Genomic DNA, 57,671 nt, shown 5'->3' with positions numbered 1-57,671 from the left:
GACGCACCAACCTTGTCGACCGAGCGCATCGCTTCCTCGATGGATTCGATGCCGCACAGCCCGCAGCCAACCGGCCCGGCCAAGCGCCGGCGCCGCGTCTCGAAGCGCGTATTGGCCTGGTCCTTCAGCCGGATCTGGATATCGATGCCGGCGCCATGGTCCTCGACCTCGATCGCATCGATTTCGTCAGGCAAGGCTATGATGCCTTCGGTCAGAGAGAAGCCGAGCGCGAAATCCTCGAAATCGGCCGGGCTCGCCATCATCACCGCATGGGTGGTGCCGGCAAAGGAGAACGCCACCGGCGTCTCCTCCGGCACCATGCGGTTGGCCGATGTCGTGCCGCTGGCGCGGTGGGCAAGGCGAGAGATTTGGGTGGTGGCTTGGCGTTTTCGGGTCACGAGGCGCGCCCCTCTGCCCTGTTCGTCCTTAGCAGTAGCTGTGGAGGCTCGCGCCTTTCCTCTCCCCCGTCGACCGGGGGAGAGGTGTCAAGCGAAGCTTGACGGAGTGGGGGTCGACTGCTCGCCAGATAGGCCGGTTTGCCTGCTCTTTGGGTTGTGCGCGACTTTCGACGGCTGCGTGTTGCGGGGCCGGCGTCCCCCACTCCGTCGCCGCTTCGCGGCGCCACCTCTCCCCCCTCCGGAGGGAGAAGAAAGGCGCCAGGCGGCATAAGCTCGCGTCCTTCCTGACGGAGTAGGGGTCGACCAACCGTCAAGATTGAAGCTCTTATTGTCGAACGCCGTGGCAAGACTACTCCGCCGCTTCCAGCTTTGCGATGCGGCGGCTCTGCTCGGCCTGCTCGTTATAATCGCGCTGCCAGTCCGAAGGCCCGTTGGAGGCGCCGACCTGCACCGCGGTCACCTTGTACTCCGGGCAGTTGGTCGCCCAGTCCGAGAAGTCGGTGGTGATGACGTTGGCCTGCGTGTCGGGATGGTGGAACGTTGTGTAGACCACACCTGGCGACACCCGGTCGGTGATCAGCGCACGCAGCGTCGTCTCACCCGAACGGCTGGTCAGCCGCACCCAGTCGCCATCGCGCAGGCCGCGGTTCTCGGCATCGTGCGGATGGATCTCCAGCCGGTCCTCCGAGTGCCACATGACGTTTTCGGTGCGCCTTGTCTGTGCACCGACATTGTACTGGCTGAGGATGCGACCGGTGGTCAGCAGCAACGGGAAACGCGGCCCGGTCCGCTCGTCGGTCGCCACATATTCTGTGCGGATGAACTTGCCCTTGCCGCGCACGAAGCCGTCGATATGCATGATCGGCGTGCCGAGCGGCGCCTTCTCGTTGCAGGGCCATTGCACCGATCCGACACGGTCGAGCAGATCAAAAGAGACGCCGGCGAAGCTTGGCGTCGTTTTGGCGATCTCGTCCATGATTTCGGAGGGATGCTGGTAGTTCCAATCCAGCCCGATCGCGCGGGCAAGCTCCTGTGTCGCTTCCCAGTCGGCATAGCGCGCCTTCGGCTCCAGCACCTTGCGCACCATGTTGATGCGGCGCTCGGCATTGGTGAAGGTGCCGTCCTTTTCCAGGAAGGTCGAGCCCGGCAGGAAGACATGCGCGTAGTTAGCTGTCTCGTTGAGGAACAGGTCGTGCACGACGACGCATTCCATCGCCGCCAGGCCGGCCGCGACATGCTTGGTATCAGGGTCGGATTGCAGGATGTCCTCGCCCTGGATGTAGATGCCCTTGAAGGATCCGTCGACGGCGGCATCCAGCATGTTGGGGATGCGCAGGCCCGGTTCGTCGTCGAGCTTCACCCCCCACAACGTCTCATAGATGTCGCGCACCGCCTCGCCGGAGATGTGGCGGTAGCCCGGCAGTTCATGCGGGAACGAGCCCATGTCGCAGGAACCCTGCACGTTGTTCTGGCCGCGCAGCGGATTCACCCCGACGCCCGGGCGGCCGATATTGCCGGTCGCCATGGCAAGGTTGGCGATAGCCATAACCGTGGTCGAACCCTGGCTGTGTTCGGTCACGCCGAGGCCGTAATAAATCGCGCCATTGCCGCCCTTGGCATAGAGTCGTGCAGCACCTCGGATCAGTTCGGGATCGACGCCGGACAGCTTGCCCACGATTTCGGGGCTGTTTTCCGGCAAGGCGACGAAAGAAGCCCAATCCTGGAACTCCGCCCAGTCGCAGCGATCGCGGATGAAGGCTTCGTCGAAAAGCCCTTCGGTAACGATGACATGCGCCAGCGCCGTCAGCACCGCCACGTTGGTGCCGGGCTTCAGCGGCAGGTGATAGTCGGCCTCGATATGCGCCGACTTGACCATTTCGGTGCGGCGCGGATCGAGCACGATCAGCTTGGCGCCCTGGCGCAGCCGCTTTTTCAGCCGCGAGGCGAACACCGGGTGCGCGGAAGCCGGATTGGCGCCGATGATGACGGCGACATCGGTGAAATCGACGGAATCGAAATCCTGCGTGCCGGCCGAGGTGCCATAGGTCTGGCCGAGGCCGTAGCCGGTCGGCGAGTGGCAGACGCGGGCGCAGGTGTCGACATTGTTGTTGCGGAAGCCTTGGCGCACCAGCTTCTGGACGAGATAGGTCTCTTCATTCGTGCAGCGCGAGGACGTGATACCGCCGATCGAGGTGCGGCCGTATTGATACTGGATACGGCGGAATTCCTTGGCCGTATGGGCGATGGCCTCTTCCCAGCTCACCTCGCGCCAGGGATCGCTGACCTTTTCCCGGATCATAGGCGACAGGATGCGGTCCTTGTGGGTGGCATATCCATAGGCGAAACGGCCCTTCACGCAGGAGTGGCCGTGGTTCGCCTTGCCGTCCTTGTAGGGCATCATGCGAATGACTTCGTCGTCCTTCACTTCGGCCTTGAACGAGCAGCCGACGCCACAATAGGCGCAGGTGGTGACGGCGGAGCGCTCGGGCATGCCTTTCTCAAGCACGGTCTTTTCACGCAGCGCATCGGTCGGACAGGCCTGCACGCAGGCGCCGCAGGATACGCATTCGGAGGCGATGAAATCCTCGTGCATGCCGGCGACCATGCGCGATTCGAAACCGCGGCCCTCGATCGTCAGCGCGAAGGTGCCTTGCACCTCCTCGCAGGCCCGCACGCAGCGCGAGCACACGATACATTGCGCCGGATCATAGGTGAAATAGGGGTTGGACTCATCGCGGGCGATGTAGTCGACCGCCAGCGAGCCATGGCCGGGCGCGACGCCGTTTTCCTGCTTGACGTGGTTGCGGCCCTCGATGCCGAAGCGGTTCTCGGTCAGGCCGACAGACTTCGCCACAACGTCGAACTCGCTGGCCCCGGTACCGGCCTTCTCGTTCCAGCCGGTCGGGTGGTCGGAGACGTAAAGCTCCATGACACCTCGGCGGATGGCGTCGAGCCGCTCGGATTGCGTGCGCACCACCATGCCTTCGCCGACGGGGGTCGTGCAGGATGCCGGCGTGCCGCCGCGCCCGTCGATCTCGACCAGGCAGACGCGGCAGGAGCCGAACGAGTCCAGCATGTCCGTGGCGCAGAGTTTTGGGATCTCGACCCCGCCTTCCATCGCCGCGCGCATGATCGACGTACCCTCCGGCACGCTGATGCTGCGGCCGTCGACGATCAGCGTAACCTGCTTTTGCGCCTTCGATTCCGGGGTTCCGTAATCGAGTTCTTCGATGAGTGTCGGGAAGTCGGCCTTGATATTCATCTGCCAGCTCCTATTCAGCAGCCACGCGCGCCGGCGCGGGCTTGAAATCTTCGGGGAAATGGGTGATCGAGCTCATCACCGGATAGGGCGTGAAGCCGCCCAGCGCGCAGAGCGATCCGAACTTCATCGTGTTGCAGAGATCGGTGACCAGTGCCAGGTTCTTCTCCGGCTCGATGCCGGCGGCAAGCCGGTCGATGGTCTCCACCCCGCGTATCGAGCCGATGCGGCAGGGCGTGCACTTGCCGCAGCTTTCGATGGCGCAGAACTCCATGGCAAAGCGCGCCTGCTTCAGCATGTCGGCCGTGTCGTCGAACACGGTGATGCCGGCATGGCCGATCAGCCCGTCGCGCTTCGCGAACTCTTCGTAGTCGAACGGCGTGTCGAACAGGCCGCGCGGGAAATAGGCGCCGAGCGGGCCGCCGACCTGCACCGCCTTCACCGGGCGACCTGTGGCCGTACCGCCGCCGATATCGTCGACGATTTCGCCCAGCGTCATGCCGAACGCCGCCTCGAACAGGCCGCCGAATTTGACGTTGCCGGCGATCTGTATCGGGATCGTGCCGCGCGAGCGGCCCATGCCGAAATCCTTGTAGAAGGCAGCACCCTTGTCCATGATGATGGGCACGGAGGCTAGGCTGATGACGTTGTTGATCACCGTCGGCTTGCCGAACAGACCCTGGATTGCCGGCAGCGGTGGCTTGGCTCGCACCACGCCGCGCTTGCCTTCAAGGCTGTTCAGCAGCGAAGTTTCCTCGCCGCAGACATAGGCGCCGGCGCCGACGCGGATTTCCATGTCGAAGGCGTTGGGCGAACCCAGCACGCTGACGCCGAGCACGCCTGCCTTGCGGGCGACCTCGACAGCCTTGTTCATGACAGCCACCGCATGCGGATATTCCGAGCGGATATAGACGAACCCCTTGGTCGCGCCGGTGGCGATGCCGGCAATCGTCATGCCTTCGATGAGCACGAAGGGGTCGCCCTCCATGATCATGCGGTCGGCAAAGGTGGCGCTGTCGCCCTCGTCGGCATTGCAGACGATGTATTTGCGGTCAGATGTCGTATCGAGCACCGTCTTCCACTTGATGCCGGTCGGGAAGCCGGCGCCGCCTCGGCCGCGCAAGCCCGATTCCGTGACCTGTTTGACGATGTCGAGCGGCGCCATGGCCACCGCGTTCTGCAGGCCCTTGAGCCCGCCCAGTGACTTGTAGGCATCGAGCGATAGCGGGTCGTTGATGCCGCAACGCGCAAAGGTCAGGCGCGTCTGCTTGGCCAGGAACGGGATTTTGTCGGGCGCGCCCAGCCAGCGCTTGTGATGCCCGCCGGTGAGAAAGCCGCTGTCGAACAGGCTCTTGACGTCCGATGGCTTGACCGGCCCGTAAGCGACGCGGCCCTTTTCGGTCGCGACCTCGACCATCGGTTCGAGGAAATAGGCGCCGCGCGAGCCGTTGCGGACGATCTTGGCCTCGACGCCCCGTTCAGCCAGTTCCGCACGAACAGCCTTGGCGACCTTTTCGGCGCCGAGCGCCAGCGCGCCGGAGTCACCTGGAATGTAGATGCGCGGGATCATGAGCGTACCTCCCCGACGATCTCTTCGATCTTCTCGTCATCGAGCCGCCCGATCACCTCACCATCCAGCATCGCCGACGGTGAACAGGCGCACAGCCCGAGGCAATAGACAGGCTCAAGTGTAACCGATCCGTCGCGGGTGGTCTCATGGAAATCGATGCCGAGCAACTGCTTGACCTTTGCGGCGATCGCATCCGAACCCATCGACTGGCAGGCTTCCGCCTGGCAGAGCTTGAGCACGTGCCGGCCGGCCGGCCGGGCACGGAAATCATGATAGAAGGTCACAACGCCGTGCACCTCGGCCCTCGACAGGTTCAGCCCATCGGCGATGACGGGCACGGCGTCCTGCGGCACGTGGCCAAATTCTTCCTGGATCTCGTGCAGGATCGGCAGCAGCGGGCCTTCGAGGCCCTTCAACTCCTGGATGATCGCCGCCGTGCGCGACTGTATCTCGGTACTTGCAGGCTGCATCGTCACGCAGCGCCCTCCCTATCGTAGCGATCGATGCATATAATCGTCCAAAGGCATGAAGCGGTTTTGGAACAACGACATGCCTACGCCGCTTAATCGCTAAGTGCTTAAGAAATCAGAGAAAACCTCTGAAATCAATAAAGCGGTTTCGTTGCACGATAGAAAATTTCTATCGCGCCGATTGACCAGTTATGACTAGCTCAGCGATTGGCGCGGAAATCGTCTGCCAGCGCCATCGCCTCGTCCAGCAGCGCCTGCACCAGCGGCGTGTGCGGTTCGCGCGGCGCGGCGACCAGCCCGACCGTGTGGCTGGCATCCGGTTCGACGATCGGAATGGCCCGGATCGGCTCGGAAAAACCGAATGTTTCCGCCAGGTTGAGCGGCATGATCGACGACCATTTGCCTGTCCGTATGTGGGAGAACAGCACGATCATCGAGTTGGATTCCAGTGTCGGCCGCACCTGCACGCCGGCCTCGGCCAGATGCTGGTCGATGATGCGGCGGTTCTGCATGTCCGGCGTCAACAAGCAGAGCGGCAGCTGGCTGATTTCGGCCCATGTCACTTTGTCGCGATCCGAATAGGGATTTCCGACCGCCGTGATCAGCTGGTAGCGCTCGTCATAGAGCGGCACGCTGGTCACCCGTCCGAGAGGCTCGTTGTCGAGATAGGTGATGCCGGCATCGACGTCGAAATTGCCGAGCAGCGACAACACCTCGATCGAGGTGCGCGACAGGATAGAGAAGGTGACGCCCGGATGCTTCTCGCGAAATGGCGTCGTAAGCCGCGCCACCATGGCGAGGGCGGTTGGGATGGCGGCAATACGGATACGCCCGGACAGGCCATGTCGCGCCGCCCGCATCTCTTCGCGCATGGTCCTGGAATCGCCGACGATGCGACGCGCCCACACCAGCACCTGCTTGCCTTCCGGCGTCAGCCCCTGAAAGCGCGAACCGCGATTGACCAGCATGACGCCGAGCTGGCCCTCCAGCTGCTTGATCCCGGCCGACAAGGTCGGCTGCGTGACGCCGCACGCTTCCGCCGCCCGGCCGAAATGCTCCTCCTTGGCCAGCGCGATGAAGAATTCGAGCTTGTCGATCATACCATCCGTCCGTTCGTTGCGCGCAAGGTCGGGGAAATTGCCTTTCGCCGCAAGCTCTACCCGCAATTGGCCATGCATCCACATCTTTGGGCCGGCTGGCTGTTTCCCCCGGCCGAACACGGCGCTATGTGGTTGGATTGAATACGAGGAGATCGGACATGCTGGGCTGGTTCCGCAAGCTTTTGCCGCGCGAAGATCGCTTCTTCGACCTCTTTGAACGGCATTCCCGCACCGTGGTCGGCGGCGCCGAGGCGCTGGAGCAGCTCCTGCAGGGCAAGGACATCGATCGTTGGTGCCAGAAGATCATCGATCTCGAGGACGAGGCCGATCATATCACGGCCGAAGTGCTGCTGGCGGTGCGGCGTTCCTTCATCACGCCCTTCGATCGCGGCGACATCAAGGACCTGATCCAGTCGATGGATGACGCCATCGACATGATGCACAAGACCGTCAAGACGGTGAAGCTGTTCGAAAAGAAGGAATTCGACCCGCTGATGCAGGAGATGGGCGGCGTCATCGTTGCCGCCTCCAGGCTGGTTGCCGAGGCGATCCCGCTGCTCAGCAAGGTCGGCACGCACACGGTGCGCCTCAACGCCATCGCCGAAGAGGTGATGCGCGTCGAAAGCCGCGCCGACGATCTGCATGAGCAGGGATTGAAGGACCTGTTCAAGCGGCATGGCCGCAGCGATCCGATGGCCTACCTGATCGGCTCGGAGATCTACGGCCAGCTGGAGAAGGTGGTCGACCGCTTTGAGGACGTCGCCAACGAGATCAGCGGCATCGTCATCGAGAACGTTTAGGCAATGGAAGCCACCATCGCCTTTCCCGTGCTGATCGGCCTTGTCGCCGTCGCGCTGTTTTTCGATTTTCTCAACGGCCTGCACGATGCAGCGAACTCCATCGCCACCATCGTCTCCACCCGCGTGCTGAGACCGCAATATGCGGTCCTGTGGGCGGCTTTCTTCAATTTCATCGCCTTCATGTTCTTCGGCCTTCACGTGGCTGAAACTGTGGGAAAAGGTATCGTCGACGTCAGCATCGTCACGCCGGCGGTGATCTTCTCGGCGCTCGTTGGCGCCATCGTCTGGAACATCGTCACCTGGATTGCCGGCATCCCGTCCAGCAGTTCGCATGCCCTGATCGGCGGGCTCGTCGGCGCCAGCGTTGCAAAGGCTGGGCCCGGCGCCATCGTCTGGACCGGGCTTGGCAAGACGGTCGCCGCAATCGTCGTGTCGCCGGCGACAGGGTTTCTTCTGGCGCTGGTCCTGATCCTGGCCGTTTCCTGGCTGTTCGTCCGCCAGACACCGTTCGCCGTCGACAGCACCTTCCGCGTCATGCAGTTCTTTTCGGCCTCGCTTTATTCGCTAGGGCACGGCGGCAACGACGCCCAGAAAACCATGGGCATCATCGCCGTGCTGCTCTATTCGCAAGGTATGCTCGGCGGGACGTTCTACGTGCCGCTGTGGGTCGTCCTCACCTGTCAGACAGCACTGGCGCTCGGCACTTTGTTCGGCGGCTGGCGCATCGTTCACACGATGGGCTCGAAGATCACCCGGCTGAATCCGATGCAGGGTTTCTGCGCCGAGACCGGCGGCGCCATCACCCTGTTTGCCGCCACCTGGCTCGGCGTCCCCGTGTCGACCACCCATACCATCACCGGGGCCATCATCGGTGTCGGCGCCGCCCGCCGCGTCTCGGCCGTGCGCTGGGGCATTGCCGGCAACATCGTCATCGCCTGGATCGTCACCTTGCCGGCCACGGCTGCAATTTCGGCGCTCACCTACCTTGCGGTTGGCCTGGCAAGGTGAGGCGGACACCGTGGTGCTTGGAGTCGCTGCCAATCTGCACTATCTGAGCCGCAGCCAAACGCCTTAGGGAACAATGCATGTCCGTCACCAAGGAAATCGTCACCGAGCGTCTGAAGACGGTCAACGGGCCGGACTTCACCGGCAACATCGTCGACCTCGGCATGGTTTCGGAGATTTTCATCGCCGATTCGAAAGTGTTTTTCTCGATCACCGTTCCCGCCGCCCGCGCACAGGAGATGGAGCCGCTGCGCGCTGCAGCCGAGCGTGTCGTCAAGGCGATCCCTGGTGTCGCCGGCGCCGTCGTCGCGCTGACGGCGGAGAAGAAGGGCGGCGGCATGGAGGCTCCGGTTGCGTCGCGCCCCGCGCCTAGGCCGGCACCGACGGCCGCGCCCGCCGCGCCGCGCCCAGCTCCACACTCTCCAGCCCCGCACGCCCCGGCCTCGCAAAGCTCGGGCAAGCGCGGCGTGCCCGGCATCGAGGCGATCATCGCGGTGGCGTCCGGCAAGGGCGGCGTCGGCAAGTCGACCACCGCTGTCAACATCGCGCTTGGCCTCGCCGCCAACGGTTTGCGTGTCGGCGTGCTCGATGCCGATATTTATGGCCCGTCCATGCCCAGGCTGCTCAACATCCATGGCCGGCCGCAGACCGTCGACGGCAAGATCCTGAAACCGATGGAGAATTACGGCCTTAAGGTGATGTCGATGGGCTTCCTCGTCGACGAGGAGACGCCGATGATCTGGCGCGGTCCGATGGTGATGTCGGCGCTGACGCAGATGCTGCGCGAGGTCGAATGGGGCCGCCTCGACGTGCTCGTCGTCGACATGCCGCCCGGCACCGGCGACGCCCAGCTGACCATGGCCCAGCAGGTGCCGCTGGCCGGCGCCGTCATCGTCTCGACGCCGCAGGACCTGGCGCTGATCGACGCCCGCAAAGGATTGAATATGTTCAAGAAGGTCGACGTGCCGCTGCTCGGCATCGTGGAGAACATGAGCTATTTCATAGCCCCCGATACCGGCAAGCGCTACGACATCTTTGGCCATGGCGGGGCGCGGCGCGAGGCCGAGCGACTCGGCGTGACCTTCCTCGGCGAAGTGCCGCTGGAAATGGGCATTCGCGAAAGTTCTGATGAAGGTGCTCCGGTGGTGGCGTCGAAGCCAGACAGCGCCGAGGCGAAGATCTATCGCGGCATCGCTTCGAAGGTCTGGGACCGCGTCAACGAAGAACGCGGCGCGGCCGAAGCGGCGGTGCCGAACATCGTGTTCGAGTAGCTCGGATATCCCTCCCCCTTGAGGGGAGGGTGGCCCGAAGGGCCGGGTGGGGTCCGCGGTGACACGCTCGACGCTATTTCTTTACAAGTCGAGGCAGCTCAACTCAGGTTGAGGCAGTTGAGGCGACCCCACCCGCCTCGCTTCGCGAGGCACCCTCCCCTCAAGGGGGAGGGGAACCCACCTTCTCACCAAAGCTTGAGAAAAACTGCCCGGCCAGCTTCTTCGAAGTCGATTCGATGAGCCGGCTGCCGAGTTGGGCGATCTTGCCGCCGACTTCGGCTTTGGCCGCGTATTTGAGGACCGTCGCATCCGGCCCGTCCGCCGTCAGCGTCACGTCGGCGCCACCCTTGGCGAAGCCGGCAATACCGCCCTTGCCCTCGCCCTGGATGGTGTAGGAGTGCGGCGGCTTCAGGTTCTTCAGCGTCACCTCGCCGTTGAATGTCGCCTTGATCGGTCCGATCTTCAGGACCACCGTCGCTGCCATTTCGGTCGGCGATTTCATCTCCAGGTTCTGGCAGCCGGGAATGGTCGCCTGCAAAACCTTCGGATCGTTCAGCGCTTCCCACACTTTCTGCAGGGGGGCGGCAATGCGTTCCTCGCCTTCGATCACCAAAGCCATCGATACCTCCCGGACAGACTTCGAAGGCCTAACGCACGGTCTGGTCTGTGTCTATCGCACCAAAGTCCGGTTGCGACGGTGCGCCCTCTTGCCTGCTTCCGCGCGTTGCCATATCGATTTGTCTTACAAATACGGAGACCATGATGGCAGGCGCCCCCACCGGAAAGAAGAAGTTTCGCTCGCAGGAGTGGTTCGACAATCCCGACAATCCAGGCATGACCGCGCTTTACCTCGAGCGCTACCTGAACTACGGCCTGACGCGGGCCGAGCTAATGTCGGGCAAGCCGCTGATCGGCATCGCCCAGACCGGCTCGGATCTGTCGCCATGCAACCGCCACCATATCGAGCTCGCCAAGCGCGTGCGCGAAGGCATCGTCTCGATGGGCGGCATCCCCTTCGAATTCCCGTGCCATCCGATCCAGGAGACCGGCAAGCGCCCGACCGCGGCACTCGACCGCAACCTTGCCTATCTCGGCCTGGTCGAAGTGCTTTACGGCTATCCGCTCGACGGCGTCGTGCTGACCATCGGCTGCGACAAAACCACGCCGGCGCTGCTGATGGCGGCGGCCACCGTCAATATTCCGGCCATAGCACTTTCGGTCGGACCGATGCTCAATGGCTGGCACAAGGGCAAGCGCACGGGATCGGGCACCATCGTCTGGGAGTCGCGCCAGCGCCTCTCGGCCGGCGAGATCGACTATGACGAGTTCATGGACATCGTCGCCTCATCGGCGCCGTCGACCGGCTATTGCAACACCATGGGCACCGCCACCACGATGAACTCGCTGGCCGAGGCGCTCGGCATGCAATTGCCGGGCTCGGCTGCCATCCCGGCGCCCTATCGCGAGCGCGGCCAGATCTCCTATGAGACGGGCAAGCGCATCGTCGAGATGGTGCATGAGGATCTGAAGCCGTCCGACATCATGACGCGCAAGGCCTTCGAGAACGCCATTGTCGTCAATTCGGCGATAGGCGGCTCGACCAACGCGCCGATCCACCTCAACGCGATTGCCCGCCATCTCGGCGTGCCACTCACCAATGACGACTGGCAGACGGTCGGCCTCCATGTGCCGCTCATCGTCAATCTGCAGCCATCGGGCGAATATCTCGGCGAGGACTATCACCATGCCGGCGGCGTGCCGGCTGTGGTGGCCGAACTGATGAAGGCCAAGCTGCTGCCTTATCCCGAAGCGATGACCGTCAACGGGAAATCGATCGGCGACAATTGCAAGGATGTGGCCAACGAGAACACCGACGTCATCCGCACCGTCGCCGAGCCGCTGAAGGCCAATGCCGGCTTCATTAATCTCAGCGGCAATCTGTTCGATTCCGCAATCATGAAGATGAGCGGCATCTCGCCGGAATTCCGCGAACGCTATCTCTCCAACCCGAACGACCCGGAAGCCTTCGAGGGCAACGCCATGGTCTTCGATGGTCCCGAGGACTACCACGCCCGCATCGACGATCCGGCGCAAGGCATCGACGAGCACACCATCCTGTTCATGCGCGGCGCCGGCCCAATCGGCTATCCCGGCGGCGCCGAGGTCGTCAACATGCAGCCGCCGGCCTATCTCATCAAGAAGGGCATTCACGCGCTGGCCTGCATCGGCGATGGCCGCCAGTCGGGCACATCCGGCTCGCCGTCTATCCTCAACGCTTCGCCGGAGGCCGCCATTGGCGGCGGCCTGGCGCTGCTCAAGACCGGCGACCGTGTGCGCATCGATTTACGGAAAGGCACTGCCAACATCCTCGTCACCGACGAGGAAATCACGCGCCGCCGTGCCGAACTGCAGGTCGATGGCGGCTATCATTATCCCAAGCATCAGACGCCATGGCAGGAGATCCAGCGCTCCATGGTCGACCAGTTCTCGGAGGGCATGGTGCTGAAGCCGGCGGTGAAATACCAGGACGTCGCGCACACCAGCGGCGTGCCGAGGGACAACCACTGAGCACCCCGCTTGATATGAAAATGCCGGCCTGATCGGGCCGGCATGAAAGCCTTGGCGTAAGCTTGTTTGGATGGCGGCCTCAGGGTGGAGGCGGGCCGGACGAAGCGGCGATGGCTGTGATGCCGGAGAGTCGTCCTGCCTTGCGGATGACTGGTGTGTGATACTGTTTCTTCATAGGACCCGTTGCCCGTTTTAGATCACTGCTCGCACGCCAACTGATCCCACCTGTCAGTATGACATTGCAGTCCTCGTCAGTTTCGGGTTTTTTGACACGAAATCAAGAGGGGTCCAGAGCGTCGTCCATGATGATGGTTTTCCGCCACGGGCGTATCCTTGCCGCCTAGCCCAATCGACATTGCCCCGGTCGACATTGCTATTGTCGGCGCGGGCATGGCCGGTCTCTTCCTGGCGTGGCGCTTGTCCCAAAGTGAAAAGCCCGCAAGGATCGCTGTTTTCGAATCCGCCGGTCGCGTCGGCGGTCGGGCCTCCACGGTCTCATTTCCCGGAGAGCCGAACTTCGGCATCGATCTCGGCGCGATGATGCTGATGCCGCAACATCGGCTGCTCAAAAAACTCATGGCGACGCTGGATGTAAAGCTGTCGGGTATGGACGTCGTCACCGGCGCCAACCGGCTCCATCTGCGCGGTAGGAGCCTGCCCTACGCCGCTATATCGCGCTTTGCGCCGCGCCGCCTGTTTGCCTATGACGTGACGCGTCGGCTGCAGGAAAAAGGCCCGTCCCGCCTGCTGCGAAAGGCGGCAGCACTGATCCTGCCGGGTTCGGAGGCCTTCGGCAGCGCCGAATGGAACGGCGCCGCAGGCTTCGTTTATCGCGGCCGCAAGCTGGCGGATTGGGCGACTTGGGATGTGCTGGCGACGGTCTTGACCCCGGAGGAAATGGCTTTTGCCGAGGACGCGGTGGGCTATTCGTTGCTCCTGCGCGGACCCAACGCCGCCGAGACGTTCAGGCTTGCGCTCGGCGAGCTGAGCGGCGGCCGCTCCTATTGTTCCCCCGATGGTGGGTTCCAGCCGGTTGCGGAGCGAATGGCCGGGCGGATCGCTGTCAGCGGCGGCGCCGTCCATCTCGATCACACCGTGACCGCCATCGCCCGCTCGGCGCAAGGGATGGTCTTGTCTGTCGAGGGGCAGGGCGGGACGGTCGAGGCGCGCAAGGTCGTGCTGGCGTTACCGGTCCGCCCCCTGCGGACCCTGCTGGAAAAGTCCGGCATCGAGCAGCCCAGCGATCTGCCGGCACCGGAACCCTGGCCGATGCTCACGCTGGCCGCCTGCTATGCCAGCCCGTGGTGGGCTCGAAACGGCATCGCGGCCGGCCACAGCGTGACCGATCTGCCGGCTCGCCAGATATGGCAGTTCACAAAAGCGGACGCTCGCGACGCGACGATTCGTCGGAGCGTCGCCATGGCCTATTGCGATGGCAAGCACATGGTATTCTGGCGCTCACTGCTGCCTGAGCTCGCTCGGCGCCACGGCTTTGCGGTTTTGGCCGAGGGACATTCCGCGCTGGAGGCCTTTCACGGCCAGATGGTCGAAGTCCATGGCAAACACGGCGCCATCTCGAAACCCATCGGCGGGTTTGCGCAGGATTGGGGTGCGCCGGCCTATGGCGGCGCGTCGCATGTCTGGGACCGTGGCATAGATATCTCCGGTATAAAACTGGCGAGCCATACGCTCGCTCCGGGCATTCATGTCTGTGGCGAAGCGTGGTCCAACAATCACGGCTGGATCGAGGGCGCGCTGGAAAGTGCGGAAGACCTGTTGCAGCGGGAATTCGGGCTCGACGCCTGGTTTGCCTGAGACTCCGGAAAGGCGATGAAAAACGATCCTACATTCCCATATGAGTGGTCGGCTATCGGACGGAAAGTATCAACGTGACTAAACGGCGCTCTTCCCTCGGTTTCCTCGGCATGTTCGGCCGCTCGGGTGACTTGCGGGAACTGGACAACGCGCTGCGCGGCGCCGACCTTCACCCGGCACTGGTGCCAGAGGGAGTAAAGCTCACCATCGTCAATCTGATGAAGGATCACTGGCCGGACGAGCCCCCGCCAGAGGCTTATCGGTCTGTGGCGCAGCTGTTTGGTTATTGCATCGCAGGCCCACAAACCTTTGAGCAGGCCAATGGGCCGGAGCGGCGGCTGGACGCTGAGCGCCGCATCGAGGCAGCGCTTGAAACCGGCGACAGCCTGGATGCCCAGATCGTGCTGATGGCGCTGCATGGCAAGCTGATCAGCGCCGAAGTCGTCGAGCGCTTTGGGCTAAGTGCGGACTGACCTTCGTAAGGTGAAGCTTACCCGCCCATGCCGCTGCGTGGCAGCTTGATCATCTCGCCGAAGCGGGCGCGCAATTTGTCGTCTAGCAGCTTCGGCACATGGCGCGGGAAGCGCTCGGCAAGCACGCGCTTCTTTTCGATGATCGCCCGCTGCAAGATGTCGGGCCGGCCCTTCTCGTTCCATTCCTTGGGCGAAAAGCGGTCGCCGACGGCCGGATAAAAATACTCGGTCTGCATCAGGCGCAGCGTCTGCTCGTTGCCGAGATAGTGGCCTGGGCCATTCATGCAGACTTCGGTGATGGTGTCGATCGACAGCGCTTCGTCGGTCACTTCGATGCCCCGCACGCAGCGCAGGCAGTGGCCCAGCATGTCATTGTCTATGATCAGGCTCTCCAGGCAAAAGCCGAGCAGCGAGGCGTGCATGCCCGCCGATTCATAGACCAGATTGAGGCCGGCAAGACCGGCCATCACGTCGGTGATCCCCTTTTCATAGCCGGACTGGATGTCGGGCAGTTTCGAATCCGTCATGCCGGCGGCCGAGCCGCCCGGCAGGTCGTAGAACTGCGCCATCTGCGCGCAGGCCGAAGTCAGTACTGCCTGCTCGGCCGAGCCGCCCGACATGGCGCCGGTCCTCAGGTCGGAGACGAACGGCCAGGTGCCGAAGATCGCCGGATGCCCGGGCTTGATGGCGTTGACGTAGATGAGGCCGACCAGCACTTCGGCCACCGCTTGCACCACAGCGCCGGCAATCGCCGCGGGAGCGGTGGCGCCGGCCTGGCCGGCCGATAGAAGCAGGATCGGGATGCCGCCGTCGACACAGGCTTCGAGCACGCCGCAGGCGTCCTCGGCAAACTTCATCGGCGGCACGACGAAGCAATTGGAGTTTGACACGAACGGCCGGGCGCGAAAGTTCTCCTCGCCGCCGGCGATCGCATAAAGCATTTCCAGCGCCGGCTGCACGTTCTCGCGCACCGTGAACGAGGTGCCGACATGCTTCGACGTGCCCATCACGCAGGCGTAGAGCGTGTTGAAGTCCATTTCGAGCGGATCGGGAATGTCGCGCGGCACCATCGGCCGCTGGAAGAAATGGATGTTGTCGAGCCCTTCGACGAGGCGAGCGGCATCATAAATGTCCTGCACCAGCGACTCGCGGTATTCGCGCTTTTCGACATCGACCAGATGCACCGCCGCACCCGCCGTGCCGTAATGCACGCGCTTGCCCTGGATCAGCATGTCATGCCTGGGGTCCTGGCCGTGCAGCGTAAAATTTCGCGCGGCTCGTCTGATCGTGTCCATCACAAGCCCGCGTGGGAAACGGACGCGGCCGTCATCGCCGTAAACGGCGCCGACCCCGGTCAGCGCCTCGACGCAGGAGGGAATGGCATTGGCGAAGCCGACGGTCTCCAGCAGCGTCAGCACCGCTTCATGGATGCGCTCCTGGTCGTTCCGGTTGAGCGGGCCGTAACTGCCGCCTTCAAGCCCGGCACGTACCGGCCTGATGTCGTCGGCCAAAGGTGCTGCCCGCATGGCGCGGCGCGCTTCGCGCCCGCCGGATCGTCGCGAACGCTGGTCGGCTGATGTATCTTTAGGAGCCGCATCCTTAAGAGCCGCATCCTGCTGCTCAACAGCCACTGACATGGGGGGCACTCCACCTTTAGCTTGCGAAACACGACGCGGTGATTGGTCCACCGTCGGCCTGCTTCGTCCCTCTGTCAGCCGACTATGCCGTTGCCATTGGCCCAGCCTATGGGCCAGTCAACGCAGCCGAGTATGCCAGAGAGCTAATGCAGAATGTTGGTGATCATGCCAAGGGCCGGGCTGTTCAAAGCCCCGGCACAGGCAAATCAGGCTGCAGCGGGCCTGCGTCCGGCTGCGGTCGCGAGCTCGCGAATACCCGGCTCGATGTGCTGCAGTGCGATCGAGGAAATGCCCAAGCGCATGAAACGCGACGGCTTTTCGGTGCGATCGAAGAAGCGATCGCCCGGCTCGATGATGACGCTGCGCGAGGCCGCGGCCTCGGCCAGTCCACGTGAATCGGTGCCGCGCGGGCCTTCCAGCCAGAGCGATGTGCCGCCGGCCGAATCGGTCGAGCGCCATTCCGGCAGGAATGCGGAAATCGCATGGACCAGACGCTTGCGCCGCTCGTCGAAGGCCGACGACAGCCGCCGCACCAGGGCTTCGTGATGGCCGAGCGACAGGAACAGCGCGACCGCGCGCTGGTTGTTGGCCGGCGGGTGCCTGAGCATGAAGCGACGCAGCGCCCTGAGCTCGGAGATTAGTCCAGCCGAAGCGACGATGTAGCCAAGCCGCAGGCCCGGAGCCAGCGTCTTCGACATCGAGCCGACATAGACGACGCGACCCGAGCGATCGAGGCTCTTCAGCGCCTGCTGCGGCGCCTCGTCGAGAAGCTGGCTGTCATAGCCGTCCTCGATGATGATCTGGTTGTGGCGGTTGGCGCGCGCCAGAAGGTCCTGCCGCCGCTCCGCCGACAGCGGCACCATGGTCGGGCAGTGGTGGCTGGGGGTGACGAAGACAAAGCCGGAATCGTTGGGAATGGACGAGGTGACGATGCCGGACTGATCGACCGGAACCGGCTGGATTTCGGCGCCTGCCAAGCGGAAGATCGAGCGCGCGTCGGGGTATCCCGGGTCTTCCATCGCGACCTTGGAGCCCTTTGTCATCAGCAGTGTCGCCAGCATATAGAGCGCGTTCTGGGCGCCCAGCGTGACGATGATCTCGTCCGGATTGGCGAAGATGCCGCGCCGCGGCAACAGCCGCGCCTGGATCTGCTCGATCAAGAGCGGATCGTCACGATCGACCATGTCGGAGGCCCAGTTGCGGATTTCGAGCACGGCCAGCGCCATGCGGTTGCACTCACGCCATTCGGCTGTCGGGAACAGCGCCGGGTCGAACTGGCCGTAGACGAAGGGGTAGGAGGACTTGATCCAGTTGTCGTGCTTGGCCGGTGGCGGCATGTCGCTGGCGGCGATCTGCCGGCGTGCCTTCCAGTCGATCTCGTTCTGCTGGTCGGGCGCCTTCTGGTGCGGCTTGGCGGGGGTGGCCAGCACATCCGGATTGACGAAATGGCCGCGCCGTTCGCGCGCCACCAGGAAACCTTGGTCGACCAATTGCTGGAACGCCAGCACCACAGTGCCGCGCGCGACGCCGAGTTTTTCAGCCAGGATGCGGCAGGACGGAAGCGGCATCGAAGCGGCGATCTGCCGGTCGAGAATGGCGGCGACGATCGCCTGACGGATCTGCGCCTGCAGGGTCTGGCCCGATTCCGCCGAAATCCGGAACAGGCCGGACCATATGGCCGTGTCGTTACGCTGTGGCATGGAAGGTGTTCCTCGATGGCCAGTCTTTTTTGCTTGGCTGGACCAGCGGAAGGTAACCGTGGCACAAGGGGTTGCGCCAATCAATTTTTCTGATCGCTGGGATTTATGCCAGTGATCTATGCGCGACGCGCAGCGTCGTCGCATCCCCGGGTGACGCTTGCGTCATCCCGCAGCGCGGACGCCCGCGCGATGCGAAGCGTCGTCGCGCCTCATTATCCCCAGCGCGACGCGCAGCGTCGTCGCTACTCCCATCAAATCATCCAGCGCGGCGCGCAGCGTCATAGCTCCATCACATCGCACTATGCTGCACTGCGTCATCCCCACGCATTGAAACATGCGGAATTCGGCTCAATAAGATCAGCGCGACGACACGCGCCGGAAACATCCGGTCTGATAAGATGTCGTGAAAAACGATCAGGAGCCGAAAGTGGATCATTCCTCCTTCGACAAACAGCTTGTCGCCTTGCGTGCTGCGCGCGCGGCGGCATCGGGTACGATGCGCGAGGCTTTTGCCGCCGACCCCAAGCGCTTCGAGACGTTCTCGGCCAGCGACGGCGACCTTTTGCTCGACTGGTCGAAATGCGCGGTCGACCAGGGCACGATGGAACTGCTCGAGAAGCTCGCCGCCGCCGCCGATCTCGAAGGTCGCCGCGCCGCAATGTTTTCCGGCAAGAAAATCAACATCACCGAAGACCGCGCCGTGCTGCACACGGCGCTGCGCAACCTCTCGGGCAAGGGCGTCACCGTCGATGGCCAGGACGTCAAGGCGGATGTGCTGTCCGTGCTCGACGCCATGGGCGCTTTCGCCGACGCCATTCGCTCCGGCAAGGCCGCCGGCGCCACCGGCAAGAAAATCACCGACATTGTCAACATCGGCATTGGCGGCTCCGATCTCGGCCCGGCCATGGCGACGCTGGCGCTGGCGCCCTATCACGACGGCCCGCGCGCGCACTACGTCTCCAACATCGACGGCGCCCATATCCACGACACGCTGAAGGGCCTGTCGGCCGAAACCACCCTGTTCATCATCGCCTCGAAGACCTTCACCACGGTCGAGACGATGACCAATGCCGAGACGGCGCGCGAATGGGTGCAGAAGGCGCTCGGCAAGGAAGCTGTCGGCAAGCATTTCGCCGCCGTCTCGACCGCGCTCGACCTGGTTTCCAAGTTCGGCATCGAAGCGGATCGCGTGTTCGGCTTCTGGGACTGGGTCGGCGGCCGCTATTCGCTGTGGGGCGCCATCGGCCTGCCGGTGATGATCGCCATCGGCCCGCGCAACTTCCGCGCCTTCCTCGATGGCGCGCATGAGATGGACGAGCACTTCCGCACCGCACCCCTGCAGAAGAACCTGCCGGCGCTGCTGGGGCTGGTCGGCTGGTGGCATCGCGTGATCTGCGGTTATCCGGCGCGTGCGGTCATCCCTTATGACCAGCGCCTTTCCAGGCTGCCGGCCTATCTGCAGCAGCTCGACATGGAATCGAACGGTAAGGGCGTCACCCTCGACGGCACGCCGGTGACGACGCCGACCGGACCGCTGGTCTGGGGCGAGCCCGGCACCAATGGCCAGCACGCCTTCTTCCAGCTGCTGCACCAGGGCACCGATTCCATCCCGGTCGAGTTCCTTGCCGCTGCCGTCGGCCATGAGCCGGATCTGAAGCACCAGCACGATCTACTGCTTGCCAATTGCCTGGCCCAATCGGAAGCGTTGATGAAGGGCCGCACGCTGGACGAGGCTCGCGCGCAGATGCTGGCCAAGGGCATGAAGCCGGCCGATGTCGACAGAATAGCCCCGCACCGCGTCTTCTCCGGCAACCGCCCCTCGGTGACGATCCTCTACCGCAAGCTCGACCCGCGCACCTTCGGCCGGCTGATCGCGCTTTACGAGCACCGCGTCTTCGTCGAAGGCACTCTGTTCAACATCAATTCCTTCGACCAATGGGGCGTCGAGCTCGGCAAGGAGCTGGCGACCGGCCTGTTGCCAGTCGTGGAAGGCAAGGAGAGCGCCGCCAAGCGCGACGCATCGACGGCCGGGCTGGTGGCGCGCATCCAGCAACTGCGGGGGGCGCAATGAAAAATCCGGCCGACATCAAGGGCATATTGTTCGACAAGGACGGCACGCTTGTCGATTTCAACGCGACCTGGCTCGGCATCGCCGATTTCATGGCCATGGATGCTGCCGAGGGCGATCGCTGGAAAGCCGACAGGCTGCTTTCAGCGGCGGGCTTCGATTTTGTCGCCAAGCGTTTCAAGCCGGATTCCATCTTCGCCTCGGGCACCAACATGGATGTCGTCGAACTATGGTTCCCGCGCCTGTCCGACGAGGACCAGATGCTGGCCGTCGCCCGCTTCAACGAGATCACCTCGGTGCAAGGCTCATCGATGGCGGTGGCCTTGCCCGGCATCGTCGCGGCGCTGACGGCTCTGCACAAGCGATCCTACCGGCTCGGCGTCGCCACCAATGATTCGACTGCCGGTGCCGAAAAGACCATGGTCACGCTCGGCGTCGCGCAGCTGTTCACCGCCGCCTATGGCTATGACGCGGTCGCCAATCCGAAACCGGCGCCGGACACGATCGTCGCCTTTTGCGACCTGACCGGGTTGAAGGCGTCCGAGATCGCCATGGTCGGCGACAACCGCCACGACCTGGAGATGGCGCGTGCCGGCGGCTGCGGCCTGGCGGTCGGCGTGCTCTCCGGCACCGGCACGCGGGAATCGCTGGCGTCGATCGCCGATGTCGTTCTGGATTCGGTTGCCGACTTGCCGGACTTTCTGTCGGCGCGGGTCAAGGAGACGGTCTGACGGGGGCCTGGGGCAAACTCAATTCGGCTCGGGATTTCCCCGCCAATGGCCGAGTTGGGGGAAGCAGCCATGAAACTATGGAGCTTCTGGTTTGTTTTCGGACATAGTGGGCTACTCATCAGCAGAGCAAACGTACCCGCATCTGCCGCACCTGATCTTGGCGCTTGCGTTATCGATGTCTTCGCCAGGCTGAAGCTCGAAGCCGCGATTTTCGCACTTTGGGCAAACTATGAAGCCGATACGTTGAACAACTTTAATCCACGCCATTCGACTTCTCCTATCAACGGCTAATCCAATCTATTTTCTGCCCCTTGAGGTTTGTCCACAATGAGTAGAATCCGGCCATTCAGAGCGACTGGGCTTTGCCGCGTCGCGCTAGCAATCTTCCGGCTCGAACCAAAACACACCGCTCGGCTTGGTCACATCACCCTTTGCGTCGCCGAAATCCGGCACCTGATATTCGGCGAGCAATCGTAGCCGCGACAGCGGCAGATCGGCGCGGCGGGGATCGCCGACCAGCACCTCGATGCCGGCTGCCAGGCAGCGGTCGAGGAACGGGATCACCCGCAGAGCAACCTCGCGGCCGTAGAACACGTCGCCGGCAAGCACGAGATCGACCGCTGGCGGCGGGCCCGTGGTGATATCCTGGTCGACAATGGTGATCTCGACGCCGTTGGCCAACGCGTTGAGGCCGATCGCGGCGACGCCGTTGCGATCGCTCTCGGCGGCGATCACCGCGCTGGCGCCGGCCTTGGCGGCGGCGATGCCGACGAGGCCCGAGCCGGCGCCGAGGTCGAGCACGCGGTGACCGGCCACGATTTGCGGATGGTCGAGTATATAGCGCGCCAGCACGGCGCCGCCGGCCCAGGCATAGGCCCAGTAGGGCGGCTGCGGCTCAGCTTCGTGCTCCTCGGTCTGGCTGCCGTCTTCCGGTCCATGAGCTCGCCACTCGACAAGCCGCCTCAGGCCGCTGCCGGAATGAGCCGTATAGAGCTGGATTTCACGAAGGGCGGGAACGGGCGCAAGCCGCAGGTTCGCCTTGATGAACACTACTGCATCGGGACGCCGACTATCGTCCGCCATCCCGCCGTCGCCAGGCTCGCCGTTCAAATTATTCCCGCAGCGCCCGGCGCAAAATCTTGCCCACCGGCGTCTTCGGCAGCTCGGTCCTGAACTCGATGTATTTCGGCCGCTTGTAGCCGGTCAGGTTCTCGCGACAATACGCAGTGATTGCCTCAACGGTCAGCGCCGGATCCTTCTTGACGATGAACAGCTTCGGCACTTCGCCCGAATGCTCGTCCGGCACGCCGACCGCCGCCACTTCGAGCACGCCCGGATGCTGGGCGACGACTTCCTCGAGTTCGTTGGGGTAGACGTTGAAGCCGGAGACCAGGATCATGTCCTTCTTGCGGTCGACGATCTTGGTGTAGCCGCGCTCGTCCATGAAGCCCATGTCGCCGGATTTGAAAAACCCGTCCTTGGTCATCACCTTGGCGGTCTCGTCCGGCCGGTTCCAGTAACCGGCCATGACTTGCGGCCCGCGGATGCAGATCTCGCCGACTTCGCCCAGCGGCAGGTTGTTGCCGTCATCGTCGCGGATGACGATCTCGGTCGACGGCAGCGGCAGGCCGATCGTACCGGTGAAATTGCCGTCGCTGAACTTGTTGGCGGTGGCCACCGGCGAGGTCTCAGACAGCCCGTAGCCCTCGGTGATCGAATTGCCGGTCAGCGCCTTCCAGCGCTCGGCAACCCCCCTCTGCACCGCCATGCCGCCACCCAGCGTCATGATCAGCGGCTTGAAGTCGAGCTTGCGGAAATCCTCGTTGTTGAGCAGCGCGTTGAACAGCGTGTTGAGGCCGGGGAAAATGTGCATCGGGTATTTCTGCAGCTCCTTGACGAAGCCGGGAATGTCGCGCGGGTTGGGAACGAGCACGTTCTGGGCGCCCTGCTGCATGCCCATCAGCGCGTTCACCGTCAGCGCGAAGATATGGTAGAGCGGCAGTGCGCAGATGAAGTTGAGATGCGCCGGTTTCGGCTTGATCGCATAGGCGTCCTGCAGCCACAGCGTGTTCTGCGCGACATTGGACAGCACATTGGAGTGCAGCAGCACAGCACCTTTGGAAATCCCCGTGGTTCCGCCGGTATATTGCAGGAAGGCAACGTCGCCGGCCTCCATCTTGGCCGGTTTGAAGGCGATGCCGGCGCCGGCTTTCACCGCCGCATTGAATTTGACATGGCCGGGCAGCGACCAGGCCGGCACCATCTTCTTCACCCGGCGCACGACGAGGTTGACGATCGTGCCCTTGAGGGCGCCGAGCATGTCGCCCATCGCCGCGACCACCACATGCTTGACCGCCGTCCTGGCAATCACCGCGTCCAGGGTGCTGGCGAAATTCTCCAGAATGACGATCGCCTGCGCGCCGGAATCCTTGAGCTGATGTTCGAGCTCGCGCGGCGTGTAGAGCGGATTGATGTTCACCACGACATAGCCGGCGCGAAGCACGGCCATCATCGCCACCGGATATTGCAGCACATTCGGCATCATCAGCGCCACGCGTGCGCCTTTCTGCAGGCCCTTCGATTGCAGATAAGCGCCGAAGGCCGCCGATTGCCGCTCGAGTTCGGCATAGGAGATCGACTTGCCCATGCAGACGTATGCCGGCTGGCCGGAAAACTGCTTACAGGCGCCGACGAGGAAGTCGCCGATCGAACTGTAGGGCAGGGCGCCGATCTCCGCCGGCACGACTTTCGAATAGCTTTTTAGCCATGGCTTTTCCGGCAAGCCCGCGGCAAGCGCCGTCAGCGTATTCGGCAGTTTTTTGGCCGCGCCCGGCGACGGCTTCGAGGCGGGCTTCGCCGCCGCTGTCTTCGCGGCTGGCGGCTGGGCGGGCTTTGCAGCGGGTGTTGTCTTCGCCGCGCGCTTGACCGCAGGTTTCGCTGCCGGGTTGGCGCTTGCCTTCGCCGGCGTCGAGGTTGCCGTTGGCTTGACGGCGGGAGTGGCTTTGGCCGGTGGCGCTTTCGACTTGGCGGCAGCGGCGGCCGGTTTTGAAGCTTTCGCCGCTTTTGCTTTCGCCGGGGCCGTTGTCTTTGTTGCTTTCGCCACCTCCAGCCTCCCTCGGTCGTTCTGTTGCCTGCTCCTGCTGCGCCGCCTCGATGTGGTGAGGCGTCCTCCGCTGCAGCGATGTCGCGGATTCCCGGAAAATCCAGCGTGTCATCTATCTATTGCGACTATCGGCGGCCGTGCAAGTCTTGCCCCAGCGGCAGGACGGCAAAGATTTGCCGTCGAAATCCTTCCCGCGATGCCAGCTCAGGCGATGCCGTCCGGTCATCTCGGTGGCGAAACCCAGGCTTGTGGATTTTTGGCTTACGATTGCTGCGATCAATGAAAAAATGCGGTCGTTAACAATCCCGTGATTAGCAGATTTTGCTATTTGTTTCTGCAGTTCGTCAAAGACCGAGAAATATTTTCTGCTTACGGTGGGGTAGGCAAACAGGGTGTTCCAAAGCCGGAAAAACGGTGCTTATATGCGCGCTTCGCGAGCCTATAGAGGGGCTTGGAAGAACATCAGGGAGTGCTCAATGAAAAAGAAACTGACTTTTGCAGCCGCGTTGCTGGCTGCAAGCGTCCTCGGCGGTGTGGCCAATGCCAAGACGCTGGTCTATTGCTCGGAGGCCTCACCGGCCAACTTCGACCCGGGTACCACGACGGGCGGCAACGACTTCGACGCCTCGTCGCGCACCGTCTATTCGCGCCTGGTCGAGTTCAAGCATGGCGGCACCGAAGTTGTGCCCGGTCTCGCCGACAAATGGGAGATTTCGGACGACGGCCTGGTCTATACTTTCCACCTGCATCCGGGCGTGAAGTTCCAGACGACGGATTTCTTCAAGCCGACGCGTGATTTCAATGCCGACGACGTCGTCTTTTCGTTCGATCGCCAGTTCAACAAGGAAAACCCCTGGAACGGCGAGAAGTACCTGCCGAACCTGACCTGGGACTACTACACCGGCATGGACATGCCGAAATACGTCGCCAAGTGGGAAAAGGTCGATGACCTGACCGTGAAGCTGACGCTGACCGAGCCGAACGCGCCGATGCTGGCCAATCTCGGCATGGACTTCGCCTCGATCGTGTCGAAGGAATATGCCGACCAGCTGGAAAAAGACGGCAAGATGGCCGACTTCTCGACCAAGCCGGTCGGTACAGGTCCGTTCCAGTTCGTCGACTACCAGCTGGATTCGGTCATCCGCTATGCGGCCAACCCGGACTACTTCAAGGGCAAGGAAAAGATCGACGATCTCGTCTTCGCGATCACGCCTGACGCCACCGCCCGCATCCAGAAGGTGCTCGCCGGCGAATGCGATATCGCGCCCTATCCGAATCCTGCCGACATCGGCACGATCAAGGCCAACCCCGACGTGACCCTGATGGATCAGGCTGGCCTCAACATCGGCTATATGAGCTACAACACCACCATCCCGCCGCTCGACAAGCCTGAAGTGCGCCATGCGCTCAACCAGGCGATCGATCGGGAATCGCTCATCAAGTCGCTGTTCCAGGACGCCGGCGCCACGCCGGCCGTAAACCTGATCCCGCCGACCATGTGGTCGTGGAACAAGGACGTGAAGTCCGACGCCTATGATCCGGAAGCCGCCAAGAAGGTGCTGGCCGATGCCGGATTGAAGGAGATCCAGCTTTGGGCCTCCGACCGCGTCCGTCCCTACAACCCGAACTTCCAGCGCGCCGCCGAACTGATCCAGGCTGACTGGGCCAAGGTCGGCGTCAAGGCGGAGATCGTCAGCTACGAGTGGACGAAGTACCGCGAAGAAGGCAAGAAGAAGGAACGCCCGGGCGCCTTCCAGATCGGCTGGACCGGTGACAATGGCGATCCGGACAATTTCTTCGCCACGCTGTTCGCCTGCTCGGCCATCGGCGTGTCGAACTACTCCAGCTGGTGCGACAAGGACTTCGAGGATCTGATCCAGAAGGCCAAGAAGACCAGCGACCAGGCCGAACGCACCAAGCTCTATGAAGAGGCGCAGGTTGTCTTCCAGAAGCAGGCTCCGGCCTTCCTCATGGCACACAGCCAAGTCTACGCAGTCGTGCGCAAGAATGTCAGCGGCTTCATGATGGACCCGCTCGGCATTCATCGCTTCGACGGCGTCGACAAGGCCGAATAGAACTGTTAGGCGGGCGGCGCGCAATCAGGCGCCGCCCGCTTTTCAAGATGCTCCGATATCTCCTAAACAAAATCGTCTTGGTGCTGCCGACGCTGATCGGCATCACCATCTGCGCCTTCGCTTTCGTCAGGCTGCTGCCCGGCGATCCCATTCTTGCCATGGCCGGCGAGCATGGCGTGTCGCCCGAGCGCTACGCGGAACTGAAGGAACAGTTCGGCTACAATTTGCCGATCTGGCAGCAATACGCGCATTATGTCCGCGATGCCGCGACCGGCAATTTCGGCGTGTCGATTTCGTCCAAGCGGCCGGTCATCGAAGATTTCATGACGCTCTTCCCGGCAACCATCGAGCTCTCAGTCTTCGCCATGATCTTCGCCATGGTGCTGGCCATCCCGGCCGGCATCATTGCTGCGGTCAAACGCGGCTCCTGGTTCGACCAGGGGCTGATGGGCACCGCCCTCGTCGGCTATTCCATGCCGATTTTCTGGTGGGGTCTGCTGCTGATCATCTTTTTCTCCGGCTATCTCGGCTGGACCCCGGTTTCAGGCCGCATCGGCCTTCAGTTCTTTATCAAGCCGATCACCGGCTTCCTGACCCTAGACAGCCTGCTCTACGGCAAATGGGATGCTTTCCGCTCGGCATTGAGCCACCTGGTGCTGCCGACAATTGTGCTCGGCACCATCCCGCTGGCGGTGATCGCGCGCCAGACGCGCTCGGCCATGCTCGAAGTGCTGGGCGAAGACTATGTGCGGACCGCCCGCGCCAAGGGCCTGTCGTCGTCCCGCGTCATCGGCGTGCATGCGCTGCGCAATGCGCTGATCCCGGTGGTCACCACCATCGGCCTGCAGGTCAGTACCCTGCTCGCCGGCGCCATTCTCACAGAAACCATCTTCGCCTGGCCGGGCATCGGCAAGTGGATGGTCGAATCCATATCCAAGCGCGACTATGTCGTCGTGCAGTCAGGCTTGCTGTTGATCGCCCTTATCGTCATGGCGGTGAACCTGATTGTCGACGTGCTTTATGCCGTCATCAACCCGCGCATCAGGGCGGCGTGATGAGCCAGTCCACCGAAATCGCCCCGATGGCCGCCGGCAACCCTGACCGTCTGACCGGCTTCAGGACCTTCTGGCACTATTTCTCGGTAAACCGCGGCGCCGTCATCGGCCTGTTCGTCTTCATCCTGCTGGTGCTGGCCGCGCTCTTTGCACCGCTGCTGGCGCCCTATGCGCCCGACATCCAGGACAAGACCGCTTTCCTGCGTCCGCCGGCCTGGCAGGCGGGCGGCAGCATGGAATATCTGCTTGGCACCGACGCGGTCGGCCGCGATATGCTCTCGCGCCTGCTCTATGGCGCGCGTTTCTCGCTGCTCATCGGCGCCGTCGTGGTCACACTGGCGCTTGTCGGCGGCATCACGCTCGGCCTTTTGGCCGGCTATTTCCGGGGCTGGGTCGACGTGGCGATCATGCGCGTCATGGATCTGATCCTGTCCTTCCCGTCGCTGCTCTTGGCGCTGGTTCTGGTCACCATCCTCGGCCCCGGCCTGTTCAACGCCATGCTGGCCATCGCGCTTGTCCTGCAACCCCACTTTGCCCGTCTGGTGCGCGCTGCCGTCATGGCCGAAAAGAGCCGCGAATATGTGGTCGCCGCCAAGGTCGCCGGCGCCGGCCATATAAGGCTTATGCTGCGCACCATCCTGCCCAATTGCCTGGCGCCGCTGATCGTCCAGGGCACGCTGTCCTTCTCCAACGCCATCCTGGAGGCGGCCGCTCTCGGCTTTCTCGGCCTTGGCGCCCAGCCGCCGACACCGGAATGGGGAACCATGCTCGCCTCGGCGCGTGAATTCATCCTGCGCGCCTGGTGGGTGGTGACCTTCCCCGGTCTGGCCATCCTCATCACCGTGCTTGCCATCAACCTGATCGGCGACGGTCTGCGCGATGCGCTCGATCCGAAGCTGAGGAGGTCGTAATGGCGCTGCTCGACATCCGCAATCTCGTCGTCGAGTTCCAGACCGCATCCGGCCCGTTCCGCGCGGTCGATGGCGTCTCGCTCCATGTGAACGAACGTGAAGTGCTGGCCATCGTCGGCGAATCCGGCTCCGGCAAGTCGGTGTCGATGTTGGCTGTGATGGGGCTGTTGCCGTGGACGGCGACGGTCACTGCCGACGAGATGAGCTTCAACGGCCGCGATCTCCTGAAGATGAGCCCGGCCGACCGGCGAAAGATCGTCGGCAAGGACATGTCGATGATCTTCCAGGAGCCGATGGCCAGTCTCAATCCGTGCTTCACCGTCGGCTTTCAGATCGAGGAGGTGCTGCGCTTCCATATGGGCATGGACAAGGCCCAGCGTCGCGAGCGCGCCATCGAATTGCTGACGCAGGTCGGCATTGCCGAGCCGGCCGAACGGCTGAACTCGTTTCCGCACCAGATGTCGGGCGGCCAGTGCCAGCGCGTGATGATCGCCATCGCCATCGCCTGCAATCCGAAGCTTCTGATCGCCGACGAGCCGACCACCGCGCTCGACGTCACCATCCAGAAGCAGATCCTCGACCTCCTCGTGTCGCTGCAGGTCAAATACGGCATGGGCCTGATCATGATCACCCACAATATGGGCGTGGTCGCCGAGACGGCCGACCGCGTCATCGTCCAGTACAAGGGCCGCAAGATGGAAGAGGCCGACGTGCTGTCGCTGTTTGAATCGCCGAAGAGCAATTACACCCGCGCACTTTTGTCGGCGCTGCCGGATAATGCCGTCGGCGACCGGCTGCCGACCGTCTCGGACATGCTGTTCGAACCAGCTGCCGGGGGCTTCTGATGAGCATCAAGGTCGTCGAAGGCAAGGACATCGTGCGCGACTATCACGTCGGCGGCGGCCTGTTTCGCGGCGCGCGCACCGTGCATGCGGTCAAGGGCGTCTCGTTCAGCGTCGACAAGGGCAAGACGCTGGCCATCGTCGGTGAATCGGGCTGCGGCAAGTCAACGCTGGCGCGTATCATCACGCTGATCGATCCGGCAACGTCGGGCGAACTGTTCATCGACGGCAACAAGGTCGACATCGCAAGGAACGGCCTGACCAGGGAGATGCGCCGCAAGGTGCAGATCGTCTTCCAGAACCCTTACGGATCGCTCAATCCGCGCCAAAAGATCGGAGATGTGCTTGGCGAGCCGCTGCTCATCAACACCGACAAGCCGGCCGAAGAGCGGCGCGACCTCGCCATGAGGATGCTGAAGAAAGTCGGCCTCGGAACCGAGCACTACAATCGCTATCCTCACATGTTCTCGGGCGGCCAGCGCCAGCGCATCGCCATTGCCCGCGCGCTGATGCTGAACCCGAGCCTGCTGGTGCTTGACGAACCGGTCTCCGCGCTCGATCTTTCGGTGCAGGCGCAGGTGCTCAACCTGCTCGCCGACCTGCAGGACGAATTCCAGCTGACCTATGTCTTCATCAGCCACGATCTGTCGGTCGTGCGCTACATCGCCGACGATGTGATGGTGATGTATTTCGGCGAAGCCGTCGAATACGGCTCGCGCGAGGAGGTCTTCGCCGACCCCAAGCACAACTACACCAGGACGCTGTTCGCCGCGACGCCGCGCGCCGACGTCGCCTCGATCAAGGCGCGGCTGGCGAAGAAGAAGGCCGCCTGACCTCCCACCGAGAATTGTTTTTGAACAATCGGAAATGCGTCGCGGCGGTGGTTTGCCGGCAGGATTGATCGCAATCTGCGAGCTGCCGGGCGCAAGCCGCGTCGCAGGTCGGGGTGCGCCCCATCACTCACCCGCTCCGTGCTGGTAAAGCTCGTCCATGCTGAGCATTGCCAGGGTTGCGAAGGGGGCCTGTTTTTTCACCCGACCGCGGCTCAAGATCACCACGTCGTCGCAGAACGATATGGTGCTGTAATGATGACTGATGACAATGGTGGTGCGGCGGCCGGCCCGCGATTTCAGCGTCTCGACAATAGCGGCTTCTGACAACCCATCCACCGCACTGGTGGCTTCGTCGAGGATGAGAATATCGGGATCGCGCACCAGCGCCCGCGCCAGGGCGATCCTTTGCCTTTGTCCGGCTGACAGGTTGATGCCCCGGTATCCGACCAGTGTCGCGTAGCCCTGCGGCAGGTGCTCGATGAATTGATGTGCCTCGGCCAGCCTTGCGGCGCGCATGGCGTCGCTGGCCGACGCCGTGTCGTAGCCGTAGATAATGTTTTCAAAAATGGTGCCATCGACCAGTTCCAACTCCTGACTGGCCAGGGCAATGTTCCGCCGCCACTGGCTTGGGTCCACTTCATCGAGCGGTGCCCCATCGACGAGGATCCTGCCGCTGTCGGGTTTGACGAAGCGGCACAGGAGATTGACGATCGTCGTCTTGCCGGCGCCCGAGCGGCCGATCAGCGCCGTCGAGCGGCCGCTGCGGATGTCGAACACCGCCTTATGCAGCACCGCCTCGCGCGCGTCGGGGCCTGACAGGGGACCGGAATAGGCGAAGCTCACATCATCGAAGCTGATCCCTTGGCGCAAGCCGTCGAACGGCAGGCTGCCCTGCGGCGCCTCGGGCTTGTCGGAAGGATCGAGCAGCCATTGTACCTCCTCCAGCGAGCCGCTCATGCCTTGCAACTGACTCCAGGACATCTGCAAGGCCCGCATATGCGGCTGCAGTCGGTAGAGCAGGATGAGGAAGGCGACGGTCAGCGGGAAGCTTACATTCGCCAGCCAGGCTCCGATCACCACCGCCAGGAACAGCATCGCGTGCAATACCTCGGTCAGTGGCGGCAAGACGCCCTGGCGGATTGAAAGCACGAAAGCCGCCCGCCGCACCCCGTCGGACGCTTTGGCGAAGACCGCCTTTTCACGGTTCTCCTGCCCGAAGATGCGAATCAGGCGCCCGGCATGCACCAGATGCAGCATCTGCGACGCCAGTGCGCTGTTGCGCGAGACGACGCTGCGGCTCGGCGCCTTCAGATTGGACGACAAAACCCCGTGCGCCAGCTGGACAAGCGCCAGCCCTAGAGTCACCAGCAGCGTCATCTGCCAAGAGAGGAGCAGGAGGAAGGCGAGCAGGATGACGGCGGCCGAGGCACTGACGATCGCGCCGAGCAGGGCCTGGATAGCGTCGGATGCTCGCCAGGATTCGTTGGAGATGATGTTGAGCAGCCGCCCGGGGCTTTGCTGCAGGAAAAAGGGGTAGCCGACCCTGAGCAACTGCTCCGACAGTGCGCTACGGATCGAATAACCTGCCTTGCCGTAGATGTAGCTGGTCAGCAGAGTGTTGGCGAAGGCAAAGACATTTTTCAGTACGATCGAACCGAGGATCGCGGCCGAAATGGCGATCAGCCGCTGGCGCTCGCCGAGGTCCGCTCCAACCTGCTGGAGGAGGGCGGAGAAACCGGCCATGCCTGATGTTTCGCCACGTCCCATAATGATGCCAAGCAGCGGAATGATGAGACCGATGCCGAGGCCTTCCAGCGCGGCGCCCGCAAGCCCGAGCCCCACCACGACGGGAACGAGCCGCAACAGCCTGCCACCAAGCGCGCGGCGCAGCATTGGCAGGGCTGACGGAATCAGTGACATTATCGCGCTCTGGCCTCCGCATTGGCTTCGCTGGCTTGTCGGTCGTGGCGCAGCGGCAGCCGTTTTGGCCATCCCATCATGACGAGCAGCGCAAATCTGGCGGCACCTGCCAGATTCATAACGACAATAGGCCAGTGCGACAGATCGAGGTCGCGGTCAAAGCGAGGACGGCCCGCCAGTTCCCTGAACGCGGCCCGCGCAGACCAATAGACATGGCGAAGCAGCCAAGGGGCGTGGCGGACATGTTTCAGGCACAGCGCACCATTACCGAGGCTATAGTCGCGGTGCAGCCTGTCGATCGACTTGCGGTCTCGCCGGCCGTGATGATGCAAGACCGTCATGTCGGGCACGTACTCGACCGGCATGCCGAGCAGCATCGCCCGCACGAGATAATCAGTATCTTCAGCCGAGCGTAGCGGGCCGCCAGCGCCGAAGCGTTCGTCGAACGAGCCGATGCGGGCCGCGACGTCGCGGTGCATGGTCATGTTGCAGCCGAGCACGAAGCCGCCGGGGTGGACCGCCGGGGTCAGCCGCTCGCTTGCCTCGCGGAGCTTTATGGTGAAGGGCAGGTCCCGGGCATCACCGAGCTCGACCCGGCCGCCGCGGATCAGCCACTTCTCGCCACTCCGGTAGTGCCGCTCCAGGTCGCGGAGATAGTCGCGGTCGAGCTTGCAGTCGTCGTCGACGAAGACCAGCACGCGGCCTCGCGCTCGCGCCAATCCGGCATTGCGGGCAGCGGCTAGTCCGGGGCGAGTCTCCGAGACGGCTGTGACTGGGATGTCGGAAGTTTCGGCGATAGCGGCCAGCCGCTTTGACGTGCCGTCCCGTGAACCATTATCGACCACCACCAACTCTGCCGCGAAGGTGGCGTGCACCCGGCATGCGGCCTGGATCGAGGCTATGCAAGCTTCCAGCACAGCGGCGCGGTCGCGCGTGCAGACGATGAAACTGACCTCGAGCGACGGCCGCTCCGATCGGGGAGATGTCGGGACAGGTGCACTCGCAAACTGGTGATCGCGCAGGAGCGGGTGGGGCCTGTCGGTCATACCAGTCCCCGCTGATAACGCGCAAGCACCGCTTCGGCCGGCGTGGTTTTGAAGAAGTACGCCACCGCGTCCGCCCGCTTTCCGGCCCTTATCGAGAGCAGGCTGAGCCAAGGCGCCCAGACGCCGGGACGCAGCGCATATTGTTCGCGGCGCCGGATGAAATTCCATCTCGCCGTCCGCGTGAGCAATTCGTGGGTCAGCGGCGGTTCTCCTTCGTCGCCGACGAGTTGGTAGAGGAAATAGAACAGGTTCAGCGCGCCTGCCTCGAAGCTTGGCCGTGTGTCGGTCGGCAGCTCGGAAATCCGCTCTTCGAGCGCACGGATGAAATCGGCTGCGCGCGAAACCGTGTCGAAAGAGACGGCCTCGCCGATGTCGCGCAGATCCGCTGTGGTTTCCGCAAGCCCCTCACGCTCGAGATTTTCGGCCACGATCCGCAAATGCGTCCTGCGCATTTCCTTGGCATGCCGCATGGTCACGCTTCCCGCGTGGATGCGATAGACGAGCAGGCTATCGGGCAATATGGTCGCCGGGAAACGGCCGGCAAGCCGTCTGAAGAGATCGAAATCCTCGGCATGCCTATATTTTGGATCGTAATAGAGATCGTTGTTCCCAATAACCTTCCTGTTATAGATCACCGTCGGATGTAAGAATATCGTAAAGAACATCGACAATATGTCGAGCCGGCCGAGCCGGAACACCGGGTCTAGCCTGCCTTTGGCGATACGGCCGTGAAGCAAGGTATCGACGCAGGCGCCGCAGAAGCCGAGATCGGGCCGCCGCTCGAACAGTGCGACCTGGCGCGAGAGGCGCCGGGGATAGGCGACATCGTCCGCATCCATTCGCGCAACAAGCTCGCCCTGGGCCAGTCGTAGCCCTTCATTGAGGGTGGCGACGAGGCCGCGGTTCTCACGCGAGATGACAGAAACGCGATTGTCTGCCCGGCGGTATCGTTCGAGAATCTCGAGCGAGTTGTCAGTCGATCCGTCATCGATAGCGATGACCTCCAGGCGATCGTAGTCTTGCCGCAGAATGCTCTCCAGCGCAGCGGTGAGATAAGGCCCGGCATTGTAGACCGGCAGCAGGACGGAGACGAGCGGCGCGGTCGTCATCTCTGTGCATCCGTTCGCCGGAGTTCGAGTGCGGCGCGGCCATCGGGGGATCCGCCGGGATAGGCGTCCGCCGCCCTGCCGAGCCAGCCGGCATCGCCAGAGCGTGCCTGGGAGCGGCGGCGCGCCACATAGGGGAAGCGGCGCTTGAGGCCGTTGAGCGGCTTTTCGAAAGCCGTCCACGAGATCGAAGCGACGGCGATCGTGGCGGCGCTCGCGACCAGGAAACGCCCTGGCCCCTGCTCCGAGACATTGAGCGGGATCCAGGGCTGTGACTTGACGGCGAGCGAAAGAAGGATCGGATGGTAAAGATAGACGCCGTAGCTGATGCGGCCCAGTGACAGCAGCGGTGGCAGTTCGAAAACCCTGCCGAGGACGCCGCCAAGGCCGGCTGAACAGGCGGCGACAACGGCCACCAGCGGCACTAGGGGCAGGATCTGCAGCAACGCCCAGCGGGCCCATTCCAGCATAGGATCGGCCGGCGCAGGGATAAGCCACTCAATCGCCAGGAAGACAGCCGCAAGGGCTGGCCAGCCTAGCCGCATCCATTGCGGCAGGCCGGCGCCTCTGGTCCGCCGGCAGGCAAGCAAAGCACCAAACGCCAGCGCGTCCATCGATGCTGGCGGCAGCAGGTCGCGCGCTAGCGCCGGGGTGGCGGTGATCGGCCAGTGGAAGCGATAGGCCAGCGACAACAGGATGACGCCGATAGTGATCGCTTCCACCCGCCGGCGGGGTGCGAGAAGCACGACCAGCGGCCAGGCGATATAGAACTGCTCCTCGATGCTCAGGCTCCAGAAATGGCAGAGTAGCCAGGGCGTCCATTCGTTGCGCAGCGCGTACCAAAAATTCGACAGGTAAAGCGCATGCCAGACGAGCGATCCACTGGACTGCTCCAGATCGGTCAGCCAGACGAACCCAAGCACGGCGAAATAGGGCGGGAATATGCGCAGCGCGCGCCTGATGTAGAAGGAACTCAATGCAGGGCCGGCTTTGAATTCGGCCGCGGCGCGCGCTTCGAGCAGCAGTCGTGTGATCAGGAAGCCGCTCAGCACAAAAAAAAGCCGCACCCCGATGTGGCCCCAAAAGGAGGACCCGTTGGGTGCAAGGAAATGGGAATAGAGAACCATCGTGACAGCGATGGCGCGCAGAGCGTCCAACTGATTGTCACGCGCGACCGCCATCAGCCATTTCCGCCGGTCTGAAATCTCCGATGAAGCCAGCGGCCCTGCATTCCGGGCCTCAGGTCGAGGCCTGCCAGCGTCGAGAGTGCGCCGACAACATCAAACCCGCGCCTTGTGCGCGGGGCAGCCTCGAAATCGGTGCTGGCCAGCGAAAAATTCAAGCTGATCAACTTGGCGGAATCCTCCACGGCGCACTTCCCGGTACCAAATCCCCCAAGAAATGGTGCAACCGGGCAATGGTGCAGTGCAACACAAAATATCTATCGAGCTGTAATATTTGTGTGAGTTAGTGCTAAAAATGGGTATGATTTGCGAGTGCGTTGCGTCGCTGAGGGTTTTTCACGTCCGCAATGCTGTATGAGCAGTAGTACCATGTCAGAAAAGGCACGGTTTAATTACACAACAATAATCCGGAGTGTCTGATATAGGTCAAAATTGGATGGTCAAGCGTCTGACGACGCAATCCTGTGGCGGCGGCCATATGGCGCATGTCGACGAGGCAGACAGGAAGTGCCGGTGTTGGCGTAGGGAGTGACGTGCATAGCCTTGCACCTGCCGTCACGCTTGCGTCGGATGGAGAACTGGTGCCGCTTAGGTGACTCGAACACCTGACCCCATCATTACGAATGATGTGCTCTACCAACTGAGCTAAAGCGGCCCGGGAAGCGCGAAGCCTCCAGGATCGGCTGGGTGATAGACTCAACCGGCCGCTAATTCAAGATGGGCAACCGTGATTTCAAGGCTGGATCCGGCAATTCGTCCCGTCATTTTCCATTGGCGCGGAATAAGCCATCGCCTCGTTTGCTTTTTCGATTACGCGGAGACGTCGCGCCGAACTGCGCGCAAATTGCCCGGCAAGGCGGCAAACGGACTGATTTTATTGCTAAAAAGCATCGAAATGGGCGTTGAACAGGCCTGTAAGGCAGAATGCGGGCGCTCGCCCGTTGATTGATTGGTCGCCTGCGGCTAACGATCATGGCAATGTAAGCGAACGGACAGGGGAATTTCGCTTGGACGCGATCGAAAAAGCGATCCGCAACGCCTTCGAGAAAGGCAACGCCGAGGACCGGGCATTTCGCGAGCGGGTCTATCGGTCGGCTTTCGCGGCGCTCGACCGCGTGCTCCAGGCCAATCCCGGCGTGACGGTGGAAGCCGCCATCAAGCGCCGTAAGGCGGTGCAGGAAAAGATCGCCGAGATCGAATCCGAATTCCTGCCCGCGGTCCCCGATGTCGCTGCGCAGACGCAGAGCGCTGCGCAGACACAAGATACCGCGCTGACGCAACGCGTTGCGCAGGCGCAAGACGCCGTACGGGGCGCCGCCGAAGCGCCGGCGGTCGATGCCCCGACAGGTGTCGCGGCCGGACCGTCGCCGGCGATCGTCGTTGATGAACCGGTTCAGCCCGAGGCATCCGACGCGCCGCGTTCGCGCGTGCTGCCGGTCGTCCCCGACATCATGCCTGACGCCACGCTGCCCGGCGCCCCGGCGATCGATATGGCCGATTCCGCGCCGGCCGAGGCCGCGGCGGAAGTGGCGCCTGACCGTGATGAAAGGCGGATAAGGGGCCGCCGCCTGCCGCTGACGGCGATCTTCTTTGGCGTGACGTTGCTCGCCGCCGCCGGCATCGGCCTCTATTTCGCCGTGCAGACCGGGGTCTTCAAGACGCCGGCGCAGCTCGACACGGCGCCGCCCGAAGCGCCGCCGACCGTCGACGATGACGACTTCACGCCGCCTGCCGATACAACTGAGCCGCAGCAGCCTGGCGCGCCGCAGCAGCCTGGTGTCGCCGAACAGACGCGCGACTGGATCAACGTGTTTACACCCACCGATCCAACGCATGTGGCGACCCCGTCCGACGCCAAGGCCGATGTCGTGCAGGACGACACCGGCTCCTTCCTGCGCATCCGCTCCGGTGCTTCCGGCTCGGCCATCAGCTTCGATGTCGGGCAGGGCGTGCTGGAGAAGCTTGCCGGCAAACATGCCGTGTTCGACATCGTCGCCCGCGCCGAGGACGGCAAGGACACGCAGATCTCCGTCGACTGCAATTTCGGCGATCTCGGCGACTGCGGCCGCAAGCGCTATGCGGTCGGCCAGCAGCGTAACGAATATCTGTTCGACGTGAAATTCCCCGACAAGCCCCCGGGCGCGGCCGGCAGCATCGCCATCAATTCCGACTTCGACAAGCAGGGCAAGGCGGTCGACATCTACGAGATCCGCGTTTCGATCGAACCGTAAGCGCCGCCTAGCGATCAAGCAGCGCCTGCAGCGTCTCGATGCGGTCGGCTTCGGCGGTCGGCTTGTCCCAGCGCAGCCGTGAGATGCGGGGAAATCGCATCGCAACGCCGGATTTGTGGCGGGTCGAACGGTTGAGACCTTCGAACGCCACCTCCAGCACCAGGCCTTGGCTGCGGTCGGCGCGCACCGAGCGCACCGGGCCGAAACGCTCGACCGTATTGTCGCGGACAAATTTGTCGATCTGCTTCAACTCCTCGTCGGTGAAGCCGAAATAGGCCTTGCCGACCGGCACCAATTCCTCCGCGCCTTCCGGCCCCGACCAGACGCCGAACGTATAGTCGGAATAAAAGCTCGACCGCTTGCCATGGCCGCGCTGCGCATACATCAGCACAGCATCGACCGTGTGCGGATCGCGCTTCCACTTGAACCACGGCCCTTTCGGCCGTCCCGCGAGATAGGGCGAATCCCAGCGCTTCAGCATCACGCCTTCGATAATCGGGTGCGGCGGCGCGCGGCGCAGTTCCTCCAGCGTTTGCCAATCCCGGAATTCGACGAATGGCGACAGATCGAAACGGTGCGGGTCCAGCGTTGTGATGAAGGCCTCAAGACGGGCCCGCCGCTCGCGGAAAGGTAGCGCGCGCAAATCTTCGCCGTTGATCTGCAGCGCATCGTAGCAGCGCATGAAGGCCGGGTATTGCTGCTGTATCTTCGGGGCCACGCTCTTGCGATTGAGCCGCTGTTGCAGGTCCGAAAAGGTGCCGGTCGCCACCGGCTCGCCGACCAGCAATTCACCATCGAGCGCGGCGGAAAAATCCATTGCCTGGGCGAGATCGGGGAATGCGCCGGACACATCGTCGCCGGTGCGCGAATAGAGCCGGCGCACGCCGCCCTCGCACACCGCCTGAACGCGGATGCCGTCCCATTTCCATTCCGCGGCATAGTCGGCCGGATCGAGCTTTTCGAGGTCGCCGTCGCCGACCGGGTTCGACAGCATCACCGGACTGAACAGGGCAAGTGCGGTCCGCTTCGGCTTCTCGGCCTTGCCTTCCAGCCACGCGAACAGCGAGATATAGGGCGGCGTCAGCCCGTGCCACAGCTCCTCGATCTCGGCGACATCGACCTTGCCGAAATCGGCCAGCGCCTGTTTGGCCAGCCGCGCCGAAACGCCGATGCGCAAGCCGCCGGTGACCAGCTTGATGATGGCAAAGCGCGCCGAAATGCCGGCGCTGTCGAGCAGCCCGGCCAGCACCTTGGGTCCGTCCGAGCGGCTCGCCGCCTGCAGCTTCGCCACGACATCGCCAAGCGTCGGCTCCCGGTTGGGGATATGTCCCGGCGTCTGCGGCCAAACCAGCGAGACGGTTTCGGCAAGGTCGCCGACATAGTCGTAGGAATAGCCGAACAGCAGCGGATCCATGCGCTCGGTGACCAGCGTGCGCAGCATCGCCGGCTTGACCGCCGCAATGTTGAGGTCGCCGGTGATAGCCGCCAGCGCCAGCCCGCGGTCGGGGTCCTCGACGCTGCGGAAATAATCGACGAGCAGTGTCAGCTTGCCATTGCGCGACGGCGTCAGCACCAGGCGGTCGAGGAGTTCGGCAAAGCGGTTCATGGATGCAAGGACCGCGTTGACGGCAGAGGTTTGCGTTCTGGCACACCCCCCTCTGTCCTGCTGGACATCTCCCCCGCAAGGGGGGAGATTGGCAGCCTTGATCTTGCCGCCCATCTTGCGAGGTTGGCGATTGGCGAAAGCGCAGGTGACATCTGATCTCCCCCCTTGCGGGGGAGATGGCCGGCAGGCCAGGGGGGGGTGGGAAGGATCGCCGCGCCGGCGATTTCTGGATCAAAAATCACCATCAATCGCCCTCGTCCTCATAGCCCACAAGGTGCAGTGGCCTGGCGGCGATGCCTTTCAGCTCGCACCAGCGCACCAGCGCTTCCTCACGGCCATGCGTCGCCCAGATTTCGCCGGCGCCCGTCTCCTTGACGGTGGCGGTCAGTTCGTCCCAGTCGGCGTGGTCGGAAATGATCAGCGGCAGTTCGACGCCGCCTTGCTTGGCACGCTGGCGGATGCGCATCCAGCCCGAGGCGAAGCACGAGATCGGGTCGGGAAAGCGCCGCGCCCAGCGGTCGGCGAAGGCCGATGGCGGGCCGACAACGATGGCCCCGGTGAAATCCTGCTTGCCGCCGCTGTCGACGGTTGCCGGCTCCAGCGTGCCGAGGTCGATGCCCTGGTTCTGGTAATAGTCGCTGAGCTTGGCCAGCGCGCCGTGGATATAGATCGGCCTGTCATAACCGGCATCGCGCAGCAGCCGCATCACCCGCTGTGCCTTGCCCAGCGCATAGGCGCCGACCAGATGCGATCGCTCGGGAAACTGCGCCGCCGATTTGAGCAGCCGGGCGATCTCCTCCGTGTCGGGCGGATGGTGAAACACCGGCAGGCCGAAGGTCGCCTCGGTGATGAACACATCGCATTGGACCGGTTCGAACGGTGCGCAGGTCGCGTCCTTCTGGCGCTTGTAGTCGCCGGAGGCGACGATGCGCCTGCCCTTGTGCTCGACCGCGATCTGCGCCGAGCCCAGCACATGGCCGGCCGGATGGAAGGTGACGCTGACATCGTTCAGCGCCATCGCTTCGCCAAGCACGGCCGCTTGCGTTGTCCCGGCAAAATCCTCGCCATAACGCAACCCCATAATGTCGAGCGTCTGCTGCGTCGCCAGCACCGAACGATGGCCGGATCGGGCATGGTCGGAATGGCCATGCGTGATCAACGCCCGGTTGACTGGCCGCACCGGGTCGATGAAGAAATCGCCGCATGGGCAATAAAGGCCTTCAGGCCGGGGATGGAGCAGGTCGCTGGCGCGCATCCAGTCAAGATAGTGGCTAATTCCAGCGCGGGAAGCCTGTTGCAAGAGACTGCTGACTCGGCCTACAGCCAGCCACCGGCCGCATCAGCCGGTGGGGCCATCGCCATGCAACCGCTGAAAATCTCGTCCGGCGACCTGACTGCCGACCGTCGCGCCGACTATGCCGAGATGCTTTTCGGCTCGGGCGAGCACGCGGCAGCGGCGGAGCTGCTGCTCGGCGCGCTGGAACTGGCGCCGCAATGGGCGGCGGGCTGGTTCCGTCTTGGCGAGATGCAGGAGACGGCCGAGCGGCTCGACGTGGCGGCTCAAGCCTGGGCGACGGCGCTGAAACTCGACCCGGCGGATCGCCTTGGCGCTGCGCTGAAGCTGCAACTCATCGGCAAGGGGCCGGCTGCCGCGGCGCCACCCAGCGCCTTTGTCGAAACGCTGTTTGACCACTATGCCGAAACTATCGAAGATTCGCTGGTCGGCAAGCTCGGCTACCGGCTGCCGGAGTTTCTCGATCGCGCCATTCGAGCGGCAAGACCGGGCCGCTTTTCGCTGGCGCTCGACAATCCGGCAGCCGCGACACGTGCCGGCTGATTGGGCAATGTGGCCTGCTTGGCCAGGGCCGCCGCTATCAAGGCGTCGGCCTGGCGCGCGCGCTGGTCCGCGCCGGCATCTCCGGCAGGGTTGCCCGCCACGGCGGAGGTCGACATCCGCCGGCGGGGTTTGAAAGCAAGATAGAGAAGCAACGCGCCGAGCAGTCCAGCCCCAATGACGATCGTCAAACGCGTGCCGGTCATGCCGGTGCGTTCGATCTGGGTGGGGTTGGCGGGGTTCTGGACGACGGTGAGCTTGTCGCGGACCTGCGGTTCGCGGGCACCGTTCTTGTTCAGCTCCATCGTGGCCTCGACGGCGTCGGCGCCGGTGCCGACGCGCAAGGTGCCGGTGAATTTCTGGGTCACCTTCCACTCTTTGTCAGCATGAACCGTCTTGAACGCATCCACCAGTTCGCACGGGATCGTGGCGGTGCTGACGGTCTTGTAGACAATCTTGTGGGCGGTCGATTCCATGTCGCATTCGACATTGACCGCGAGGATTTCAGCAGGCGCCTCGGGCCAGCCGCTCTTCTTGATCATGTCCTTGCCGCCGAACACAGCGATCAGCAGACAGAAGCCGCCAATGAGTACCAGCTTGATCTTGGTCGTGTTCATGCGCAACCCCCTCGCCGCGCGGTTTCCCGGCAAGAGGCTGCTCGTTCAGGTTGAATATTCAGTAAATCGTAAACTCTCGACGTGCGCCTAAAGTTACTCACGCTTAATGTACAGAAAACGGCGTGGCGAATATTTTAGAGATAGTGGCGGCCTCTACCCATGCGCCACCATCACATGACGAACGGCGGTATAATCCTCCAGCGCATAGAGAGACATGTCCTTGCCGTAGCCGGACTGCTTCAGCCCGCCATGCGGCATCTCGTTGGTCAGCATGAAATGGGTGTTGATCCAGGTGCAGCCATATTGCAGACGGGCGGCCGTCGCCATGGCGCGCGAGACGTTCTTGGTCCACACCGAGGATGCCAGGCCGTAGTCGCTGTCATTGGCCCAGTTCACGGCTTCATCGACTTCGGAGAAGCGGGTGATGGAAACGACCGGGCCGAACACTTCGCGGCGCACGATCTCGTCTTCCTGCAGCGCGCCGGCAACCACCGTCGGCTGGTAGTAGAAGCCGGAGCCTGCGCCCGGCTTGCCGCCGGTGGTGATCTCGATGTGCTTCAGTTCCGAAGCGCGCTCGACGAAGCTCGACACGCGATCGCGCTGGCGGCGCGAGATCAGCGGCCCGATCTCGTTTTCGGTGTCATCGGGCTGGTTGTATTTGATGGTCGAGACGGCAGATGAGAGATCGGCGACGAGCTTGTCGTAGATCTTCTTGCCGGCATAGATGCGGCAGGCGGCTGTACAATCCTGCCCGGCATTGTAGTAGCCGAAAGCGCGCAGGCCGTTGACCACGGCGCCGAGGTCGGCATCGTCGAAAACGATGACCGGCGCCTTGCCGCCGAGTTCCAGATGCGTGCGCTTGACCGACTTGGCGGCGGCCTGCAGCACCTTCTTGCCCGTGGCGACGTCGCCGGTGATCGAAATCATGTTGACCTTGGCGTGATTGATCAGCGTGTTGCCGACGCTGTCGCCGCGGCCGAGCACGACATTGACGACGCCCTCGGGCAGCACCTCGGCCAGGATCCTGGCCAGCTTCAGCGCCGTCAGCGGCGTCTGCTCCGACGGCTTGAAGACGACGGTGTTGCCGCCGGCAATGGCCGGCGCCAGCTTCCAGGCCATCATCATCAGTGGATAGTTCCACGGCGCGATGGAAGCGACAATGCCGATCGGATCGCGCCGCACCATCGAGGTGTGGCCGGGAATGTATTCGCCGGCGACCACGCCCGGCATCGAACGCACAGCGCCGGCAAAGAAACGATAGCAGTCGACGATCGCCGGGATCTCGTCATTGAGCACGGCGTTGATCGGCTTGCCGCAATTCAGCGCCTCGAGCGCCGCGAACTCCCGCGCGTTGGCCTCGATGCGGTCGGCGATCTTGAGGAGATAGCCGGAGCGCTGCGCCGGCGTTGTGCGTGACCACAAGACGAATGCTCGCCCGGCGGCAGTAACAGCCGCCTCGATCTGCGCCTGGCTTGCTTCAGGCAGGTTGAGAATGGTCGCCCCGGTCTTTGGATTCAGAATCGGCTCCTCGGTCTCGGTGCCGTTCTCGAACTTCGAGCCGATCAGCATCTGGGTGTCCATGCAGGTTCTCCTCGGCGAGGAGCGAGTAGCGAATAGCGAGTAGCGAATAGGGCTGGTCGTGCAATCTCCCCTATTCGCTATTCGCTACTCCCTATTCGCTGTTCTTCATTTGCCCGAACCGGCGATCTGGTCGCCGTCGCGGGTCAGGTAATAGGCGGCAAGGATGGGCAGCAGCGTCACCAGCACCACGACCATGGCGACGACATTGGTGACCGGACGCTGGCGTGGGCGGATCAGCTCTTCCAGCATCCAGATCGGCACGGTCTGCTGCTGGCCGGCGGTGAAGGTGGTGACGATGACCTCGTCGAAGGAGAGCGCGAAGGCGAGCATCCCCCCGGCAAGCAGAGCGGTGGCGATGTTGGGCAGCACGACGTGCCGGAAGGTCTGGAAGCCGTCGGCGCCGAGATCCATCGAGGCCTCGATCATTGAGCCGGAAGTGCGGCGGAAACGGGCGACCGCATTGTTGTAGACGACGACAACGCAGAAGGTGGCGTGGCCGAGTACGATCGTCCAGAACGAGAACGGGATGTCGGCTAGCGAGAAGGCCGAGCGCAACGCGATGCCGGTGATGATGCCGGGCAGCGCGATCGGCAGGATGACGAGCAGCGAGATCGTCTCGCGGCCGAAGAATTTCGTCCGCGACACGGCGGCGGCGCACAGCGTGCCCAGGATCAAGGCAATCGCCGTCGAGATGGCGGCGACGCGGACCGACAGCGACAGCGCCTGCCAGACATCAGGGCGGTTCCAGGTGACGGCAAACCATTGCGTGGTCAGCCCCGGCGGCGGCCAGACGAAGCTCTTCTCTTCCGTGGTGAAGGCATAGACGAAGATCAGCAGGATCGGCAGGTGCAGGAAGAGCAGGCCGCAAGCGGCTGCGATCTTGAGGCCGAGCGGGGCGGATTGCGAACCGTCAGAGCGCATCGAAGGCCCCCATGCGCTTGGCGCCCCAGAGATAGAAACCCATGATGACGATGGGCACGACGGTGAAGGCGGCGGCGAGCGGGATGTTGCCGGCGGTGCCCTGCTGCGAATAGACGGCCTGGCCGATAAACAGCCGCGACGTGCCGATGATCTGCGGGATGATGTAGTCGCCCAGCGTCAGCGAGAAGGTGAAGATCGAGCCGGCGACGATGCCGGGCAGCGCCAGCGGGAACAGCACGTTGCGGAAGGTCTGGCCCGGCGATGCGCCGAGATCGGAGGACGCCTCGACCAGATTGCCGGGCACGCGCTCCAATGCCGCCTGCACCGGCAGGATCATGAACGGCAGCCAGACATAGACGAAGGCGATGAAGGTGCCGGTGGCGGAGACCGACAGCGAGTTGCCGCCGACGACCGGCAGCGACAGCCAGCCATCGAGCACCCAGAGCAGATGCAATTTGGCGAGCAGCCAGGTCAGAATGCCTTCCTTGGCGAGGATCAACTTCCAGGCGTAGATTTTCACCAGATAGCTCGACCACAGCGGCAGCATGATTCCGAGATAAAACAGCGCCTTCCAGCGGCCCCGGGCATAGCGCGCCGCATAATAGGCGATCGGGAAGGCGATGGCGGCGGAGGCCAGCGTGACCAGCACCGCCATCGTCACCGTGCGCAGGATGATGTCGAGATTGGCGGGCTGGAACAGGTCGCCATAGGTCTTCAGCGTGAACTCATGGTTGATGAGGCCGGAGAATTCGTCGATCGAGAAGAAACTCTGTGCCAAGAGCGCGAACAGCGAACCGATATAGACGACGCCGAGCCACAGCACCGGCGGCGCCAGCATGAGGAACAGCAGGAGTTGCGGCTTGCGCCAGAACAGGTCGGACAGCGCACCGCGCATCCCGCCGCTGCCGGGCAGGATGGCGGGGGCGGCGGTTGAGTCGAGCGCGGCGATGGTCATGGGGCGACCGCGTGCTGAAGGAACCGTGAGAGGCAGCGTTCCTTCACACCCCCCTCTGGCCTGCCGGACATCTCCCCCTCAAGGGGGGAGGTCAGCAGTTTCGCTGCCCCGCCAAATCCCCAACGTTGAAGAATGGCGAAACCGGGAGGAACAGCCAATCTCCCCGCTTGAGGGGGAGATGTCCGGCAGGACAGAGGGGGGTGCTTGGCGCAAACCTCAATCATGCCGGCTCGTCCATCAAATGCAAATGCTCGCGGTTGAACGTCAGCACCACCGCTTCGCCTTCCGCCGGCAGCTTTGTCCCGGCCGGCACGATGGCGTGCAGCCTCAAGCCGTCGGCGTCGAGCGCCAGCCTGGTCGTGGCGCCGAGATAGTTGGTTCCGACCAGGCGCGCGGCGACGCCCTCGCCTTTGGCGGCGCGGCCGATGCGGATGGATTCGGGACGCAGGCTGCCCCAGCGGTGCTGGCCGGAATAGCGCTGGACGAAGTCCGGCGGCAGTACGTTGGAGGAGCCGACGAAATCGGCGACGAAGCGGGTCTTCGGCCGCTGGTAGATGTCTTCCGGCGTGCCGATCTGCATGATCTTGCCGTCATTGAAGACGGCGACGCGGTCGGCCATCGACAGCGCTTCGCCCTGGTCGTGGGTGACGAAGACGAAGGTGATGCCGAGCGCCTTCTGCAGCGACTTCAGCTCTTCCTGCATGTTCTCGCGCAGCTTGAGGTCGAGCGCGCCGAGCGGCTCGTCGAGCAAAAGCACCTTGGGCTGGTTGACCAGCGCACGGGCCAGCGCGACGCGCTGGCGTTGGCCGCCGGAGAGCTGGCCGGGACGGCGGGCGCCATAGCCGGGAAGCCGCACCAGTGACAATGCCTCTTCCGCCGCCTTCTGCTGCTGCGGCTTGGCGATGCCCTTGACCATCAGCCCGTAGGCGACATTGTCCAGCACGTTCAAATGCGGGAACAGCGCGTAGTCCTGGAACACCGTGTTGACGTTGCGGCGATAGGGCGGCACGCCCTCGGCTCGGTCGCCGAAGATCGAGATCGAGCCCGAGGTCGGCTGCTCGAAGCCGGCGATGAGGCGCAGGCAGGTCGTCTTGCCGGACCCCGACGGACCGAGCATGGCGAAGAACTCGCCCGGCACGATATCGAGATCGACCGCATCGACGGCGCGCACGCTGCCGAAATGGCGAGAGACTTTCTGGAAGGAAACGGCCGATGTCATGGGCTGTCCGTCTGTTGCCGGTTTGTGTTCGTCGAAATAGCTCTTGCCGCCACCAATCAGGCCAGCGGGCACGGCACTTCACCTCCCCCTCGATGGGGGAGGTCGCGGCGAAGCCGCGGGTGGGGTGACTAGCACCGGACGTCAGCGTTGCCCCCCCGACGCTGCGCGTCGACCCTCCCCACAAGGGGGAGGGTTAAGGGAGCTCACCGCCCGCCGATGACGCCGATATAGTCGGACACCCAGCGGTAGTAGGGCACGCAGTGGTCGTTCTGGGTGGCGCACTTCGAGACCGGCGTCTTCCAGAACTTGATCTTGTCGAAGTTCTCGTAGCCGTTGGTCTTGCAGCCTTCCTCGCCGAGCAGCTCGTTGCCCTTGCAGGCAGCGGGCACCACGGGGAGCGAGCCGAACCAGGCCGAGACATCGCCTTGCACCTTGGGCGACAGCGAATGCTCAAGCCACATATAGGCGCAGTTGGGATGCGCGGCGTCGGCCTCCATCATGGTGGTGTCGGCCCAGCCGGTGACGCCTTCTTCCGGCACGGTCGAGGCGACCGGCTTCTTGGCGGCAACCAGCGTGTTGACCTGGTAAGGCCACGAACCGGAAGCGACGACGCCTTCGTTCTGGAAGTCGTCGACCTGGATGGCGGCGTCATGCCAGTAGCGGCCGACCAGCGTCCGCTGAACACGCAGCAGCTCGAGCGCTGCCTTGTACTGGTCTTCGTTCAGTTCGTACGGGTCCTTGATGCCGAGTTCCGGCTTGTGGAACATCAAATAGTTGGCGGCGTCGGCGATGTGGATCGGGCCGTCATAGGCCTGGACGCGGCCCTTGTTGGACTTGCCGTCCGGCAGGTTCATTTCCTCGAAGACGACGTTCCAGCTCTTGGGCGCTTCCTTGAAGACATCGGTGTTGTACATCAGGATGTTCGGGCCCCACTGATAGGGAACGCCGTAATGCACCTTGTCGACGGTGAACCAGGGCGCATCCTTCAGACGGTCGTCTACCGCCTTCCAGCTCGGGATGAGATCGGTGTTGATCGGCTGCACGCGCTTGCCGGCAACGAGGCGCAGCGATGCGTCACCCGAAGCGGTGACTAGATCGAACCCACCCTCATTCATCAGCGAGACCATCTCGTCGGAGGTGTTCGCGGTCTTGACGTTGACCTTGCAGCCGCTCTCCTTCTCGAAGGAGGTCACCCAGTCATAGCCCTTGTCGGTTTCGCCGCGCTCGATGTACCCCGGCCAGGCAACGATGCTGACCTCCCCTTCGCCCTTGCCAAGTTCCTTGACCTGGGCGACGGCCTGACCGGAAAAGGTCAGCGCGACCGTCAAGGCGGTGCACGTCTTCAGGAATGAATTCATCGTCAATCTCCCATTTTGGCGCCTGACTGCGAAGCGAGTCGCCGCCGCGGTCAGCCGCAGGCTGAAAAGCGTCAGTTCATTCGATGGCACGTTGCCGCTCTGATGGCGGCTTTCGTCCCTGACATGAAAAGTGCTCGGAAAATTCCGGTTTCGCAAATTCATTTATCAGAAACGCGATATCGGTTTTTCCGATAGATAACCACGCAACCCTATCAACGCTGCTGGCGTACCATACGCTGCGACTGGGCAAGGCCGATGAAGTCGCGCGACGCCTGCGGCAGACCGGAGCCGCGGCGCCAGACCATGCCGACCTGGACGACCGGCAGGGAACCCGAAATGTCGCGCGATTCGATGCGGTCGCCTTCCAGCGACCACGGCCGGTAGACTAGGTCGGGCAGCAACGCCACGCCCGCACCTGTGGCGACGAGGCTGCGAACGGCTTCGACCGAGCGGGTGCGAAAGGCGACATGCGGCCTGGCGCCGATCGCCGCCAGAAGCTTGCCGGTGTTCTCCTCGATCTCGTCGACGGTCAGCATGATCAGCGGCTCGCCGGCAATGTCGCCTATGCCGATAATGTCGGCGCTGGCCAGCTTGTGGCCGAGCGGGACCCACAGCCGGTAGGCCGAGACCTCGAGGATTTCCGACTGCAGCGCGGTGCGGTCGCGCAAATTGGAGGTGACCATGACGGCAATGTCGAGCTTGCCGCCGATCAGCAGATGTTCGAGATAGTCGCCATTGTCCTCGATGGCCGAGACATCGACGCCGGGATAGGCGCGGCGGTAGCGCGCCAGCAGATCGGACAGCACATAGCCGGCGACCAGCGAGGTGACGCCGAGCTGCAGCCGCCCGCCGGCCACCACCTGGTCGTCGGAGAAAGCGCGGCGCGCATCGGAGACGTCGGCCAGGATCTTGGTCGCATGGCGCAGGAACTGGTGGCCTTTGTGAGTAATGTTGAGGCCACGTGGATGGCGCTCGAACAATTCGACGCCGAGATCGCTCTCCAGCTCCTTGATCGCCTCGGTGACCGAGGATTGCGAGATGGAGAGGTTTTGTGCGGCGCCCGACACCGTGCCTTGCTCGGCGACGGCAATGAAGAACTGCAGCTGGCGGATGGTGAAAGCCATGGCCGGACTAAACACCGGCGCGCCGGGGAAGGAAAGCCGAAGGCGGAGCTTATACCCATACGGCTTGAGGCGCCTCCTGGTCAGCCGAACCCGAGGCGCCGCCGGCAGGCAGGACCGTAGCGAAGCGCGAGCATGAACGCCGTCTCCAGCGCCAAAACGATGACGATGATGCGAAAGCCGATGGCATAGGAATCCCGGCCGCTGCCGCGCATAAGGTAGCCGGTGACGAGGAAGCCGGTGTTCCACAAAGTGGCGCCGAGCAGCGTCGCCGCCGCGAAGGGCAAGAGTGGAAGACGGAGCGCGCCGGCCGCGATCGGCAGATAGTTGCGAACCGTCGGGATGAACTGCGCCAGCAAGGAGACCCGGACATGATGGCGGCGATAGGCCTGACCAAGCTTGCTGTAGGTCGCATAGCGCAAGCAGACATATTTGCCGAAACGCTCGACCAGCCTGTCGGCACGATCCAAGCCAATCCGACGACCCAAACTATACCAGACAAGGCAGCCTGTGATGGCGGACAGCGTCGTCACCAGGAGCAGGATCGCCAGCGCCGGGAGATCGGGGGCTGCCGTCATGCCGAGGAACAGCAGCAGCACATGCGAGGGCGGCAGCGGCAGGATCTTTTCGGTGAAGGCGAGGCAGCCGACGCCGAGCAGGCCGAAGCCCAGGATCGCCGACAGTGGATCAGTCATGCGAAGCGCCAGTCATAGGTTTTGAGGTTCTTGATCCTGGACACCTTGTACACCGTCATACACCGTCGCCAGCGGAAAGTTGCGGAATGTCCGGCCAAGCCGGGTCCGCTTCCAGGTCGGAGCGCGCAAGCGTCCAGGCCATGAGGAAAGACAAGGCATCGTTTGCAGCATGGTGGCCTCATTGCTGATGCGGGCGATTCGCCCGGCCCGCATTTCGACGAGGCGCTGTTTGCGGCTGCCAAGTTGCGTGGACATTGCGAAGAGCGGATAATTGAAAAACAATTTTTCACCAGAACGACATCTTCTGCGGCCGGCGACGCGGCGCGCATGATGCACAACATCGCCTTCGTGGTATCGGGTGGCGGCATGGCCGGGATCGCGGCGCGCCAGTCGCTGGTGTTTGGCTAGGCGGCAGCAATGCTAAGGCGCGCTCCAGCCTCGGCAAGTGCCGAGGCAATGTCGCGCGGCGGCGGCTGGTCGGTGGCGAGTTCGGAAAACCCGTCGAAGCCGCAGACCTGGACCAGCCCCTGGCGGCCGAATTTGGTATGATCGGTAACGACCAGCGAGCGCTGGCCGCGCGACAGCACCATGCGGGCGAACTCCGCCTCTTCCAGATCGTAGTCGGCAAGGCCTGCGGCGGCATCGACGGCGCCTATCGAAATCACCGCGTGGCTGACCGAGAAGCGGCTGACGAAATCGATCGCCGAGGCGCCGAAGGCGGCCCCGGAATCGCTGCGCAATTCGCCCCCGGCCATATAGACCTTGTTGCCGTTGACGGTGGCCAGCGTGCGGGCGATATCGGACGAGTTGGTGACCACCGTCAGCCGCCGGTGGCCGAGCAGTTCGCGGGCCAGGAACGAGGTCGTGGTGCCGGTGTCCAGCATGACCGATTCACCGTCGCGAATGGTGGCAGCGACCATGCGGGCGATCAGCCGCTTGGCCTCGGCGTTGTCGCGCATGCGCCGCTCGAACGGCGCTTCGCCCGCCATCGACGGCAGGCCGATAGCGCCATGCATCTTCAAGACGGATCCGTTGCCGGTCAGTGGCTTGACATCCCGGCGCACCGTTTCAAGCGAAACCCCCAGCCGGTCGGCGAGGCTGGCAATGGTGACGGTGCCCTCTTCCTTGAGGAGGCGGAGGATTTCGCCATGCCGTTTCGAATGGATCATGTGGCTTCCTGATTTGCGGCCTGCCCGGTTTTAGGGCAATGCAGACGTTTTTAAAGGAATTGCTCGTGGTTTCGGGCAAAACACCCAAAAAAAGTCACAACATTTCATTGACAGATAAGCAGCACTAGCGTGACATTGATGGCGTGACAGGGCTTCGGAACTGCCACGGGAGGGTGATGGCAGAGCCGCATTTCACGGACCCGACCGTCTGGCCAGACCGTCTGGGATTGAACTGGCACAAAGTTTTTCAAATCCGCGGGGGCGGAGACCGGGTATCAAAACCTGGCCAGAGGGGCTCGTCGGTGCGGTGCGGGATAGGAGTTCCTGTGTCCCGCACCGACGAGATTTTTGCGCTTCCCCGAACCCTCGTTGCGCGGCGCTTGGCGCCTATCGAAGCTCCGCAAAAGTCAGGGATGGCCCCGTGACTGCTGAAGACCGCATCCGGGCCTTGCCTTGCTGGAATGGCAGCATCGACATTGCGCCGCTGCCGGGCGGCCTCAGCAACGCCAACTATCTGGTCAAGGACGCGGCCGGGCGGCATGTCGTGCGCTTCGGCCAGGACTATCCATTTCACCACGTCTTTCGCGACCGCGAGGTGATGACGGCCCGTGCGGCGCACGCCGCAGGCTTCGCGCCGGCGGTCCGCCATTCCGAACCCGGCATCATGGTCACGGAATTTCTCGGCGCGAAAACCTATGTTGCCGAGGACGTGCGCGCCAATATCGGCCGCGTCGCAGCCCTTATGCGCGGGTTCCATCGCGAGATGCCCAATCACATCTCCGGCGCCGGCTTCATGTTCTGGGTCTTCCATGTCATCCGCGACTATGCGCGAACGCTGAGCGAAGGCGGCAGCCGCAAGCGCGACGAGCTGCCCAGGCTGCTGGCTCTGGCCGACGAGTTGGAGCGGGCCCAGAAACTGCTGCCGATCGTCTTCGGCCACAATGATCTTTTGCCGGCAAATATTCTCGACGATGGCGACAGGTTGTGGCTCATCGATTTCGAATATGCCGGTTTCAACACCGCGATGTTCGATCTTGCCGGCGTTGCCTCCAACGCCGAGATGAGCGACGCGGAGTCCTTCACTTTCCTCACGGCGTATTTCATGCGCGAGCCGGATGAGGCGATCCGCCGCTCGCACGCGGCCATGCAATGCGCCTCGCTGCTGCGCGAGGCGATGTGGAGCATGGTTTCCGAACTTTACCTCGACGCGCCCGGCATCGACTACGTCGCCTACACCGCGGAGAACCTGACGCGGCTTGACGCGGCGCTGGACAATTACCGCACGAAATACGGGACACAGTCATGAGCTTGCCCACACATGCCGGCATCGTCGTCATCGGCGGCGGCATTATCGGCTGTTCGACGGCCTACCACCTGGCGCGCGACCACAAGGCCGATGTCGTGCTGCTGGAACAGGGCAAGCTAACCTCGGGTTCGACCTGGCACGCGGCCGGGCTGGTCGGCCAGCTGCGCTCGTCCGCCTCGATCACCCGCGTGCTCAAATATTCGGTCGAGCTCTACAAGGGGCTGGAAGCCGAAACCGGGCTCGCTACCGGCTGGAAGATGACCGGGTGCCTCAGGCTTGCGACCAATGCCGACCGCTGGACCGAATATAAACGGCTGGCGACGACGGCCAGGAGCTTCGGCATGGACATGCAGTTGCTGTCGCCGGGGGAGGTCAAAAAGATGTGGCCGCTGCTGGAGACCGGCGACCTCGTCGGCGCCTCCTGGCTGCCGACCGATGGGCAGGCCAGCCCCTCCGACATCACGCAGTCGCTGGCCAAGGGCGCGCGCATGCATGGCGCCAAGCTGTTCGAGGACGTCCGCGTTACCGGCTTTGACATGACGGACGGGCACATCACCGCGGTGAAGACCAACAAGGGCGACATTGCTTGCGACAAGGTGGTGAACTGCGCCGGGCAATGGTCACGCCAGGTCGGCGCGATGGCCGGCATTTGCGTGCCGCTGCAACCGGTCAAGCACCAGTACATCATCACCGAGAAGATCGACGGGCTGGCGACCGACGCGCCGACAATCCGCGATCCCGACCGCCGCACCTATTTCAAGGAAGAGGTCGGCGGGCTGGTGATGGGCGGCTATGAGCCGAACCCGCAGGCCTGGACGACCGGCCTGCCGGGCGGCGATGTCCCCGTTGACTGGGAGTTCCGGCTGTTCGACGACGACTACGATCATTTCGAGCAGCATATGAGCCAGGCGATCGCGCGCGTGCCGGCGCTGGAGACGGTCGGCGTCAAGCAGATGATCAACGGGCCGGAGAGTTTTACGCCGGACGGCAATTTCATCCTCGGTGTCGCGCCCGAATGCGCCAACATGTTCGTCGGCGCCGGCTTCAACGCCTTCGGCATCGCTTCCGGCGGCGGCGCCGGCTGGGTGCTGGCGCAATGGGTTGTCGATGGTGAAGCGCCGCTCGACCTTTGGGTGGTCGACATCAGGCGCTTTTCCAATTTGCACCGCGACCGGCAATGGGTCAGCGATCGCACGCTGGAAGCCTATGGCAAGCATTACACGATCGGCTTTCCGCATGAGGAGTACGTCTCGGGCCGGCCGCGCATCGTCTCGCCGCTCTACGAGCGGCTGAAAGCGCACCGCGCGGTGTTCGGCTCCAAGCTCGGCTGGGAACGGCCGAACTGGTTCGCGCCGCAGGGCGCCACATCCGAAGACATTTATTCCATGGGCCGGCAGAACTGGTTTGGCCCGGTCGGCGAGGAGCATCGCCATGTGCGCGAGAAAGTCGGCATCTTCGACCAGTCGTCCTTCGCCAAATACGAAATGACGGGTTCGGATGCGGCTAAGGCGCTGGACTGGATCTGCGCCAACGATGTCGCCAAGCCGGTGGGACGGCTGACCTACACGCAGCTTCTCAACACGCGCGGCGGCATCGAGGCCGATTTGACGGTGGCCAGGCTCGCCGAAGACAAATTCTACGTCGTGACCGGCACCGGCTTCCGCACGCATGATCTCTCCTGGATCGGCGACCATGTCGGCAAGGGTCTCGACGTGACGCTGAAAGATGTCACTGAGGATTTCGGCACGCTGTCACTGATGGGGCCGCGGGCCCGCGACGTTCTGGCTGCCGTGACCGATGCCGATGTCTCGAACGCCGCCTTCCCGTTCGGCCATATCGGCGAGATCACGACTGCCGGCCATACGGTTCGGGCGCTGCGCGTCACCTATGTCGGCGAGCTTGGTTGGGAATTGCATGTGCCGATCGCCGCCACCGGCGAGATTTTCGACACGCTGATGGCGGCAGGCAAGCCGCACGGCATCCGGCCGATCGGCTACCGGGCGCTGGAATCACTTCGGCTGGAGAAAGGCTACCGCGCCTGGGGCTCCGACATCACCCCCAACGACACGCCTCAGGAGGCCGGCCTCGGCTGGGCGGTGAAGCTGAGGAAGAACACCGATTTCGTCGGCCGGCGGGCGCTCGAAAAGATCAGCGGCGCCGACCTGAAGAAACGCTTTGCCGGCTTCACGGTCGACGATCCCGATATCGTGCTGGTCGGGCGCGAGACGATTTTGCGCAATGGCGAACCGGTCGGCTATCTCACCAGCGGCGGTTATGGCTACACGCTGGCTAAGAACATCGGCTATGGCTATGTCCGCAACGCCGATGGCGTCAGCGACGATTTTCTCAGCTCAGGGGACTATGAGCTGGTGGTCGCGATGGAACGGACGCCGGCCAACATTCATCTCGAACCGATGTACGATTCTTCGATGAGCAGGATCAAGGCGTAGACGAAACCTGGATTAGCTCACACGGAGTACAAGGCCGCGGCTGGGCACGGTGTCAGCCTCGCCCGGCATCGAAACATAAGGCGCAGTCTCCTCGGCACGAACGACCCTGACCTCAGCCTCGAGCGCAGCGATGCGATCGGCAAAGCCGGCGTTCCACAGCGTGTTCTTGATGGTCAGCACGATGACGCCACCGGGACGGCAGACGCGGATCAGTTCGTCCAGCCCCTCGGCGCCGACATGGCCGGAGGTGAAAACGCCGGCCGAGACGATGCCGGCATAGGCATTGTCGGCAAAGGGCAGTGGCCCGCCGAGCGCCAGGCAATGCAGCGCCGAATAGACGCCCTTTGCCGCCGCTTTAGACAGCATGCCTTGCGAAATATCGAGCGCTTCGACCTGGGGATAGCCGGTGATGGCTAGCCACTCGCCGATCAGCCCGGTGCCGGCGCCGGCGTCGAGAAGCGGTGCGGCGCCGCGCGGCAGATGCCGTGCGAGCAGGGCCAGGCAGATCGTCGGATGGCGGTAGCCGGCGGCCGACATGTCGGCATCGTAGGTTTCCGACCAACTGTCATAGATCGCGGCGACGTCCTCGGGCCGTTGCGCCGCATAGGCGGCGCCAAGCCCGCCATGATCCTTGTTGCCCGCCATGGCTGTTTCTCCGCCAGCTCGCTGCTCACCCTCGATCGGATGATAGCCAAACGGCGAAAACTGTGGAACCGTTGTCGCAAGAAATAACACGCCAGGGGCAACAGGCATGGGGACCGACGAGGCACGCGCAACACTTGCGGCAATTCCGGCATTAGCGGGCTACGACGGACCGCTGGAGCGGCTGGGCGGGATGACCAATCTCGTCTTTCGGGCCGGCGATATCTGCCTGCGTATCCCCGGCAAAGGCACCGAGGAGTATATCAACCGCGCTAATGAGGCGGTGGCGGCGCGTGAGGCGGCCAAAGCGGGCGTCAGTCCCGAGGTGCTGCATGTCGACCCCGCGACAGGCGTGCTGGCGAGCCGCTTCGTTGCCGGCGCCGTGACGATGTCGCCGGAAAAGTTCAAGCTGCGCGCCGGCAGCCCGGCCCGCGCCGGCGAAGCCTTCCGCAGGCTGCACGCGTCCGGTGCGGTGTTTCCGTTCCGCTTCGAGCTGTTTGCGATGATCGACGACTATCTCAAGGTCTTATCGACCAAGGACGTCGCCTTGCCGCCGGGCTACCACGACGTGGTGCGCGAATCCGACACCGTGCGTGCCGCCCTTGCCGCGCATAGACTGCCGCTTGCGGCCTGCCATTGCGATCCGCTGTGCGAGAATTTTCTCGATACGGGCGAGCGGATGTGGATCGTCGACTGGGAATATTCGGGGATGAACGATCCGCTCTGGGACCTCGGCGACCTCTCGGTCGAAGGCCGGTTCGACACCGCGCAAGAGGAAGAGATGATGCGCGCCTATTTCGGCGGCGAGGCGAAACCGGCCGAGCGCGGCCGCGTCGTTATCTACAAGGCGATGTGCGACCTGTTGTGGACGTTGTGGGGGCTGATCCAGCTTGCCAACAACAACCCGGTCGAGGACTTCCGCGCCTATGCCGACGGCCGCTTCGCCCGTTGCAAGGCGCTGATGGAAACGCCTGAGTTTTCACGGCATCTGGCGGCGGTGCGCCAAGGTGAGGTCAATTCACGCCTTTCGGCACGTTCTCCGGCGGCACGACTGTTTCGACCACCTTCTGGCGGTGGAAGATGAACAGGCCGGCGAGCACGACGATGGCCGAGCCGATCAGGATGCGCGGTCCCGGCACGTCGCCGAAGAATGCCAGGCCGAAGATCACCGCCCATAGAAGCAGGCTGTAGTGCAGCGGCGCCAGCGTCGAGGCAGGGGCCAGTTTCAGCGCCCTGGTAATCATCAGATGCGCGCTGCAGGAGACGATGCCGAGCAGGAGCATGGCGCCGAAATCGAGTGCCGAGGGCGTCTGCCAGGCGCCTATGGTCATCACGCCGCCGACCAGCAGCGTGCCGATAGTCTGCCAGGTGACCAGCGTTGTGTCGCTGGTGCCGCGCAGGCGGCGGCTGAGGATGATGGCAAAGGCGAAGGCGATGCTGCCGACCAGCGCGAACAGCGAGGACTGCGAAAACGCCGCCGAAGAGGGTTTCAAGATGATCAGCACGCCGCAGAAGCCGACCAGGATGGCGGCCCAGCGGCGCCAGCCGACCTTTTCGCCGAGCAGGAAATGCGACAGCGCCGCCACATAGATCGGCCCGGCCATGTAGAAGCTCATCACATCGGCCAGCGGCAGATAGACGACGGCCGCGTAAAACAAGGCTGTGTCCACCGTGGTCGCCAGCACGCGAAGAATCTGGAGGACCGGCCGCTCCATCTGGAACAGTCTGCCGGCGCCCTGGTTGGCGATCATCGGGCCGAGCACGATGAAGGCCCCGATCGATCGGATCAGCACCACCTGGCCGACCGAGAAGCTGGCGACCAGCCATTTGCCCATCGCGTCGTTCAGCGCGAACATGAAGTCGCCGGCCAGCATCAAAAGGATGCCGGCCAGAAGCGCGTTCCTGATGGTAAAGGTGCGGACGAGCGACTGGGCCATGCGGCTCCCTAGCTGCAAGCGGCCGCTTTGACGAGGCAAATCGGTAAGACCAGCGGCGGAAATCGGCTGTTTCTACGCAGTTTTGTGCCGCCGGTTCACCTGTCCGGGACGGCCGGCGATCGACAGCCGTGTCTCCTGTTTCGTGCGCTCGGCCACCACCTTGCCCCTGGCGACGACGCACAGCCGTTCGGCACGCAGCCTCAAGGCCTCGATCGGGTTGCCTGCATCGAGGATGACGAAGCTGGCGCGCTTGCCCACGGCAAGGCCGAGATGATCGAGGCCCATGATGGCGGCGTTGACATTGGTGACCATGTCGAAGCAGCGTGCCATGTCGGCAGGGCTCGACATCTGAGCGACGTGAAGCCCCATGAAGGCGACGTCGAGCATGTCGGCGGTGCCCAGCGAATACCAGGGGTCGAGAACGCAATCCTGGCCCCAACCGACGCGGATGCCGAGCGCCAGCATCTCCTTCACCCGGGTCATTCCGCGGCGTTTGGGAAACGTGTCGTGGCGGCCCTGCAGCATGATGTTGATCAGCGGATTGGGGATCGCCGACACACCGGCCTCGGCAATCAGCGGCAGCAGCTTGGAGACGTAGTAATTGTCCATCGAGTGCATTGAAGTCAGATGCGAGCCGGCTACCTTGCCCTGCAGGCCAAGGCGCTGCGTCTCATAGGCAAGCTGCTCGATGTGGCGCGACAGCGGATCGTCGGTCTCGTCGCAATGCAGGTCGACCATCAGCCCGCGCTTCGCCGCGATTTCGCACAATTCGGTCACCGAGCGCGTGCCGTCGGCCATGGTGCGTTCGAAATGCGGGATGCCGCCGACGATGTCGACGCCCATGTCGAGCGCGCGCAGCGTGTTCTGGCGCGCCGTCGGCGAACGGTAGAAGCCATCCTGCGGGAAAGCGACCAGTTGCAGATCGATATAGGGCGCGACAATCTTCTTGACGTCGAGCAGCGCCTCGACCGCCAGCAGCCGGTCGTCGCAGACATCGACATGGGTACGGATGGCGAGCAGGCCCATCGAGACCGCCCAGTCGCAATAGGCGAGCGCCCGCTCGCGCACCGCGTCATGCGTCAGGAGCGG

General features: G+C 63.5%; 48 protein-coding genes, 1 tRNA gene and 1 pseudogene (2 of these 50 running past the window's edge). 20 read left to right on the top strand and 30 right to left on the bottom strand.

Annotation, left to right across the window (positions count from 1 at the left end; genetic code table 11):
- The 5 genes from fdhD to NKJ77_RS06345 form a co-directional block, all read right to left on the bottom strand.
- Positions 1–398, bottom strand: the 5' end (the start) of a protein-coding gene (fdhD, locus tag NKJ77_RS06365) for a formate dehydrogenase accessory sulfurtransferase FdhD (protein WP_023692627.1). 433 nt of this gene lie to the left of the window's left edge; the window shows 398 of its 831 coding nt (coding positions 1–398); its start codon is at positions 396–398; the stop codon falls past the left edge of the window.
- A 349-nt stretch (positions 399–747) separates the two neighbouring features.
- On the bottom strand, positions 748–3,660 hold the full coding sequence (fdhF, locus tag NKJ77_RS06360) for a formate dehydrogenase subunit alpha (protein ID WP_023673425.1): 2,913 nt from the start codon (positions 3,658–3,660) through the stop codon (positions 748–750).
- Between the two features lie 10 nt (positions 3,661–3,670).
- Positions 3,671–5,227, bottom strand: a complete 1,557-nt coding sequence (locus NKJ77_RS06355) for a formate dehydrogenase beta subunit (RefSeq protein WP_023673426.1) — start codon at positions 5,225–5,227, stop codon at positions 3,671–3,673.
- Entirely contained in the window at positions 5,224–5,703 is a 480-nt protein-coding gene (locus NKJ77_RS06350) for a formate dehydrogenase subunit gamma (RefSeq protein WP_023688791.1), read from the bottom strand. The genes NKJ77_RS06355 and NKJ77_RS06350 overlap by 4 nt, the downstream gene beginning before the upstream one ends.
- A gap of 194 nt (positions 5,704–5,897) precedes the next feature.
- Positions 5,898–6,797: a LysR family transcriptional regulator gene (locus NKJ77_RS06345; protein WP_023688790.1), complete on the bottom strand. Its 900-nt coding sequence runs from the start codon at positions 6,795–6,797 to the stop codon at positions 5,898–5,900.
- Positions 6,798–6,955: 158 nt separating this feature from the next.
- On the opposite strand from NKJ77_RS06345, the gene NKJ77_RS06340 reads away from it, so the two are divergent.
- The 3 genes from NKJ77_RS06340 (at position 6,956) to NKJ77_RS06330 (ending at position 9,873) form a co-directional block, all read left to right on the top strand.
- Entirely contained in the window at positions 6,956–7,597 is a 642-nt protein-coding gene (locus tag NKJ77_RS06340) for a DUF47 domain-containing protein (RefSeq protein WP_023673429.1), read from the top strand.
- A 3-nt stretch (positions 7,598–7,600) separates the two neighbouring features.
- The gene (locus NKJ77_RS06335; RefSeq protein WP_023831919.1) at positions 7,601–8,605 is read left to right on the top strand and encodes an inorganic phosphate transporter; all 1,005 of its coding nucleotides are present in this window, start codon (positions 7,601–7,603) and stop codon (positions 8,603–8,605) included.
- A gap of 77 nt (positions 8,606–8,682) precedes the next feature.
- Complete coding sequence (locus NKJ77_RS06330; RefSeq protein ID WP_027049316.1) at positions 8,683–9,873, top strand: Mrp/NBP35 family ATP-binding protein; 1,191 nt, start codon at positions 8,683–8,685, stop codon at positions 9,871–9,873.
- A gap of 160 nt (positions 9,874–10,033) precedes the next feature.
- On the opposite strand, the gene NKJ77_RS06325 is transcribed toward NKJ77_RS06330, so the two are convergent.
- Complete coding sequence (locus tag NKJ77_RS06325; protein ID WP_023699425.1) at positions 10,034–10,492, bottom strand: SRPBCC family protein; 459 nt, start codon at positions 10,490–10,492, stop codon at positions 10,034–10,036.
- Positions 10,493–10,635: 143 nt separating this feature from the next.
- Here NKJ77_RS06325 and NKJ77_RS06320 point away from each other — a divergent pair, with 143 nt between their 5' ends.
- The 3 genes from NKJ77_RS06320 (at position 10,636) to NKJ77_RS06310 (ending at position 14,729) form a co-directional block, all read left to right on the top strand.
- Positions 10,636–12,441 (top strand): IlvD/Edd family dehydratase, encoded by a 1,806-nt coding sequence (locus NKJ77_RS06320; RefSeq protein WP_023688786.1) that lies wholly within the window; start codon positions 10,636–10,638, stop codon positions 12,439–12,441.
- A gap of 333 nt (positions 12,442–12,774) precedes the next feature.
- Positions 12,775–14,256 carry a flavin monoamine oxidase family protein gene (locus NKJ77_RS06315; RefSeq protein ID WP_023745243.1) on the top strand — a complete coding sequence of 494 codons (1,482 nt, stop codon included), beginning with the start codon at positions 12,775–12,777 and terminating at the stop codon, positions 14,254–14,256.
- Positions 14,257–14,366: 110 nt separating this feature from the next.
- Positions 14,367–14,729 (top strand): hypothetical protein, encoded by a 363-nt coding sequence (locus NKJ77_RS06310; protein ID WP_081726128.1) that lies wholly within the window; start codon positions 14,367–14,369, stop codon positions 14,727–14,729.
- Positions 14,730–14,746: 17 nt separating this feature from the next.
- Here NKJ77_RS06310 and NKJ77_RS06305 read toward each other — a convergent pair whose 3' ends face one another.
- Positions 14,747–16,366 (bottom strand): trimethylamine methyltransferase family protein, encoded by a 1,620-nt coding sequence (locus tag NKJ77_RS06305; RefSeq protein ID WP_023745244.1) that lies wholly within the window; start codon positions 16,364–16,366, stop codon positions 14,747–14,749.
- A 206-nt stretch (positions 16,367–16,572) separates the two neighbouring features.
- Complete coding sequence (gene pdxR / locus NKJ77_RS06300; RefSeq protein WP_023669484.1) at positions 16,573–18,066, bottom strand: MocR-like pyridoxine biosynthesis transcription factor PdxR; 1,494 nt, start codon at positions 18,064–18,066, stop codon at positions 16,573–16,575.
- Between the two features lie 427 nt (positions 18,067–18,493).
- Here pdxR and pgi point away from each other — a divergent pair, with 427 nt between their 5' ends.
- From pgi to NKJ77_RS06285, 3 genes are all read left to right on the top strand, one after another.
- Complete coding sequence (gene pgi / locus NKJ77_RS06295; RefSeq protein WP_023688784.1) at positions 18,494–20,137, top strand: glucose-6-phosphate isomerase; 1,644 nt, start codon at positions 18,494–18,496, stop codon at positions 20,135–20,137.
- Positions 20,134–20,865, top strand: coding sequence for an HAD family hydrolase (locus tag NKJ77_RS06290; protein WP_023688783.1), 732 nt, complete (start codon positions 20,134–20,136; stop codon positions 20,863–20,865). The genes pgi and NKJ77_RS06290 overlap by 4 nt, the downstream gene beginning before the upstream one ends.
- A gap of 69 nt (positions 20,866–20,934) precedes the next feature.
- Complete coding sequence (locus NKJ77_RS06285) at positions 20,935–21,156, top strand: hypothetical protein (protein ID WP_155922478.1); 222 nt, start codon at positions 20,935–20,937, stop codon at positions 21,154–21,156.
- A gap of 84 nt (positions 21,157–21,240) precedes the next feature.
- On the opposite strand, the gene NKJ77_RS06280 is transcribed toward NKJ77_RS06285, so the two are convergent.
- The gene (locus NKJ77_RS06280) at positions 21,241–21,948 is read right to left on the bottom strand and encodes a class I SAM-dependent methyltransferase (RefSeq protein WP_031198174.1); all 708 of its coding nucleotides are present in this window, start codon (positions 21,946–21,948) and stop codon (positions 21,241–21,243) included.
- Positions 21,949–21,976: 28 nt separating this feature from the next.
- Positions 21,977–23,968, bottom strand: coding sequence for a long-chain fatty acid--CoA ligase (locus NKJ77_RS06275; protein ID WP_352534595.1), 1,992 nt, complete (start codon positions 23,966–23,968; stop codon positions 21,977–21,979).
- A 476-nt stretch (positions 23,969–24,444) separates the two neighbouring features.
- Between NKJ77_RS06275 and NKJ77_RS06270 the strand changes: the two genes are divergently transcribed.
- The 5 genes from NKJ77_RS06270 to NKJ77_RS06250 are packed head-to-tail and all read left to right on the top strand — an operon-like array spanning position 24,445 to position 29,684.
- Complete coding sequence (locus NKJ77_RS06270; RefSeq protein WP_352534593.1) at positions 24,445–26,043, top strand: ABC transporter substrate-binding protein; 1,599 nt, start codon at positions 24,445–24,447, stop codon at positions 26,041–26,043.
- Positions 26,044–26,090: 47 nt separating this feature from the next.
- A complete protein-coding gene (locus NKJ77_RS06265; RefSeq protein WP_023669492.1) occupies positions 26,091–27,098 on the top strand; it encodes an ABC transporter permease subunit in 1,008 nt (335 codons plus the stop codon).
- 26 nt (positions 27,099–27,124) lie between these two features.
- Positions 27,125–28,009 (top strand): ABC transporter permease subunit, encoded by an 885-nt coding sequence (locus tag NKJ77_RS06260; protein ID WP_050485757.1) that lies wholly within the window; start codon positions 27,125–27,127, stop codon positions 28,007–28,009.
- Positions 28,009–28,854: an ABC transporter ATP-binding protein gene (locus NKJ77_RS06255; protein ID WP_081839785.1), complete on the top strand. Its 846-nt coding sequence runs from the start codon at positions 28,009–28,011 to the stop codon at positions 28,852–28,854. Before NKJ77_RS06260 ends, NKJ77_RS06255 begins: the two co-directional genes overlap by 1 nt.
- Positions 28,854–29,684 carry a dipeptide ABC transporter ATP-binding protein gene (locus NKJ77_RS06250; protein WP_023682050.1) on the top strand — a complete coding sequence of 277 codons (831 nt, stop codon included), beginning with the start codon at positions 28,854–28,856 and terminating at the stop codon, positions 29,682–29,684. The genes NKJ77_RS06255 and NKJ77_RS06250 overlap by 1 nt, the downstream gene beginning before the upstream one ends.
- A gap of 123 nt (positions 29,685–29,807) precedes the next feature.
- On the opposite strand, the gene NKJ77_RS06245 is transcribed toward NKJ77_RS06250, so the two are convergent.
- The 6 genes from NKJ77_RS06245 to NKJ77_RS06220 form a co-directional block, all read right to left on the bottom strand.
- Entirely contained in the window at positions 29,808–31,604 is a 1,797-nt protein-coding gene (locus NKJ77_RS06245; RefSeq protein ID WP_027049321.1) for an ABC transporter ATP-binding protein, read from the bottom strand.
- Positions 31,604–32,650 carry a glycosyltransferase family 2 protein gene (locus tag NKJ77_RS06240; protein WP_023738159.1) on the bottom strand — a complete coding sequence of 349 codons (1,047 nt, stop codon included), beginning with the start codon at positions 32,648–32,650 and terminating at the stop codon, positions 31,604–31,606. Before NKJ77_RS06240 ends, NKJ77_RS06245 begins: the two co-directional genes overlap by 1 nt.
- On the bottom strand, positions 32,647–33,759 hold the full coding sequence (locus NKJ77_RS06235) for a glycosyltransferase family 2 protein (protein WP_023682047.1): 1,113 nt from the start codon (positions 33,757–33,759) through the stop codon (positions 32,647–32,649). The genes NKJ77_RS06240 and NKJ77_RS06235 overlap by 4 nt, the downstream gene beginning before the upstream one ends.
- Positions 33,756–34,937: an acyltransferase family protein gene (locus NKJ77_RS06230; RefSeq protein ID WP_352534591.1), complete on the bottom strand. Its 1,182-nt coding sequence runs from the start codon at positions 34,935–34,937 to the stop codon at positions 33,756–33,758. The genes NKJ77_RS06235 and NKJ77_RS06230 overlap by 4 nt, the downstream gene beginning before the upstream one ends.
- Positions 34,937–35,125: a hypothetical protein gene (locus NKJ77_RS06225; protein ID WP_023682045.1), complete on the bottom strand. Its 189-nt coding sequence runs from the start codon at positions 35,123–35,125 to the stop codon at positions 34,937–34,939. The genes NKJ77_RS06230 and NKJ77_RS06225 overlap by 1 nt, the downstream gene beginning before the upstream one ends.
- Positions 35,126–35,519: 394 nt before the next feature.
- A tRNA-Thr gene (locus NKJ77_RS06220) sits at positions 35,520–35,595 on the bottom strand.
- 352 nt (positions 35,596–35,947) lie between these two features.
- Between NKJ77_RS06220 and NKJ77_RS06215 the strand changes: the two genes are divergently transcribed.
- On the top strand, positions 35,948–37,171 hold the full coding sequence (locus tag NKJ77_RS06215; protein WP_352534590.1) for a hypothetical protein: 1,224 nt from the start codon (positions 35,948–35,950) through the stop codon (positions 37,169–37,171).
- A 7-nt stretch (positions 37,172–37,178) separates the two neighbouring features.
- Here the strand turns inward: NKJ77_RS06215 and NKJ77_RS06210 are convergent, their stop codons facing one another.
- Positions 37,179–38,777 (bottom strand): cisplatin damage response ATP-dependent DNA ligase, encoded by a 1,599-nt coding sequence (locus NKJ77_RS06210; protein ID WP_352534588.1) that lies wholly within the window; start codon positions 38,775–38,777, stop codon positions 37,179–37,181.
- A gap of 244 nt (positions 38,778–39,021) precedes the next feature.
- Positions 39,022–40,032: a ligase-associated DNA damage response exonuclease gene (locus tag NKJ77_RS06205; RefSeq protein ID WP_352534689.1), complete on the bottom strand. Its 1,011-nt coding sequence runs from the start codon at positions 40,030–40,032 to the stop codon at positions 39,022–39,024.
- 105 nt (positions 40,033–40,137) lie between these two features.
- Here NKJ77_RS06205 and NKJ77_RS06200 point away from each other — a divergent pair.
- Positions 40,138–40,584, top strand: a pseudogene (locus NKJ77_RS06200) (SAM-dependent methyltransferase); the annotation flags it as partial.
- Here NKJ77_RS06200 and NKJ77_RS06195 read toward each other — a convergent pair.
- The 8 genes from NKJ77_RS06195 to NKJ77_RS06160 form a co-directional block, all read right to left on the bottom strand.
- Complete coding sequence (locus NKJ77_RS06195) at positions 40,512–41,228, bottom strand: hypothetical protein (RefSeq protein WP_023831165.1); 717 nt, start codon at positions 41,226–41,228, stop codon at positions 40,512–40,514. The pseudogene NKJ77_RS06200 and the gene NKJ77_RS06195 sit on opposite strands and share 73 nt — an antisense overlap.
- Before the next feature lie 153 nt (positions 41,229–41,381).
- Positions 41,382–42,809, bottom strand: a complete 1,428-nt coding sequence (locus NKJ77_RS06190) for a gamma-aminobutyraldehyde dehydrogenase (protein ID WP_023831166.1) — start codon at positions 42,807–42,809, stop codon at positions 41,382–41,384.
- Positions 42,810–42,914: 105 nt separating this feature from the next.
- On the bottom strand, positions 42,915–43,730 hold the full coding sequence (locus NKJ77_RS06185) for an ABC transporter permease (RefSeq protein ID WP_023673416.1): 816 nt from the start codon (positions 43,728–43,730) through the stop codon (positions 42,915–42,917).
- Positions 43,720–44,685, bottom strand: a complete 966-nt coding sequence (locus NKJ77_RS06180) for an ABC transporter permease (protein ID WP_352534585.1) — start codon at positions 44,683–44,685, stop codon at positions 43,720–43,722. Before NKJ77_RS06180 ends, NKJ77_RS06185 begins: the two co-directional genes overlap by 11 nt.
- 220 nt (positions 44,686–44,905) lie before the next feature.
- Positions 44,906–45,904 (bottom strand): ABC transporter ATP-binding protein, encoded by a 999-nt coding sequence (locus NKJ77_RS06175; protein ID WP_352534583.1) that lies wholly within the window; start codon positions 45,902–45,904, stop codon positions 44,906–44,908.
- Positions 45,905–46,107: 203 nt separating this feature from the next.
- Positions 46,108–47,262 carry an ABC transporter substrate-binding protein gene (locus NKJ77_RS06170; RefSeq protein ID WP_023688802.1) on the bottom strand — a complete coding sequence of 385 codons (1,155 nt, stop codon included), beginning with the start codon at positions 47,260–47,262 and terminating at the stop codon, positions 46,108–46,110.
- 212 nt (positions 47,263–47,474) lie between these two features.
- Positions 47,475–48,386 (bottom strand): LysR family transcriptional regulator, encoded by a 912-nt coding sequence (locus tag NKJ77_RS06165; RefSeq protein ID WP_023673412.1) that lies wholly within the window; start codon positions 48,384–48,386, stop codon positions 47,475–47,477.
- Positions 48,387–48,466: 80 nt separating this feature from the next.
- Positions 48,467–49,078, bottom strand: coding sequence for a DedA family protein (locus tag NKJ77_RS06160; protein WP_352521699.1), 612 nt, complete (start codon positions 49,076–49,078; stop codon positions 48,467–48,469).
- Between the two features lie 162 nt (positions 49,079–49,240).
- Here NKJ77_RS06160 and NKJ77_RS06155 point away from each other — a divergent pair, with 162 nt between their 5' ends.
- Positions 49,241–49,486 carry a hypothetical protein gene (locus tag NKJ77_RS06155; RefSeq protein ID WP_352534581.1) on the top strand — a complete coding sequence of 82 codons (246 nt, stop codon included), beginning with the start codon at positions 49,241–49,243 and terminating at the stop codon, positions 49,484–49,486.
- Here the strand turns inward: NKJ77_RS06155 and NKJ77_RS06150 are convergent.
- Positions 49,483–50,247, bottom strand: coding sequence for a DeoR/GlpR family DNA-binding transcription regulator (locus NKJ77_RS06150; RefSeq protein ID WP_023692636.1), 765 nt, complete (start codon positions 50,245–50,247; stop codon positions 49,483–49,485). The genes NKJ77_RS06155 and NKJ77_RS06150 overlap by 4 nt on opposite strands.
- A 421-nt stretch (positions 50,248–50,668) precedes the next feature.
- Here NKJ77_RS06150 and NKJ77_RS06145 point away from each other — a divergent pair, with 421 nt between their 5' ends.
- Both NKJ77_RS06145 and NKJ77_RS06140 read left to right on the top strand, forming a co-directional pair.
- Positions 50,669–51,553, top strand: coding sequence for a phosphotransferase family protein (locus tag NKJ77_RS06145; RefSeq protein WP_023703531.1), 885 nt, complete (start codon positions 50,669–50,671; stop codon positions 51,551–51,553).
- Positions 51,550–54,003: a GcvT family protein gene (locus tag NKJ77_RS06140; RefSeq protein WP_352534579.1), complete on the top strand. Its 2,454-nt coding sequence runs from the start codon at positions 51,550–51,552 to the stop codon at positions 54,001–54,003. Before NKJ77_RS06145 ends, NKJ77_RS06140 begins: the two co-directional genes overlap by 4 nt.
- Before the next feature lie 12 nt (positions 54,004–54,015).
- Here the strand turns inward: NKJ77_RS06140 and NKJ77_RS06135 are convergent, their stop codons facing one another.
- Positions 54,016–54,648: a class I SAM-dependent DNA methyltransferase gene (locus NKJ77_RS06135; protein WP_023692639.1), complete on the bottom strand. Its 633-nt coding sequence runs from the start codon at positions 54,646–54,648 to the stop codon at positions 54,016–54,018.
- A 106-nt stretch (positions 54,649–54,754) separates the two neighbouring features.
- Between NKJ77_RS06135 and NKJ77_RS06130 the strand changes: the two genes are divergently transcribed.
- Positions 54,755–55,729, top strand: a complete 975-nt coding sequence (locus tag NKJ77_RS06130) for a phosphotransferase family protein (RefSeq protein ID WP_023702650.1) — start codon at positions 54,755–54,757, stop codon at positions 55,727–55,729.
- Here the strand turns inward: NKJ77_RS06130 and NKJ77_RS06125 are convergent.
- Both NKJ77_RS06125 and NKJ77_RS06120 read right to left on the bottom strand, forming a co-directional pair.
- Complete coding sequence (locus NKJ77_RS06125) at positions 55,659–56,582, bottom strand: DMT family transporter (protein WP_023688809.1); 924 nt, start codon at positions 56,580–56,582, stop codon at positions 55,659–55,661. The two genes, NKJ77_RS06130 and NKJ77_RS06125, sit on opposite strands and share 71 nt — an antisense overlap.
- A 72-nt stretch (positions 56,583–56,654) precedes the next feature.
- On the bottom strand, positions 56,655–57,671 hold the 3' portion of the coding sequence (locus NKJ77_RS06120; RefSeq protein ID WP_023702648.1) for an amidohydrolase family protein. It continues 264 nt past the right edge of the window; only the last 1,017 of its 1,281 coding nucleotides appear in the window; the start codon falls outside the window, past its right edge — the gene reads right to left on this strand; it ends in the stop codon at positions 56,655–56,657.

The organism is Mesorhizobium sp. M0052 (genome assembly GCF_040323255.1).
In the GTDB taxonomy this organism is placed as follows: Bacteria; Pseudomonadota; Alphaproteobacteria; order Rhizobiales; family Rhizobiaceae; genus Mesorhizobium.
The sequence above is the reverse complement of the archived record's forward strand: the minus strand, read 5'-3'. Positions and strand labels throughout refer to the sequence as shown.

Coding starts and splice junctions, on each gene's coding strand:
- pdxR (WP_023669484.1), bottom strand. CDS start 18,066: ATGCCACAGCGTAACGACACGGCCATATGGTCCGGCCTGTTCCGGATT.
- NKJ77_RS06290 (WP_023688783.1), top strand. CDS start 20,134: ATGAAAAATCCGGCCGACATCAAGGGCATATTGTTCGACAAGGACGGC.
- NKJ77_RS06340 (WP_023673429.1), top strand. CDS start 6,956: ATGCTGGGCTGGTTCCGCAAGCTTTTGCCGCGCGAAGATCGCTTCTTC.
- NKJ77_RS06205 (WP_352534689.1), bottom strand. CDS start 40,032: ATGCGCGCCAGCGACCTGCTCCATCCCCGGCCTGAAGGCCTTTATTGC.
- NKJ77_RS06170 (WP_023688802.1), bottom strand. CDS start 47,262: ATGAATTCATTCCTGAAGACGTGCACCGCCTTGACGGTCGCGCTGACC.
- NKJ77_RS06335 (WP_023831919.1), top strand. CDS start 7,601: ATGGAAGCCACCATCGCCTTTCCCGTGCTGATCGGCCTTGTCGCCGTC.
- NKJ77_RS06330 (WP_027049316.1), top strand. CDS start 8,683: ATGTCCGTCACCAAGGAAATCGTCACCGAGCGTCTGAAGACGGTCAAC.
- NKJ77_RS06285 (WP_155922478.1), top strand. CDS start 20,935: ATGAAACTATGGAGCTTCTGGTTTGTTTTCGGACATAGTGGGCTACTC.
- NKJ77_RS06310 (WP_081726128.1), top strand. CDS start 14,367: ATGTTCGGCCGCTCGGGTGACTTGCGGGAACTGGACAACGCGCTGCGC.
- NKJ77_RS06150 (WP_023692636.1), bottom strand. CDS start 50,247: ATGATCCATTCGAAACGGCATGGCGAAATCCTCCGCCTCCTCAAGGAA.
- NKJ77_RS06195 (WP_023831165.1), bottom strand. CDS start 41,228: ATGAACACGACCAAGATCAAGCTGGTACTCATTGGCGGCTTCTGTCTG.
- NKJ77_RS06160 (WP_352521699.1), bottom strand. CDS start 49,078: ATGACTGATCCACTGTCGGCGATCCTGGGCTTCGGCCTGCTCGGCGTC.
- NKJ77_RS06235 (WP_023682047.1), bottom strand. CDS start 33,759: ATGACGACCGCGCCGCTCGTCTCCGTCCTGCTGCCGGTCTACAATGCC.
- NKJ77_RS06210 (WP_352534588.1), bottom strand. CDS start 38,777: ATGAACCGCTTTGCCGAACTCCTCGACCGCCTGGTGCTGACGCCGTCG.
- NKJ77_RS06185 (WP_023673416.1), bottom strand. CDS start 43,730: ATGCGCTCTGACGGTTCGCAATCCGCCCCGCTCGGCCTCAAGATCGCA.
- NKJ77_RS06165 (WP_023673412.1), bottom strand. CDS start 48,386: ATGGCTTTCACCATCCGCCAGCTGCAGTTCTTCATTGCCGTCGCCGAG.
- NKJ77_RS06190 (WP_023831166.1), bottom strand. CDS start 42,809: ATGGACACCCAGATGCTGATCGGCTCGAAGTTCGAGAACGGCACCGAG.
- NKJ77_RS06175 (WP_352534583.1), bottom strand. CDS start 45,904: ATGACATCGGCCGTTTCCTTCCAGAAAGTCTCTCGCCATTTCGGCAGC.
- NKJ77_RS06280 (WP_031198174.1), bottom strand. CDS start 21,948: ATGGCGGACGATAGTCGGCGTCCCGATGCAGTAGTGTTCATCAAGGCG.
- NKJ77_RS06230 (WP_352534591.1), bottom strand. CDS start 34,937: ATGGCGGTCGCGCGTGACAATCAGTTGGACGCTCTGCGCGCCATCGCT.
- NKJ77_RS06130 (WP_023702650.1), top strand. CDS start 54,755: ATGGGGACCGACGAGGCACGCGCAACACTTGCGGCAATTCCGGCATTA.
- NKJ77_RS06180 (WP_352534585.1), bottom strand. CDS start 44,685: ATGACCATCGCCGCGCTCGACTCAACCGCCGCCCCCGCCATCCTGCCC.
- NKJ77_RS06255 (WP_081839785.1), top strand. CDS start 28,009: ATGGCGCTGCTCGACATCCGCAATCTCGTCGTCGAGTTCCAGACCGCA.
- NKJ77_RS06250 (WP_023682050.1), top strand. CDS start 28,854: ATGAGCATCAAGGTCGTCGAAGGCAAGGACATCGTGCGCGACTATCAC.
- NKJ77_RS06305 (WP_023745244.1), bottom strand. CDS start 16,366: ATGTCAGTGGCTGTTGAGCAGCAGGATGCGGCTCTTAAGGATGCGGCT.
- NKJ77_RS06325 (WP_023699425.1), bottom strand. CDS start 10,492: ATGGCTTTGGTGATCGAAGGCGAGGAACGCATTGCCGCCCCCCTGCAG.
- NKJ77_RS06265 (WP_023669492.1), top strand. CDS start 26,091: ATGCTCCGATATCTCCTAAACAAAATCGTCTTGGTGCTGCCGACGCTG.
- NKJ77_RS06320 (WP_023688786.1), top strand. CDS start 10,636: ATGGCAGGCGCCCCCACCGGAAAGAAGAAGTTTCGCTCGCAGGAGTGG.
- NKJ77_RS06140 (WP_352534579.1), top strand. CDS start 51,550: ATGAGCTTGCCCACACATGCCGGCATCGTCGTCATCGGCGGCGGCATT.
- fdhF (WP_023673425.1), bottom strand. CDS start 3,660: ATGAATATCAAGGCCGACTTCCCGACACTCATCGAAGAACTCGATTAC.
- NKJ77_RS06355 (WP_023673426.1), bottom strand. CDS start 5,227: ATGATCCCGCGCATCTACATTCCAGGTGACTCCGGCGCGCTGGCGCTC.
- NKJ77_RS06135 (WP_023692639.1), bottom strand. CDS start 54,648: ATGGCGGGCAACAAGGATCATGGCGGGCTTGGCGCCGCCTATGCGGCG.
- NKJ77_RS06270 (WP_352534593.1), top strand. CDS start 24,445: ATGAAAAAGAAACTGACTTTTGCAGCCGCGTTGCTGGCTGCAAGCGTC.
- NKJ77_RS06260 (WP_050485757.1), top strand. CDS start 27,125: ATGGCCGCCGGCAACCCTGACCGTCTGACCGGCTTCAGGACCTTCTGG.
- NKJ77_RS06125 (WP_023688809.1), bottom strand. CDS start 56,582: ATGGCCCAGTCGCTCGTCCGCACCTTTACCATCAGGAACGCGCTTCTG.
- NKJ77_RS06240 (WP_023738159.1), bottom strand. CDS start 32,650: ATGACCGACAGGCCCCACCCGCTCCTGCGCGATCACCAGTTTGCGAGT.
- NKJ77_RS06345 (WP_023688790.1), bottom strand. CDS start 6,797: ATGATCGACAAGCTCGAATTCTTCATCGCGCTGGCCAAGGAGGAGCAT.
- NKJ77_RS06245 (WP_027049321.1), bottom strand. CDS start 31,604: ATGTCACTGATTCCGTCAGCCCTGCCAATGCTGCGCCGCGCGCTTGGT.